At 42.0% G+C, this 57,671-nt stretch carries 48 protein-coding genes and 1 tRNA gene (2 of these 49 running past the window's edge); 40 read left to right on the top strand and 9 right to left on the bottom strand.

Going from position 1 to position 57,671, the window contains the following annotated elements:
- The 9 genes from ccoN to DZC72_RS02745 form a co-directional block, all read left to right on the top strand.
- Positions 1-1,582, top strand: partial view of a cytochrome-c oxidase, cbb3-type subunit I gene (ccoN, locus tag DZC72_RS02705; RefSeq protein ID WP_125221359.1) — the 3' portion only. 620 nt of this gene lie to the left of the window's left edge; the window shows 1,582 of its 2,202 coding nt (coding positions 621-2,202); its start codon lies off the left edge, out of view; it ends in the stop codon at positions 1,580-1,582.
- 2 nt (positions 1,583-1,584) lie between these two features.
- Complete coding sequence (locus DZC72_RS02710; RefSeq protein ID WP_125221360.1) at positions 1,585-1,776, top strand: CcoQ/FixQ family Cbb3-type cytochrome c oxidase assembly chaperone; 192 nt, start codon at positions 1,585-1,587, stop codon at positions 1,774-1,776.
- Positions 1,773-2,756 (top strand): cbb3-type cytochrome c oxidase N-terminal domain-containing protein, encoded by a 984-nt coding sequence (locus DZC72_RS02715; RefSeq protein WP_125221361.1) that lies wholly within the window; start codon positions 1,773-1,775, stop codon positions 2,754-2,756. Before DZC72_RS02710 ends, DZC72_RS02715 begins: the two co-directional genes overlap by 4 nt.
- 132 nt (positions 2,757-2,888) lie before the next feature.
- Positions 2,889-4,307 (top strand): cytochrome c oxidase accessory protein CcoG, encoded by a 1,419-nt coding sequence (gene ccoG, locus DZC72_RS02720; RefSeq protein ID WP_125221362.1) that lies wholly within the window; start codon positions 2,889-2,891, stop codon positions 4,305-4,307.
- Between the two features lie 15 nt (positions 4,308-4,322).
- Positions 4,323-4,769, top strand: a complete 447-nt coding sequence (locus DZC72_RS02725; RefSeq protein ID WP_125221363.1) for a FixH family protein — start codon at positions 4,323-4,325, stop codon at positions 4,767-4,769.
- A 5-nt stretch (positions 4,770-4,774) separates the two neighbouring features.
- The gene (locus DZC72_RS02730) at positions 4,775-5,479 is read left to right on the top strand and encodes a sulfite exporter TauE/SafE family protein (RefSeq protein ID WP_125221364.1); all 705 of its coding nucleotides are present in this window, start codon (positions 4,775-4,777) and stop codon (positions 5,477-5,479) included.
- 10 nt (positions 5,480-5,489) lie between these two features.
- Positions 5,490-5,978 (top strand): GTP-binding protein, encoded by a 489-nt coding sequence (locus tag DZC72_RS02735; protein ID WP_125221365.1) that lies wholly within the window; start codon positions 5,490-5,492, stop codon positions 5,976-5,978.
- A gap of 38 nt (positions 5,979-6,016) precedes the next feature.
- Positions 6,017-6,412 carry a group III truncated hemoglobin gene (locus DZC72_RS02740; protein ID WP_125221366.1) on the top strand — a complete coding sequence of 132 codons (396 nt, stop codon included), beginning with the start codon at positions 6,017-6,019 and terminating at the stop codon, positions 6,410-6,412.
- 91 nt (positions 6,413-6,503) lie between these two features.
- Positions 6,504-7,895 carry a Gfo/Idh/MocA family protein gene (locus tag DZC72_RS02745; protein ID WP_125221367.1) on the top strand — a complete coding sequence of 464 codons (1,392 nt, stop codon included), beginning with the start codon at positions 6,504-6,506 and terminating at the stop codon, positions 7,893-7,895.
- Between the two features lie 59 nt (positions 7,896-7,954).
- Here the strand turns inward: DZC72_RS02745 and DZC72_RS02750 are convergent, their stop codons facing one another.
- Positions 7,955-8,776: a universal stress protein gene (locus tag DZC72_RS02750; protein WP_125221368.1), complete on the bottom strand. Its 822-nt coding sequence runs from the start codon at positions 8,774-8,776 to the stop codon at positions 7,955-7,957.
- A 24-nt stretch (positions 8,777-8,800) separates the two neighbouring features.
- On the bottom strand, positions 8,801-10,162 hold the full coding sequence (hemN, locus tag DZC72_RS02755) for an oxygen-independent coproporphyrinogen III oxidase (RefSeq protein WP_125221369.1): 1,362 nt from the start codon (positions 10,160-10,162) through the stop codon (positions 8,801-8,803).
- A gap of 199 nt (positions 10,163-10,361) precedes the next feature.
- Between hemN and DZC72_RS02760 the strand changes: the two genes are divergently transcribed.
- The 4 genes from DZC72_RS02760 to DZC72_RS02775 all read left to right on the top strand — a co-directional run bounded on the left by DZC72_RS02760 (position 10,362) and on the right by DZC72_RS02775 (position 15,042).
- Entirely contained in the window at positions 10,362-11,237 is an 876-nt protein-coding gene (locus tag DZC72_RS02760; protein WP_243641628.1) for a nucleotidyltransferase family protein, read from the top strand.
- Between the two features lie 583 nt (positions 11,238-11,820).
- Positions 11,821-12,681 carry a UDP-2,3-diacylglucosamine diphosphatase gene (locus DZC72_RS02765; RefSeq protein ID WP_125221370.1) on the top strand — a complete coding sequence of 287 codons (861 nt, stop codon included), beginning with the start codon at positions 11,821-11,823 and terminating at the stop codon, positions 12,679-12,681.
- Positions 12,682-12,694: 13 nt separating this feature from the next.
- The gene (locus DZC72_RS02770; RefSeq protein ID WP_125221371.1) at positions 12,695-13,690 is read left to right on the top strand and encodes a glycosyltransferase family protein; all 996 of its coding nucleotides are present in this window, start codon (positions 12,695-12,697) and stop codon (positions 13,688-13,690) included.
- An 8-nt stretch (positions 13,691-13,698) separates the two neighbouring features.
- Complete coding sequence (locus DZC72_RS02775; RefSeq protein ID WP_125221372.1) at positions 13,699-15,042, top strand: GH1 family beta-glucosidase; 1,344 nt, start codon at positions 13,699-13,701, stop codon at positions 15,040-15,042.
- 160 nt (positions 15,043-15,202) lie between these two features.
- On the opposite strand, the gene DZC72_RS02780 is transcribed toward DZC72_RS02775, so the two are convergent.
- Positions 15,203-16,381: an acyl-CoA dehydrogenase family protein gene (locus DZC72_RS02780; protein ID WP_125221373.1), complete on the bottom strand. Its 1,179-nt coding sequence runs from the start codon at positions 16,379-16,381 to the stop codon at positions 15,203-15,205.
- A 50-nt stretch (positions 16,382-16,431) separates the two neighbouring features.
- Positions 16,432-17,145, bottom strand: a complete 714-nt coding sequence (locus tag DZC72_RS02785; RefSeq protein WP_243641629.1) for a tRNA1(Val) (adenine(37)-N6)-methyltransferase — start codon at positions 17,143-17,145, stop codon at positions 16,432-16,434.
- Positions 17,146-17,257: 112 nt separating this feature from the next.
- On the opposite strand from DZC72_RS02785, the gene DZC72_RS02790 reads away from it, so the two are divergent.
- Entirely contained in the window at positions 17,258-19,210 is a 1,953-nt protein-coding gene (locus DZC72_RS02790) for a CHRD domain-containing protein (protein ID WP_207891698.1), read from the top strand.
- An 82-nt stretch (positions 19,211-19,292) separates the two neighbouring features.
- On the opposite strand, the gene DZC72_RS02795 is transcribed toward DZC72_RS02790, so the two are convergent.
- Entirely contained in the window at positions 19,293-20,735 is a 1,443-nt protein-coding gene (locus DZC72_RS02795) for a sulfatase family protein (protein ID WP_125221374.1), read from the bottom strand.
- 204 nt (positions 20,736-20,939) lie between these two features.
- On the opposite strand from DZC72_RS02795, the gene DZC72_RS02800 reads away from it, so the two are divergent.
- Together DZC72_RS02800 and DZC72_RS02805 are read left to right on the top strand one after the other, a co-directional pair.
- Positions 20,940-23,642: a DUF7133 domain-containing protein gene (locus DZC72_RS02800; protein ID WP_243641630.1), complete on the top strand. Its 2,703-nt coding sequence runs from the start codon at positions 20,940-20,942 to the stop codon at positions 23,640-23,642.
- On the top strand, positions 23,639-24,682 hold the full coding sequence (locus tag DZC72_RS02805) for a sugar phosphate isomerase/epimerase family protein (RefSeq protein WP_125221375.1): 1,044 nt from the start codon (positions 23,639-23,641) through the stop codon (positions 24,680-24,682). The genes DZC72_RS02800 and DZC72_RS02805 overlap by 4 nt, the downstream gene beginning before the upstream one ends.
- On the opposite strand, the gene rimM is transcribed toward DZC72_RS02805, so the two are convergent.
- Together rimM and DZC72_RS02815 are read right to left on the bottom strand one after the other, a co-directional pair.
- Complete coding sequence (gene rimM / locus DZC72_RS02810) at positions 24,679-25,206, bottom strand: ribosome maturation factor RimM (RefSeq protein WP_125221376.1); 528 nt, start codon at positions 25,204-25,206, stop codon at positions 24,679-24,681. The two genes, DZC72_RS02805 and rimM, sit on opposite strands and share 4 nt — an antisense overlap.
- A gap of 11 nt (positions 25,207-25,217) precedes the next feature.
- Positions 25,218-25,802 carry a 30S ribosomal protein S16 gene (locus DZC72_RS02815; protein WP_125221377.1) on the bottom strand — a complete coding sequence of 195 codons (585 nt, stop codon included), beginning with the start codon at positions 25,800-25,802 and terminating at the stop codon, positions 25,218-25,220.
- Between the two features lie 276 nt (positions 25,803-26,078).
- Here DZC72_RS02815 and DZC72_RS02820 point away from each other — a divergent pair, with 276 nt between their 5' ends.
- Positions 26,079-26,534 carry a ferritin-like domain-containing protein gene (locus tag DZC72_RS02820; RefSeq protein ID WP_125221378.1) on the top strand — a complete coding sequence of 152 codons (456 nt, stop codon included), beginning with the start codon at positions 26,079-26,081 and terminating at the stop codon, positions 26,532-26,534.
- A 71-nt stretch (positions 26,535-26,605) separates the two neighbouring features.
- Here DZC72_RS02820 and DZC72_RS02825 read toward each other — a convergent pair whose 3' ends face one another.
- Together DZC72_RS02825 and DZC72_RS02830 are read right to left on the bottom strand one after the other, a co-directional pair.
- Positions 26,606-28,372, bottom strand: coding sequence for a hypothetical protein (locus tag DZC72_RS02825; protein ID WP_125221379.1), 1,767 nt, complete (start codon positions 28,370-28,372; stop codon positions 26,606-26,608).
- A 257-nt stretch (positions 28,373-28,629) separates the two neighbouring features.
- Positions 28,630-30,393 carry a tetratricopeptide repeat protein gene (locus DZC72_RS02830; protein WP_125221380.1) on the bottom strand — a complete coding sequence of 588 codons (1,764 nt, stop codon included), beginning with the start codon at positions 30,391-30,393 and terminating at the stop codon, positions 28,630-28,632.
- A 268-nt stretch (positions 30,394-30,661) separates the two neighbouring features.
- On the opposite strand from DZC72_RS02830, the gene dnaE reads away from it, so the two are divergent.
- The 23 genes from dnaE to DZC72_RS02945 all read left to right on the top strand — a co-directional run.
- Complete coding sequence (gene dnaE, locus DZC72_RS02835; protein ID WP_125221381.1) at positions 30,662-35,098, top strand: DNA polymerase III subunit alpha; 4,437 nt, start codon at positions 30,662-30,664, stop codon at positions 35,096-35,098.
- Positions 35,099-35,116: 18 nt separating this feature from the next.
- On the top strand, positions 35,117-36,337 hold the full coding sequence (locus tag DZC72_RS02840) for a cytochrome c3 family protein (RefSeq protein WP_125221382.1): 1,221 nt from the start codon (positions 35,117-35,119) through the stop codon (positions 36,335-36,337).
- Between the two features lie 108 nt (positions 36,338-36,445).
- Positions 36,446-36,763 carry a thioredoxin gene (trxA, locus tag DZC72_RS02845; protein ID WP_099545984.1) on the top strand — a complete coding sequence of 106 codons (318 nt, stop codon included), beginning with the start codon at positions 36,446-36,448 and terminating at the stop codon, positions 36,761-36,763.
- A gap of 71 nt (positions 36,764-36,834) precedes the next feature.
- Entirely contained in the window at positions 36,835-37,764 is a 930-nt protein-coding gene (locus DZC72_RS02850) for a DUF58 domain-containing protein (RefSeq protein ID WP_125221383.1), read from the top strand.
- Between the two features lie 72 nt (positions 37,765-37,836).
- Positions 37,837-37,910: transfer RNA gene (locus tag DZC72_RS02855), tRNA-Asp, on the top strand.
- A 387-nt stretch (positions 37,911-38,297) separates the two neighbouring features.
- Complete coding sequence (locus tag DZC72_RS02860; RefSeq protein WP_165869252.1) at positions 38,298-40,163, top strand: tetratricopeptide repeat-containing sensor histidine kinase; 1,866 nt, start codon at positions 38,298-38,300, stop codon at positions 40,161-40,163.
- Between the two features lie 3 nt (positions 40,164-40,166).
- The gene (locus tag DZC72_RS02865; RefSeq protein ID WP_125221385.1) at positions 40,167-42,362 is read left to right on the top strand and encodes a tetratricopeptide repeat-containing sensor histidine kinase; all 2,196 of its coding nucleotides are present in this window, start codon (positions 40,167-40,169) and stop codon (positions 42,360-42,362) included.
- Complete coding sequence (locus DZC72_RS02870; protein ID WP_125221386.1) at positions 42,359-43,096, top strand: LytR/AlgR family response regulator transcription factor; 738 nt, start codon at positions 42,359-42,361, stop codon at positions 43,094-43,096. Before DZC72_RS02865 ends, DZC72_RS02870 begins: the two co-directional genes overlap by 4 nt.
- A 220-nt stretch (positions 43,097-43,316) precedes the next feature.
- Positions 43,317-43,532, top strand: coding sequence for a hypothetical protein (locus tag DZC72_RS02875; protein ID WP_125221387.1), 216 nt, complete (start codon positions 43,317-43,319; stop codon positions 43,530-43,532).
- A 16-nt stretch (positions 43,533-43,548) separates the two neighbouring features.
- A complete protein-coding gene (locus DZC72_RS02880; protein WP_125221388.1) occupies positions 43,549-44,118 on the top strand; it encodes a hypothetical protein in 570 nt (189 codons plus the stop codon).
- 49 nt (positions 44,119-44,167) lie between these two features.
- Entirely contained in the window at positions 44,168-45,115 is a 948-nt protein-coding gene (locus tag DZC72_RS02885; RefSeq protein ID WP_125221389.1) for a cadherin repeat domain-containing protein, read from the top strand.
- Positions 45,116-45,153: 38 nt separating this feature from the next.
- Positions 45,154-46,857: a hypothetical protein gene (locus tag DZC72_RS02890; protein WP_165869253.1), complete on the top strand. Its 1,704-nt coding sequence runs from the start codon at positions 45,154-45,156 to the stop codon at positions 46,855-46,857.
- 84 nt (positions 46,858-46,941) lie between these two features.
- Positions 46,942-47,325 (top strand): hypothetical protein, encoded by a 384-nt coding sequence (locus DZC72_RS02895; RefSeq protein ID WP_125221391.1) that lies wholly within the window; start codon positions 46,942-46,944, stop codon positions 47,323-47,325.
- A gap of 64 nt (positions 47,326-47,389) precedes the next feature.
- Positions 47,390-48,595 (top strand): type III secretion system chaperone family protein, encoded by a 1,206-nt coding sequence (locus tag DZC72_RS02900; RefSeq protein ID WP_125221392.1) that lies wholly within the window; start codon positions 47,390-47,392, stop codon positions 48,593-48,595.
- Positions 48,596-48,607: 12 nt separating this feature from the next.
- On the top strand, positions 48,608-49,672 hold the full coding sequence (locus tag DZC72_RS02905) for a trypsin-like peptidase domain-containing protein (RefSeq protein ID WP_125221393.1): 1,065 nt from the start codon (positions 48,608-48,610) through the stop codon (positions 49,670-49,672).
- A 44-nt stretch (positions 49,673-49,716) separates the two neighbouring features.
- Positions 49,717-50,733, top strand: a complete 1,017-nt coding sequence (locus DZC72_RS02910; protein ID WP_125221394.1) for a hypothetical protein — start codon at positions 49,717-49,719, stop codon at positions 50,731-50,733.
- 92 nt (positions 50,734-50,825) lie between these two features.
- Positions 50,826-51,857: a hypothetical protein gene (locus DZC72_RS02915; protein ID WP_125221395.1), complete on the top strand. Its 1,032-nt coding sequence runs from the start codon at positions 50,826-50,828 to the stop codon at positions 51,855-51,857.
- 44 nt (positions 51,858-51,901) lie between these two features.
- Positions 51,902-52,519, top strand: a complete 618-nt coding sequence (locus DZC72_RS02920; protein ID WP_125221396.1) for a hypothetical protein — start codon at positions 51,902-51,904, stop codon at positions 52,517-52,519.
- Entirely contained in the window at positions 52,516-53,679 is a 1,164-nt protein-coding gene (locus DZC72_RS02925; protein ID WP_125221397.1) for a hypothetical protein, read from the top strand. The genes DZC72_RS02920 and DZC72_RS02925 overlap by 4 nt, the downstream gene beginning before the upstream one ends.
- 9 nt (positions 53,680-53,688) lie before the next feature.
- Positions 53,689-54,036: a hypothetical protein gene (locus tag DZC72_RS02930; RefSeq protein ID WP_125221398.1), complete on the top strand. Its 348-nt coding sequence runs from the start codon at positions 53,689-53,691 to the stop codon at positions 54,034-54,036.
- Positions 54,037-54,045: 9 nt separating this feature from the next.
- The gene (locus tag DZC72_RS02935; protein ID WP_125221399.1) at positions 54,046-55,371 is read left to right on the top strand and encodes a hypothetical protein; all 1,326 of its coding nucleotides are present in this window, start codon (positions 54,046-54,048) and stop codon (positions 55,369-55,371) included.
- A 10-nt stretch (positions 55,372-55,381) separates the two neighbouring features.
- The gene (locus DZC72_RS02940; RefSeq protein ID WP_125221400.1) at positions 55,382-57,274 is read left to right on the top strand and encodes a PA3715 family protein; all 1,893 of its coding nucleotides are present in this window, start codon (positions 55,382-55,384) and stop codon (positions 57,272-57,274) included.
- Positions 57,262-57,671: the 5' portion of a hypothetical protein gene (locus DZC72_RS02945; protein ID WP_125221401.1), read on the top strand. It continues 331 nt past the right edge of the window; only the first 410 of its 741 coding nucleotides appear in the window; its start codon is at positions 57,262-57,264; the stop codon falls past the right edge of the window. The genes DZC72_RS02940 and DZC72_RS02945 overlap by 13 nt, the downstream gene beginning before the upstream one ends.

A 57,671-nucleotide genomic window follows, 5' to 3' on the forward strand; every position in this document is an offset into this window, starting at 1 on the left:
CGCGGTTGCCTTCTTCTTGACAACCCCATTCTTGGGATTGATGTACTATTTTGTGCCCAAAGCGGCGAACAGGCCTGTATATTCCTATAGACTTTCCATAGTCCACTTTTGGTCCTTGATATTCATTTATATCTGGGCAGGACCTCACCACTTGCTATACTCCGCATTACCGGATTGGGCCCAAAACCTGGGTGTTGCCTTTTCAGTAATGTTGATCGCTCCATCTTGGGGTGGTATGATCAACGGTCTTTTGACCTTAAGGGGTGCTTGGGACAAGGTTCGTACGGACCCAACCCTTAAATTTATGGTAGTTGCGATTACCGGGTACGGGATGGCCACTTTTGAGGGGCCCATGCTTTCCCTAAAGAACGTGAACGCCATAGCCCACTTTAGCGATTGGATCATTGCCCACGTACACGTAGGTGCCTTGGCCTGGAACGGTTTCTTGACCTTTGGTATGATCTATTGGTTGGTCCCTAAAATGTTCAAGACCCGTTTGGCTTCCGTAGGAATGGCAAACTTCCACTTCTGGATCGGGACCCTAGGTATAATATTATATGCGCTGCCCATGTATGTAGCCGGTTTCACCCAGGCCTTGATGTGGAAGGATTTTAATCCGGATGGAACCTTGGTCTACGGTAACTTCCTGGAAACCGTAAACGAGATTATCCCCATGTATTGGATGCGTGCCATTGGCGGTAGTCTTTACATTGTTGGTGCCATCGTAATGGTGTATAACATCGTTGTTACCATCAAATCCGGTCAAAAAGTGGAAGATGAGTTGGCCGAAGCCGCTGCCCTTACCCGAGTATCAAAAAACAGGACCGCAGGGGAAACCTTCCACACATGGTTGGAGCGTAAACCCATCCAATTGACCATCTTGGCTACCGTAGCCATTCTGATCGGAGGTATCGTGCAAATTGTACCAACCATTATGGTGAAGTCCAATATTCCTACGATTACCAGTGTAAAACCCTATACACCGTTAGAATTGGAAGGTAGGGACCTATATATTAGAGAAGGATGTGTAGGATGCCATTCCCAAATGATCAGGCCTTTTAGAAGTGAGGTAGAACGCTACGGGGAATATGCCAAGGCCGGTGAATTCGTATACGACCATCCGTTCCTTTGGGGAAGTAAAAGAACCGGTCCGGATTTGCTACGCGTCGGCGGAAAGTATTCGGATAACTGGCACTTGAACCACATGTACGATCCACAAACGACCTCCTCCGGTTCCATAATGCCCTCCTACTCGTGGTTGGTACGCAACAAACATGACAGAAGTGGGGTTCAGGACAAAATGGAGGCCATGGTTACCTTGGGAGTACCTTATACCGATGAGGATATTGCCAATGCCGAAGCCAGTATGAGCGAACAGGCCATACAAATTGAGAAGAACCTCTATAGCGACCCGGATTTTGCATCGACCTACGAAGCCGATAAAAAATACGCCGCTGAAAACGGGGAGGAATTCATAGAAATGCGCGACAGGGAAATTGTGGCCATGATCGCCTACCTACAACGATTGGGTACGGATATAAAAATTAAGGAAACAAACGAATTAATCTCAGAAAATAAATAGCCATGCTAAAGTTTGTAAAAGGATATATGGAAAACATTGAGGGGGTGGCCACCTACCCAATGATTTCATTGATGATCTTCTTCGTCTTCTTCGTCGTTCTCTTCTGGTGGGTCTTTACCGCATCCAAGGAGTATGTCAAAGAGGTGAGCGACATCCCACTAGACAATAACAACCAACAAAACATTGAATTATGAAGAACCTAGGACCTTGGTGGATCAGACTTCCACTACTATTTTTTATCATATTTGGATTGACGGAGTTTTTTGTGGACTCCGGGGACAAACCCGCCTTTCTGGACCAACCCATTGTCGCACTATTTTTAGGCTTTATAATTCTTTTGCTTGTGGGCATAGAGCTTATCCTGGCCTCCATTGAGAACGTCATGTTCCAGACCCTCTCAGAGGAAGCAAAGGAACGTTACCTGGCTTCCAAGCAACAGGGCATTGAATGGGCCTGGGGCAAAAGAATGTACGAAAAGCTATTGGGCTCCAAACCTATTGAAGCAGAAGGTGAAATTATTTTGGATCACAATTATGATGGTATCAGGGAGTTGGACAACAAACTTCCGCCATGGTGGGTATATATGTTTTATGCCACCATCATTTTTGGCGTCGTTTACTTGGTTCGCTTCCATGTTTTCCATGACTACGATCAAGATACCGAATACCTTACGGAAATGACCTTGGCAGAAGCCGAAATAGCGGAATACAAGAAAAATGCGAAGGACTTGGTAGATGTAAATACCGTGGAAGTTTTAACCGATGCATCGGACATTGCCGCAGGTAAAACCATTTTTGAAACGAATTGTGTAGCCTGTCACATGGCAGATGGTGGCGGTGGAATAGGTCCAAACCTTACGGACCAGAACTGGATATTGGGTGGCGATATTAAATCGGTTTTCAACACCATTTCGGAAGGTGGAAGGGACGGAAAAGGTATGATTGCCTGGAAGCAAAGCCTAAAACCAGTAGAAATGGCGCAAGTGGCAAGTTATGTTCTGAACTTTCAGGGTACGACTCCGGCCAATCCAAAAGCCCCCGAAGGTGATATTATCGTAAACCCACACATGGATGTGGACGGAGCATCCGCCGTGGATTCGGTCATGATAGAAGTTGAAGTCGACACGTTAGAATTCATTAAAACTATTGACGAAGAGGGTACCGTAATTGAATAACGGACTCCTTTTGGATGGCCACATGCCACACTCATTTGGCATATGGCGTTTCAAAAAACCGACACCAAAACATTAAAAGCCAATAATAACAGTATTCCTATCCCTAGTAAAAGCAAGACAAATTAAACCGTAATGGCACAAGATCAAGAAAACTTTAGGGATTCCATTGGAACGATAAACGAAGAAGGAAAAAGGGCTTGGATTTTTCCAAAAAAACCAAGTGGCAAGTTCTACGAATACAGAAAATACGTGAGCTATTTTCTGCTGGCCTTTTTGTTCGCCGCACCCTTTATAAAAATTAATGGGAACCAATTTTTGATGTTCAATGTATTGGAACGCCGTTTCAATATTTTTGGATTTCCGTTTTGGCCCCAGGATTTTCATTTGTTCGTTATTTCCATGATTATCGGTGTGATATTTGTCGCGCTGTTTACCGTTGCTTTTGGACGTATTTTCTGCGGATGGATGTGCCCTCAGACCATTTTTATGGAAATGGTCTTCAGAAGGATCGAGTATTGGATCGATGGGGACCGTGGGGCCCAGATAAAATTGGACCGACAAGCTTGGGATGCCGAGAAAATTAGGAAAAGGTTATTAAAGTGGTTCATCTTCTTTATCATTTCCTTTTTGATCGCCAATGTATTCTTGGCCTATCTTATCGGTAGCGACCGATTGATCAGGTATATCACAGACGGGCCTTTTGAGCACGTAAGTACCATCGTATCCTTATTGATTTTTACGGGAGTGTTCTATTTTGTTTTTGCCTGGTTTAGGGAGCAGGTCTGTATCATCGCATGCCCCTATGGTAGAATGCAAGGTGTATTGCTGGACAATAAATCCATTGTAGTCGCCTACGACCACAAACGCGGCGAGGCGGAAAACGGCCGTAAAAAATGGCGTAAAAACGAGGATCGGGAAGCCCTTGGCTATGGGGATTGCATCGATTGTTTTCAATGCGTGAACGTGTGCCCTACAGGAATCGATATTAGGAACGGAACCCAACTGGAGTGCGTGAACTGTACTGCCTGTATCGATGAGTGCGATACCATCATGGAAAAGGTAAACCTCCCAAAGGGACTCATTAGGTATGCAAGCGAGGACGAAATCACCAAAAAGGAGAAATTCAAATTCACGCCACGTTTAAAAGGGTATTCTGCCGTATTGACCATTTTAATTGGTGTCTTGGTCGGGATGCTGTTTTTAAGAAACGACTTGGAAGCGAATATCCTTAGGTTACCGGGTCAACTTTATGAGCACAAGGAAGGGAACATCATAAGCAATGTTTACACCTATAAATTGGTGAACAAAACCACCAAACCTGTAGAGGACGTTAGCTTTAAATTGATTTCCCACAAGGGAACCATAAAACTGGTCCGTAACGAGAACTTTGAGGTTCCTGCACAGGATTTGGCCGAAGGAACGCTATTTATTGAGATTAACAACGCCGCCGTAAAAAGCGATAAGGAAAAGGTAAAAGTGGGAGTATATAGTGGAGATGAATTGGTCGAGACGACCCTATGCTCCTTTATGGCCCCTAGAAGTTATAAATAATTAAAAATATACACAATGAAAATTAATTGGGGAACCGGAATTGTACTGGCATTTATAGGTTTTATTGGCTTTATCCTCTTCTTTGTGGTACGGATGAGTACTGACAACCGTGCCAACCACGACCTTGTAACAGAGGATTATTATAGGCAGGAATTGGCCTATCAAAAAGAAATCGATGCCCAAAACAATGCCACAAAGGACATCAATAAATTACAGGTGAGAAAAAGTCCGGATGGACTTGAAATAATTTTCCCAGAAAAAGTGAACCCAAGAGAAATTGAAGGCACAGTGTCCCTATACAGACCATCTAATAAGCAATTGGATTTTGACTTACCCATAAGTTTGTCCAATAACCATTTGCTCATACCTGACAACCGCTTGTTGGATGGTCGCTGGGACATTAAAATACATTGGAATTACAATGGCACGGATTACTTGCATAAGGAAAATATAATCTATTAGAAATCATGCTTCTTTCTGCCCTCATATTGGGTTTTATGGGAAGTCTTCACTGCGTAGGCATGTGCGGACCCATAGCCTTTATGCTGCCGGTGGACCATAAAAACAATCTTAAAAAGTTTGGCCAGATCAGCCTGTATCACATAGGTAGACTATTAGCCTATGGTATCATCGGACTGGTTTTTGGGCTATTGGGGAAAGGGCTGTATGTCTTTGGAATGCAGCAAAGACTGTCCATTGCCGTTGGTATTGTAATGATTCTGTTGGTACTGATTCCTGCCAAAACCTTAAACAGATTTCAATTGGGACGCCCGGTATATAGGGCCATATCAAAAATAAAAAGCAGATTGGGCCAAGAGTTCAAAAAGAAATCGGCCGACACCTTTTTGACCATTGGATTCCTAAACGGTTTTCTTCCCTGTGGCTTGGTCTATATGGCATTGTTCGGGGCCATAGCCATGGGCGAGGTCGCCCAGGGCAGCCTTTACATGGTGCTTTTTGGACTGGGCACAGTTCCCCTAATGACCACGGCCGTTTATTTTAGTGCATTTTTGAAAGGAAACGCAAAGAAACGCATCCAGAAACTAATTCCCGTTTTTGTGGTCCTTATGGGAACACTTTTCATATTACGCGGTCTTGGCTTGGGAATCCCTTACATCTCCCCAAAACCGGTTACCCAAATGGTATCGGCAGAAATGGAATGTCATCCATGATATAATTCTAATGAAGAAACTATCCAACGATATTGTCCTTAGGCCACGGTTTCAGCTCGAAATTTTGGGAAACAGGGAGCAATTGTTGCGAAAGTTCATCGATTCAAAAAAAGCGCCCTTTCTGGTCAATTGCCTGGACAACCATATCTTCATAAAATACAACAAGGAGACCACCCATTTTGGCTCTCCCCAATTACACTTGGAAATAGATGCCTTGGACGATAGAACATCCAAAATCTATGGTTTTTTTGGTCCAAACCCAACCCTATGGACCTTTTTCATGTTTCTGCATTTTGTGGTAGCCACCCTGTTCATTATTGTGGGTATTTGGGCCTATGTAAGTGCATCGCTCAACAAACCCTACGGACTTCAAGTTGGGTTTATGGTCTTATTGGTGGTCGTTTGGTTCGCACTCTATACCTTTGGGCAACTGGGTAAAAGAAAAGGCAAGCCCCAAATACAGGAACTTTACGCCTTTATGATGGAAACTTTGGGGTAGTTGCAACCCTTTTCCATTGAAATGTGTATTTTACTAGTATGAGCGATAAGCCGGAAATCAAGACCCGAAAAGACATAGCACTCCTTGTAAACACTTTTTACGAAAAAGTGCGGAAAGAGAACACCTTAGGACCCATTTTCAATGGAATTATTTCCGATTGGGATGCCCATTTTGAAATTTTGACGGATTTCTGGGAATCCCAATTGTTCCTAAAAAGAAAATATACCGGTGACCCGATAAAGGCCCACATTAAGACCGATGATTACATGGGGAACACCATGTCCATGGAGCACTTTGGCATTTGGCTAAACCTTTGGTTCGCCACGATAGACGAACTATTTTCCGGGGAAACGGCATGGATCGCAAAGAACAGGGCAAGGAAAATGAACACCATGCTCTTTATGAAAATTTTTGAACATCGTACCGCCAAATAGACAGACGGCTCGTTTTCCCTAGGATTTATCGTTCAAAAATTCCTATTTTTAAAACCGACGAATTCAAGTAAAAGCCAAGCCCGTTTTGATTATGAGCAAGAAAAACTCCCGAAGGTCCTTTCTAAAAAAGGCGACCTTGACATCCGCAGCCGTAACTTCCAGTCCGTTTCTATTGGCCGCAAGCTTCGAAGAAAAACTGATTCTTAGCAGACACTATACAGCGCATTCCTTTTCGGCAAACGACCAAATAAACCTCGCCCTGATTGGAACAGGTATCCAAGGAATTTATGATACGCAGACGGCACTAAAAGTAGACGGTGTCCAATTGGTTGCCGCCTGTGACCTGTACGCAGGCCGATTGGAAAGGGCTAAGGAACTTTGGGGAGCATCCATCTACACCACTAGGGATTATAGGGATATATTGAACAGAAAGGACATAGATGCGGTAATCATTGCGACACCGGACCACTGGCATCAAAAAATTACGATCGATGCCCTAAAAGCCGGTAAGCATGTGTACTGCGAGAAACCCATGGTGCAAAAACCTGAAGAAGGCCAGGCCATTATCAACGCTCAAAAAGAAAGCGGCAAAATATGCCAAATTGGGAGTCAGGGTATGTCTTCATTGGGCAATGAAAAAGCAAAAAAACTCTATGAGGAAGGTGCCATTGGAGATTTGGTCATGTTGGATATGTATAACGACCGATATTCCGCCGAAGGCGCATGGCAATATCCCATCCCTCCGGATGCCGATACAAAAACCGTTGATTTCGATACCTTTCTAGGAAAAGCGCCCAAAGTTCCTTTTGAGCCCAAACGCTTTTTCAGGTGGCGAAACTACAGGGACTACGGGACCGGAGTTGCGGGTGATCTTTTCGTACATGCCTTTTCAACCTTAAACCACGTAATTAGTTCCATGGGGCCTAACCGTGCCCTGGCAACCGGCGGACTCCGTTATTGGAAGGATGGCCGGGATGTACCCGATGTTTCCATTACCTTATACGATTATCCTCAAACCGATACGCATGCCGCCTTTAATGCGGCCTTTAGGATCAATTTCATCGCCGGTAGTGGCGGTGGTGGGGGCTTTAAGCTAATCGGTACCGAGGGGGAAATGGAAGTGGGTCAAAATTCGGTGACCGTAAGACGTTCCAAACTGAGTATGATACCCCATGGATACTCCATGGTTTCGTTTACCGAGGAAATGCAGGAAAAGATCAGGGCCGGTTATGACCTGGAAACCTTGGAACCTAGGTCTTCTTCCTTAAGTACGGGCACAACCACTTGGGAGGCGGAACGAGATTATAAAGGAGGCCACTATGATCATTTCAACAATTTCTTTACGGCCATTAGGAACAAGGGTTCCGTAATCCAAGATCCAACCTTTGGATTAAGGGCCGCTGGTGCCGCGCTCTTGGCGAATGACAGTTATTACAAACAGCAACCCGTGAACTGGGATCCCGTAAAAATGAAGCTCATATAAAAAAAGGGTGCCTACGCACCCTTTTCAACCAACTAAAAACTGTGATTCCTTGCTTCTAACTAAATCTTAAAGGTGACCACAGGTAGCGTTGCATGGTTAGCAATGTCCTCCCCTATGCTGCCCATAAAGAAATGGGAAAGTCCCTTTCTACCATGGGTGGGAACCCCGATCATATCGGCATTGCTCTCCATTCCAAAATTCAGTACGCCCCGTTCCACGTTATAATCGTTGTAGATGGCAATCAATAGTTCAAACCCGACTAGCTCGCAAAAGGATTTTATCCTCTTTTGTATTTCGGCGGTGCTTAAAAAATCGTCACCAGGGGTGTTGATATAGACCAATTTTAGTTCCGCCGAAAAGCTGTCGGCGATGTACTTGGCCCGTTGTAGGGCATGGATATTTTCATTTTTGAGATCACAGGCAAAAACGATCTGCTTCGGATTAAAATCGGATATTTTGGATTTGATGACCAAAACGGGGATATCAGAATTTCTAACCACTTTTTCCGTATTGGAACCTACGAACATTTCCTTGAGTCCGTCCGCACCTTGGCTGCCCATCACGATCAAATCCACATCGTTCTCCTCGGCAACTTCGCTGATTTCACCAAAGACCTTGTAGTGCTTTATTATCGGCTCAACCTTGACACCTTTCAAATACGGTTTGTCCAAGAATTCATTCAATCGCTTTTCGGCCAATTTTATCAAGAAAACAGTCTGTTCCGGGTGGAAACCTTCGGTGGAGGTAAGCATTGCCTGATTCAATTCCAGCATGTGCAGCACGTACAGCGTGGCATTGTGTTTTTTGGCTATGGAAGCCGCTACCTCAAAGGCATACTCGGATATTTCCGAAAAATCTATAGGGACAATGATACTTTTCATTTTTACAAGATTTAGGTTAAACAATCAAATGGTCATGGAGAACAATCGGGTCTCCGGTGTTTTTTCGTGCAATTTCAAATCGAACGCCATACATATATTTCGAACAAATGGGCGTCCCTTTTCAGTGACCCGCAATTGATATTGGGTCATTTCTAGAAGTCCGTCGTCCTGCATCTCCTTCAACCTGTCCATCACCACAGGTAATTCCTTGAACTGCATGGGTTCCCCGAACCAGAGCGTCTCCAATTGGCACATTAGATTTAGAATATGCTTTCTGATAATGATATCCTCATCGGTTAAAATATGGCCTCTAAAAATGGGTATGATATTATTCTCCACCAAGTGCTGATATTCCTCTAAACTCTTGACATTCTGGGCAAAACCGTACCAACTATCGCTAATACTGGAGGCTCCCAGACCTACCATCAATTGTGTCTTGGAAGCGGTGTACCCCATAAAGTTCCGGTGCAGTTTGCCATTTTTCATGGATCGATAAAGACTGTCCGTATCCAAGGCGAAATGATCCATCCCTATTTCCGTATATCCTGCCTTTGCCAGTTCCAGTTTCCCTACTTCGTACTGTGTACGCTTTTCCTCGGCGGACGGCAGATCGGAATCCTTATAACCACGCTGACCATTTCCCTTGAGCCAAGGCACATGAGCATAACTATAAAAGGCCAATCTATCTGGCTGTAAGATTTTCGTTTTTTCTATGGTTTCGAGTACGTGTTCCAAGGTTTGGTGCGGTAACCCAAAAATGATATCGTGACCGATGGAGGTATACCCAATTTCCCTAGCCCAATCCGTAACGTTCTTCACGTTTTCAAAAGATTGCACCCGGTGGATGGCCTTTTGAACGGTCTCGTTGTAATCCTGTACGCCATAACTCACACGTCTAAACTCAACATCGTAAAGCGCCTGCAGGTGCTCCTTGGTCGTGTTGTTGGGATGGCCCTCAAAACTAAATTCGTAATCCTCCGCCTTATCGGCCCTTCTAAAAAAACCGTTGATAAGCATCTGCAGGTTTTCCGGACTAAAAAATGTAGGGGTACCGCCACCTAAATGAAGTTCTTTGATTTTAGGCCGTTCGTCAAACAACTCAAGATATAAGGACCATTCTTTCAATAAAGTCCTTATGTAAGGTACCTCAACTTCATGTCTTTTGGTGATACGCTTATGACACCCGCAAAATGTACACATACTCTCACAAAAGGGAAGATGTATGTATAGACTTATGCCTTCCTTGGAATTCGATTCGGAAAAACTCTGTTTTACGGTCGCTTCCCATTTTTTGCCGGAAAACGAATGAATATCCCAAAAAGGGACCGTTGGGTAACTGGTATACCTTGGACCCGGAATATTATATTTATGAATAAGATTGCACATAGTTGGTTTGAATATGGTACAAAGCTACTCCTTGTGCCTCCCAAAAAATATGATAATTGTCAGTTTGGAATACCCATCTTGGACAATAAGCATACTTTGGAAGAAAAAAGTAACTTCATGGGGAATCCTACACTGTTTGCCTATTCTTCACCGCTAATTTCATCACAATCCTTATTTTTGGATATTAAAATTTAAAATCATGACATTACTTTTAATGGCCGCAGGTAGCGGAAGTAGATATGGAAAACTGAAACAGTTCGATGATTTGGGACCCGAGGGGGAATTCTTGATGGAGTTTGCCATCTACGATGCACTACAGAACAATTTTGAACAAATAGTGGTCATCACCAAAAAAGAAAATGTTTCCTTTTTGGAGGAATATTTAAACGAAAGATTACCAAAAAACATTAAAATAAATGTACTGGCCCAAGAATTGACGGATCTGCCCGATGGTGTAGATTATAAGGGCGATCGTCAAAAACCTTGGGGAACCGCGCACGCGGTATGGACGGCCAGAAATGTCATTGACGGACCTTTTGTGGTCTTGAATGCGGATGATTATTACGGACAGGCCGTTTATAAAAAGGCTGCCGATTTTATAAAATCAAATAACGAAGCCTATGCCCTTCTAGGGTATACGCTAAAAGATACGCTATCCGAACATGGCTCCGTATCCCGAGGTGTTTGTAAGGTAGCGGGAGATAACCTGGTATCCGTAAACGAACGATTAAAACTGGTCCAACAGGGCGACAAAATCGTGGATGAGGATACCGGACTCAAATTTACGGGCGACGAACAAGCCAGTATGAATTTCTGGGTTTGTAGGCCTTCCATTTTTGACAAGATAGATGCTGAATTGAAGGTATTCCTACAGGACGAGAAAAAAATCGCATCCAGCGAGCTGTATCTTCCTTTTATGATCCAGGAAATGCTACAGGCCAACGAAGTGGAGGTAAAATGTATTCCATCTGGTGCGGAATGGTTTGGGGTTACTTATGCCAGTGATCGGGAAAAGGCTGTGGAGAACCTGCAGTCCAAGACCGACGAAGGACTTTACAAAACACCTTTGTGGTAGAAAACTCCTAAAAAATTAAAAAGGCCGGTAGTTGTTGCTACCGGCCTTTTTTGTGTTTTAAAGATTACCAAAAGGGTTGAAACTAAAAAGAGTCTGGCTTTTTTTAACCAGACTCTTTTACGAGAACACTATATGAAAATGAAAAATTATTTACTGCTTTATTACGATGTAAATGTAGCAGCTTTCCTTGCGCTCAAGAACTATTTGTTGTGAGTGGGGCGCTATTTGTTGTCAAACCTATTTAAATTGTGGTTTGCCGAAATTTCTTTCATTCTTAGAAGCCTTTTACATCTGTAATTTTAAATGAACCATTGATAAATAGCTTAACGATCAAATAACTAAAAGATAAGTTACACGTAACCGAAATAGCGCGTTAAAAAGTCAATTTTGTAATCAGGGATTTTTTATGGTGAACTATATACCTCGCTTAAAGGAAATATTCATTTAGGGATCTCATATTCTTTATTTTAACTCGTGAAAATAAGACTGAAACTTCTTACTACATTTTCCCCAAGTTTTGCAGTAAACTCACCCCTCAGTCTATCCCTCTCAAGAAAAAATCACCATCAATTCATCGACCCTTATGAAAAAAAGACCTGTTGATATCGTGGTCATATCCGATGTGCATCTAGGCACTTATGGATGCCACGCCAACGAACTATTGCAATACCTCAAGTCAATTGCTCCAAAGGAAGTTATACTAAACGGTGACATTATTGACATCTGGCAGTTCAGTAAGCGCTACTGGCCCAAATCGCATATGAAGGTGGTCAAATATCTTATGGGCTGGATCGCAAAGGGCATCAAAGTACATTACATCACGGGCAACCATGATGAAATGCTTCGGAAATTTACAGGATTTCAAATGGGTTCGTTAAATATCGTCAATAAAGTGGTTTTGCCCGTTCACGGTAAAAAAGCATGGTTCTTTCATGGGGATGTATTTGATGTTACCATGCAGCATTCCAAGTGGGTCGCCAAACTTGGGGCCAAGGGCTATGACTTTTTGATTCTGTTGAACAGGGGCATTAATTTTATCAGCAAACAATTGGGGCTCGGACCTATTTCCATGTCCAAAAAAATAAAGAACGGCGTAAAATCCGCAGTCAAATTCATCAATAACTTTGAAACGACGGCCTCTGAAATAGCCATAGAAAATGGCTATGAATACGTTGTATGCGGACATATTCATCAACCCGAAATTCGTAAGATTTCTACGGATAAGGGAGAAGTAACCTACCTAAATTCTGGGGATTGGATAGAAAACCTAACTGCGTTGGAATACAACCACGGTCAATGGGAGCTCTACTCCTTTTACAATGACAAGGGCATGCAAATTCAATTGGAGGATCCTCATGAGGACCATCCAGTCCTTGAAAGGGCCGAACTGTTCCAAAGCCTTTTGGACGAATTCAGGACAAGCGGATTGGTAAAACTGAAATAATACGACAGAGTCTATGCGGGTATTATATGCCATTCAAGGTACTGGAAACGGGCATTTAAGCAGGGCAAGGGACGTAATTCCGGCTCTGCTTAATGAAAATATAGATTTGGATATCCTGATCAGTGGTACACAGGCCGATATCGATTTGCCCTACTCAGTTAAATACCGATGCAAGGGATTGAGCTTCATATTCGGAAAAAAAGGGGGCGTGGATATGTGGAAGACCTACGTAAAATCGAACACCCTGCGATTGCAAAAGGAAATCCGAAGCATTCCGGTCCAGAACTACCATTTGATCATCAATGATTTTGAACCTGTTTCCGCATGGGCCTGCAAACTGGCGGAAAAACCTTGCTTTAGTTTCAGCCATCAATCGGCCGTACTATCCAACAACGCCCCCAAACCAAAGAAAAAGGACAGCTTGGGTAAAATGATACTAAAGAACTATGCGCCCGGCAGCCATCACTTTGGCCTGCATTTTAAATCCTATGACGAGGGTATTTTTACTCCTATTATCCGGGCCGATATTCGTAATGCAAACGTTTACGAGGGGGAACACTACACGGTCTATCTTCCATCCTACAGTGATGGAAAAATCATTCATTTTCTTTCACAAATACCCAATGTAAAGTGGGATGTATTTTCAAAGCACAACAACCGGGAAACGGTCACCAAGAATTTGAGCATACGCCCCATTACCAATGTAGCCTTTGTGCAAAGTATGGCCACTAGCAAGGGTGTTCTATGCGGGGCAGGTTTTGAAACCCCAGCGGAAGCACTTTATATGCAAAAGAAGCTACTCGTAGTTCCTATGAAAGGTCAATATGAACAACAATGCAATGCGGCCGCTTTGCAGGAAATGAACATTCCCGTCATAAAATCCTTAAAGGAAAAGCACCTGCCCAAGGTCATGGATTGGGTGGCATCCAATAAAAAAATTGAAGTAGATTACCCGAATATTACCAATGAAATAGTTCAAAAACTACTTCAGAAAAGCTTGCAGGAATAAGTCTCCAAATGACGAAAAAGATTCACTCCTCAGATTTTAGCAAGGATTTTATTTGGGGGGTCTCCACGGCCGCTTTCCAGATTGAGGGGGGCCATGACAAACATGGCAAAGGGCCTTCCATTTGGGACGTTTTTACCTCAAGGAAGGGAAAAATTCGCGGAAACGATACGGCCAAAACCAGTTGTGATTTTTACCACAGGTACAAGGAAGATATCAACCTGATGAAATCCTTGAATATCCCAAATTTTAGGTTCTCCATTTCCTGGAGCAGGATATTGCCTACGGGCACGGGTAAAATAAATACGGAGGGAATTGCCTTCTACAATAGGGTCATCGACTATTGCCTGGAACAGGACATAACTCCTTGGATCACTTTATACCATTGGGACCTACCCCACGAGCTTGAGTTGAAGGGAGGATGGACCAACAGGGAAATCTTGGATTGGTTTGGGGAATACACTAAGGTTTGCGCCCAATCCTTTGGCGACCGGGTCAAACATTGGATGGTACTGAACGAACCTATGGTGTTTACCGGCGGTGGCTATTTTTTGGGAGTCCACGCCCCGGGAAAAAAAGGAATGCGCAATTTTCTTCCTGCCGTTCATCACGCGCAATTGTCTCAAGCGGTTGGGGGACGCATGATTCGAAAATGGATTCCCGATGCAAAAATTGGAACTACATACTCCTGTTCCTACATTGTACCAAAAAACAAATCACCAAGGAACATCAAAGCGGCAAAAAGGGTAGATGCACTTTTAAACCGTATTTTTATTGAACCTGTTTTGGGTCTAGGCTATCCTGAAAAAGATTTGCCGATCTTAAAAAAACTAAGACCTTATATACTCCCTGGGGATATGGAGAAAAGTCGATTTGAATTTGACTTCATCGGCATTCAAAACTATACTAGGGAGGTTGTACAACACAGCTATTTTATTCCTTACATCCAGGCCAAGATCATAGAAGCCCCCAAAAGAAATGTTCGCACCACATTGATGGATTGGGAGGTATATCCACCCAGTATCTATGAAATGATACGCAAATACAACAGTTATAAAACGTTGCCCGATCTTATCATCACGGAGAACGGGGCCGCATTTCAGGATACGTTCACAGAAGGAAAAATCAAGGACAAAAAAAGACAGAAGTTCCTTAAGGACCACTTGGAGCAAGTACTAAAAGCCAAAAAGGAAGGGTTAAACGTTCATGGGTACTTCGTGTGGACGCTCACGGATAATTTTGAGTGGGCCGAAGGATACCACCCCGGTTTTGGATTGGTCCATGTCAATTTTAAGACGCAAAAACGCACCGTGAAAAAATCGGGAAAGTGGTATAAGAAGTTTTTGGAAGTTTAACAGTAATGCGTACTGATTGTTCTAAAAGAAATAGAAAAGCCGATGCTCCCATCGGCTTTAGCTAACTAACTCAAAAATTACATGAATCTTATTACACGCAGGGCAAAAATAAGGCCCTATTTTTGAGGATATGTTAAGATAACCTAAGCAATTTGTTATCTTATTTAAAGGCTTGGTGGCCCGTAATATCCGCTCCGGTAATCAAGAGATGGATATCATGGGTGCCTTCATAGGTAATCACACTCTCCAGATTCATCATGTGGCGCATTATACTGTAATCACCGGTGATACCCATACCGCCCAAAACCTGTCTGGCTTCCCTAGCTATGTTGATGGCCATTTCCACATTGTTCCGTTTTGCCATGGAAATCTGGGCCGTTGTGGCCCTACCCTCGTTCTTTAGCTGACCCAGCCTAAATGCCAATAATTGGGCCTTGGTGATTTCCGTAATCATTTCGGCCAATTTTTTCTGCTGCAATTGAAAAGCGGCGATTGGCTTGCCAAATTGCACCCTTTCCTTCGCATATCGCAAGGCCGTATCATAGCAGTCCATTGCAGCTCCTATGGCGCCCCAGGAAATCCCATATCGGGCCGAGTCCAAACAACCCAACGGCGCCCCAAGCCCCGATTTGTTCGGTAGCAAATTTTCCTTGGGCACTTTTACATTGTCGAAAATAAGCTCTCCTGTGGCCGAGGCCCGTAAGGACCATTTATTATGTGTTTCCGGAGTAGAGAATCCTTCCATACCACGTTCTACGATGAGTCCGTGAATCCTTCCCTCCTCGTTCTTGGCCCAAACTACGGCGATGTCCGCAAAGGGAGAATTTGAAATCCACAATTTTGCCCCGTTCAACAAATAATGGTCGCCCATATCCTTGAACTTGGTTTCCATACCGCCCGGATTGGAACCATGATTGGGTTCCGTTAAACCAAAACAGCCCATCATCTCCCCACTTGCCATTTTAGGTAGGTACTTCTTGCGCTGTTCTTCATTACCGTAGGTAAAGATGGGGTACATGACCAAGGAGGACTGTACGGATGCCGTTGAACGTACACCACTATCCCCGCGTTCTATTTCCTGCATGATAAGGCCATAACTGATTTGGTCAAGTCCCGCGCCTCCGTACTCTTCGGGAATATAGGGACCAAAAGCTCCAATCTCGGCCAGTCCACCAATAATCTGATTGGGAAACTCGGCCTTTTGGGCATACGTTTCAATAATAGGAGAAACGTCCCTCTTCACCCATTGCCTGGCAGCATCACGTACCAATTTATGTTCTTCAGAAAGTAAATCATCCAAATTATAATAGTCGGGAGCTTCGAATAAGTCAGGTTTCATACATGCAATTTATAAGTGCAGTAAAAATATAACATTGTCAAAACAATAAGTTACATTTTTAGATAAAAGTCTTTGGTCAGTGCAATATATTCGTTGGTATACACATGCCTTTCTTTCTCTATAATCAAAACTTCAACTATTGTATCGGCCTTTGTTCTTGAAAATTCGATCAGACTTCTTTTGAAAGGGGCATCCTCATGACCTTTGATATGGCAGACTCTCAAAGCATAAAGAGCTTCGGCATTCGCCAAATTGATAAATACTTCAGTTTCCTTAAAAGGAATTATGACCGAAAACCGACCCGCATCGGACAATAATTTGGAAACACCTTCCACCAATTCCGTAAAAGGCAATGTATCGTTCTGGCGTGCCAAATCCCTTAGAGTGTTGCCACTGGAAACCTTTTCACTGTAGAAAGGAGGATTACTAATGATCAAATCATATACCTCATCCATTTCATCGACAAACTCGTCCAATCCGGCATGGTAGCAATAGAGTCGGTCGCCCCAAGGAGAAGCTTCAAAATTATCCACACATTGTTCGTAGGCATTTTCATCGATTTCAAGCGCATCGATGGTAAGCGCATCGCATCTTTGGGCCAACATTAGGGATAATACACCTGTACCTGCACCAATATCCAAAATGGATTGTGGCTCAAAATCAACATCCGTCCACGCGCCTAAAAGGACTCCATCGGTCCCAATTTTCATCGCACAACGTTCTTGGTCAATTTTAAATTTTTTAAAGCAAAAAGTTTCCTTCAACGAATTGTTTTTTGGAATGTATCGAAAATGGACAGGGCCAAAGGTTCAAAAAATTAAAAACCAAACCCCTTGGAAATTCTTCCGTACATAAACATACATAAAAACAATTATTATGAAACTAAGAAAAACATTTAGATTTATCCTGCCCATAGTCATGGGCGCAATGCTCTTCACCTCTTGTAGTGATGACGACGGTGACTTTATACCTCCAATAATCGATGGAGGCGATTCCGAAACCTATCAATTGAGCTCCGTTTCCAATCCGGACATATCGGGTACAGCCAAAATTATTGATAACGAGGACAACTCCATTACCGTTGAGCTGGAGCTGCAGAATACCCCAAGTGGAGGAATGCATCCCGCGCATATCCACTTTAATACCGCCGCGGAAGGTGGGGATATAGCAATTACCTTGGGAACGGTGGACGGTTCCACAGGAATGAGTTCCGTTACTTTCTCCACTTTGGACGATGGAACCGCAATTTCCTACGAAGAACTGTTGGATTTTGACGGATATATCAATGTCCATGCCAGTGCAGATGACCTTGCAACTTTGGTTGCCCAAGGTGATATAGGTCAAAATGAACTAAACGGAGAAACCAAAGTTTATGAGCTGGGCAGTGTGGCGATTGAAGAAATTAGCGGTACGGCTACATTTTCAGAAAGAGTAAATGGGGAAGCTTTAGCTACAATTGTATTGAACAATACGCCCGCTGATGGAATGCACCCAGGACACATTCATATGAACACGGCTGCAGAAGGTGGTGATATTGCTTTCACCTTCAATCCAGTCAATGGTGCTACCGGCATAAGTAATACAAACGTCTCTATGTTGGATGACGGTACCGCTTTTGGTTACAACGATGTGCTTACCTATGACGGATATATCAATATCCATTTAAGTGCCAATGACCTGGCGACTTTAGTAGCCCAAGGGGATATTGGACAAAACGAACTGACAGGGGAATCCAAAAGCTATGAACTAGCTTCCGTGGATGTGGAAGGAATTGACGGTACGGCCACTTTTGAAGAGCGGGTCAACGGTGAAGCACTGGCAACACTAATGTTAAATAACACCCCTGAAGACGGAACACATCCTGCACATATTCACATGAATACGGCCGCTGAAGGTGGAGACATCATCTTTACTTTTAATCCTGTAAATGGTGCTACAGGAAAAAGCATGACCAATGTAACCGCGTTGGATGACGATACTTCATTTGGCTACGACCAAGTGTTGGAGGTAGATGGTTATATCAATGTTCATTTAAGTGCCGATGATTTGGCGACTTTGGTTGCACAAAGCGATATTGGACAGAATGAATTGACCGGGGAAGCCAAAACATACGAATTAGGTTCCGTTGCGGTACCGACTATCTCTGGTACAGCGACCTTCGAAGAGCGCGTTAATGGAGAGGCTTTGGCAACTATCATGCTTGAAGGTACTCCAGATGGTGGCATGCACCCAGGACATATCCATGCGAATAGTGCCGCGGAATCAGGTGACATCTTGTTTACGTTTAATCCTGTGAATGGTACCACTGGTATGAGTAAGACGAATGTGGCTACCCTAGATGACGATACCGCTTTTGGATATGAAGATGTACTTGTTGTGGATGGATACATTAATATTCATTTAAGCGCAGACGATTTGGCTACTTTGGTAGCACAAGGTGACATAGGTGAGAATGAATTAACAGGTACTTCCAAAACGTATGCCTTGGCTACGGTAGATGTTCCCGGAATTAGCGGTAATGCAACTTTTTTTGAACGGGTAAGCGGTAATGCCCTGGCGGTAATCGAACTCACAGGAACCCCGGCAGATGGCGTTCACCCAGCCCATATCCATGCAAATAGTGCTGCAGAAACTGGCCCAATTATTTTTAGCTTTAATCCAGTTGACGGGACTACGGGCATGAGTAGCACGCATGTTGAAATCTTGGACGATGAAACCCCGTTCAGTTATCAGGACGTATTGGGTGTTGACGGTTATATAAATGTACATTTAAGTCCGGATGACCTTGCAACTTTGGTTGCACAGGCCGACATAGGAATAAACGAATAAGAACATTTTATAATTTAAAAAAAATGGCGACCAAATTTGGTCGCCATTTTTAGTATTGATTAGAATGAAATCTGATGTATTTCTATTTGGCTCTTCCAGGCTCCCTGCGTTCGCTGCCTTCCATTCCCATAAGGCTATCACCCAACTCGGCACGCATTGCATCGGCCATAGCCTTAATTACTTCCACAACTTCCGGATATTCCCCGGCCATGTTTTTGGTCTCACTTTCATCATTTTCCAAATCATACAATTCTATTTCTTCCAAATCGACCAATTTATAATCACCTGGCAGACCGTCCTTGCCCGGTTCCTGACCTTCCATGGTTCTATAGGTATGGGGAAAATACAGTTTCCATTTTCCATAGCGCACCCCAAACAGTTCATTGACGTGATAGTAATAGAAATAGGCCTTTTGGGGACTATTCTCGGTTAGGCCCGTGAACAGACTCCAAGCACTTTTACCGTCTATTTTCTTTTGGGGCAATTGGGCATTTGTTGCCTCGGCGATGGTTGGCAAAATATCGATGGCCATGACCGGTGCGTCCACCACCCTATCCGCGGGTATTTTCTTAGGATATTTTATCAGAAAAGGTTCCCGCTGGCCGCCTTCCCAAGCCGTACCTTTGCCTTCCCTGAGAGGATATGCACTACCGGCATGATTTCCATAGGCGAGCCAAGGTCCATTGTCCGACGTAAAAATTACAATCGTGTTTTCGGTGAGACCATTCTTGTCCAGAGCTTTTAAAATTTCGCCCACGGACCAATCCAGTTCCATAATCACATCGCCATATAGCCCCCTATCCGATTTTCCCTTGAACTTATCAGAAACAAACAAGGGTACATGGGGTTGTGGGTGGGGAACATATAGAAAAAATGGTTTGTCCTTGTTGCTATTAATAAAACTGACACTTCTTTCCGTAATCATCGTGGTCAGATTGGATTGATCAGTAAGCGTATCTATTACTTTCTCATTGTGATAAAGTTCCAAGGGGCCAAAATTAAATACCGGCCCTTGCTGTGGATGCAAAGGCCACATATCGTTGGAATAAGGAATCCCAAAATATTCATCAAATCCTTGATTATTGGGCATAAATTCGGGTGCATCTCCCAAGTGCCATTTACCAAAAATTCCTGTAGCATACCCCTTTGCTTTTAGTATTTCTGCCAAAGTAGTTTCCTCTGGGTTAAGTCCAACCTTACTGTTTGGCATCAATGCATTATGGATGCCAATCCTATTAGGGTAGCATCCCGTCAGGATACCTGCCCTAGATGCGGAGCAAACTGCTTGTGCGGCATAGAAACTTGTCAATTTCAACCCCTCTTTTGCCATTTGGTCCAGGTTAGGGGTCTTTATATCACCAGCCCCAAAAACTCCTACGTCATTATAGCCTTGGTCGTCCGTAAAGATCAAAACGACATTGGGTGGTCGATTTTCATCCGATGTAGTTTTCACCTTGGTTTCTTCGCAAGACTGTATTAAAAGTAGGGTAAAAAAGACAATTCCATTAAAATTTAAATGTTTCATTGACACTTTTTAAAAACACAGCGTTAAAATCCTTGTTAGATGCCATGAATATAGTTAATTTCCGAACTTATATATAGAATGACCATCGCCAAAATGAGTTTAAAAAACAAGAAAAAAACCAATAATTGCGGCTTGCACTCCGTTATTTTATTGCAGGCCCTAACAATACTTTGTTTATTTAGCTGCTCTTCAGAAAAAAGCAAAGTGGATAAAGATAGTGTTGCGGAAGTTATTTCCTCCATGTCCGATTCACTTCCAGTTGTTTCCCTACCGGAAGGTGCAGATCCTGAGCATGAAGATTGGAAAGGAGCAGATTTGGGGCCCAAGGCACCAGTGCTACCTTTATATCCGGAGGAAGAGGCAAAAAAGTTTTTATTGCCCGAAGGCTACCATATTGAACCCATTCTCACCGAACCACAAATACAGCAACCCGGGGCGATTTCATTTGACGGAAACGGTCGCATGTTCGTATTGGAACTGCGCACCTATATGCTCACTGCCGATTCTGACGGAACTTTGGAACCTACCAGTAGGATTTCAAGGTGGGAGGATGCCGATAATGATGGTGTTTATGAAACGGGGACGGTCTTCGTAGACAGTCTTATTTTCCCGCGTTTTGTACTACCCTATGGAAAGGATGCCGTGCTGACCATGAATTCCGATGAAGATAATGTGTATAAGTTCACCGATACCGATGGTGACGGAAAAGCTGATAAAAAAGAGCTTTTCACTACCAATTACGGACGCTCTGGTAATGTGGAACACCAACAAGCCTTTATGTATTATAATATGGACAATTGGCTCTACAGTACCTATAACGCTTTTAGAGTACGGGAAACACCTACTGGGGTCATCCGTGAAAATACGGGGTATAACCGAGCACAATGGGGAGTAACACACGATGATGACGGAAAAGTTTGGTTTTTGGGAGGCGCAAGCGGCCTTCCCTCCCAATTTCAACAACCCGTACATTATGGCAATTTCGATTATGAGGATAACGACAATTATGCCGAAGGTTTTGAAGAACCTTGGGGCGCACCTGTTTTGATAGGTGATCTGCAAGAAGGTATGGACCGGGTACGGGAAAATAACGGAGGACCTAAACGGGTTACCGGAGCTGCTGGAAACGACATTTACAGGGGTGACCGATTGCCAAAAGAGCTGTACGGACAGTTATTCTATGGGGAACCTGTGGCCCGGATCGTGCGTCAGGTAAATCCCGTAGTCAATGAAGGAATAACGACCTTGCACAATGTATTTCAAGATCAAAAGTCGGAGTTTTTGAGATCAACTGACCCTTTGTTCCGTCCAGTAGATATGACGACCGCACCAGATGGCACCATGTATATTACCGATATGTACCATGGCATCATACAAGAGGGTAATTGGACACAAAAAGGCACATATCTACGTACCAAAATTGAGCAGTACCAACTGGATAAGGTCATTGGGCTCGGCCGAATCTGGCGTATTACGCATGCTAGCAAGGAACGGGACAAGACCAAACCGAATATGCTCAATGAAACACCGGCCCAACTTGTAAAGCACTTGGAACATCCCAATGGTTGGTGGCGGGACATGGCACAACAGTTGATCGTGTTGTCACAGGATAGGAGTATCGTTCCAGAACTTGAAGCCATGGTTAATAATAACGATAACACATTGGCTCGTTTTCATGCCTTGTGGTGCTTGGAGGGTCTGGGTTCGTTGAAAGAGAAAATGGTTAAAAAATTAATGGACGACCCCAATCCAAGAATGCGTATTCAGGCCATGCGTGCGGGAGAAACATTATACAAATCCGGTAAAAAATCGCTTGGAGAGGATTATTTAAAACTACTTGAGGATAAAATTGTGGATGTGGCCTTACAGGCCGTTTTGTCGGCACACATCCTTGAAGTCCCATCCTTCGACGCGGCCCTTAAAAAATTACTCAAATCGAATTTGGCCAAAGGAATACAGACCATTGGCACACAGATTTTAGAACCAAAAGAAGTCAAAAATTGGTGGGAAGTTGGTAATAATCAGCTTACTGACGCTCAGAAAAACTCATTGGAAAAAGGAAAGGTCATCTTCAATGAACTCTGTGTACAGTGTCATGGAAACGATGGCACAGGAACACCGGTTGGAGATGGTTTGGTCATGGCACCCGCCTTGAGCGGTTCTACCCGGGTACAATCCCACCCGGAATATGTTATTAAAACGGTGATGCACGGACTGGAAGGTCCATTGGATGGAAAAACCTATCCCGCGGGTATTATGGTGGGTAACAAAGAACAATCCGATGATTGGATTGCGTCCATTGTATCCTACATCCGGACCAATTTATCCAATGAAGCCACTTTAGTATCCGCCGAGGATGTCCATAGTGTTAGGACCAAAACGGAGGATCGCAAAGCACCTTATGTCTATGATGAGTTGATGACATCGGTTCCGCAACTCTTGGTACCAAATGAAGATTGGAACATAACGGCGAGCCATTCCGTACCCACACGAATTGGTGGCCGTGCTTCCCCTACCAGTGCATTTAATTTTGAGGGATGGAGTACAGGAGGTAATCAGGAAGAGGGCATGTGGTTTCAAATAGAGTTTCCGGAACCTATGAGCGTCTCTGAAATTCACTTTAACGCAACCCCCATATCCAGAGGTTGGCGTCCCGGATCGCCACCGCCACTTCACACCTTTCCGCGTGGCTATAGATTAGAAACCTCTATGGATGGAAGTTCATGGAAAGAAATTGAAAAAGGCGAAGGAGAGCAGGCAGATGTTTCCCTGATTTTCGACCCCGATGAGGCCAAGTTTATTCGTATGAGCTTAACGAAAAACTTTGGTCCGCAAGAGGACCGTGAAATACCATGGTCCATGAGACAAATGAAGATTTATGGAGCATCAAAAAAACCTGTATTATGAATAACAAAAAAAACATAGTTTCCAGAAGAAACTTTATTTCGAGTTCCGCCGCTTTAGCCCTTGGGACAACGCTAGTAGGTCCAAATATTTTTGGCAGAAATAGGTTGCTGAATTCACCTTTTCCTAATTCTAAAATAAAAGGGGTACAAATTGGGGTAATTACCTATTCCTTTAGAAGTATGCCTGACCAAAGTGCAGAAGCTACGCTACAATATGTATTGGAATCTGGTATTAACGCCATTGAATTAATGGGGGATCCAGCTGAATCCTTTGCCGGAAAACCCAAAAGTTCTTTGGACAGACGAACGCTTTGGGGATTAATGCGCTCCAAAAGGGAAGGAACAATTACAGCAGCAGATGAAAAAAAATTGAAGGAAATGCAAAAGGCCATGGACGTCTATAATGAAAAAGTGGCTACCTGGAGGTCTCAAGTTTCCATGGACAAGTTTAAGGAACTTAAGAAAATGTATAATGATGCCGGGGTAACCATTTACGCATTCAAACCCAATGCCTTTGGCAAAGACAATACCGATGAAGAAATAAACTATGGGTTCAAGGCTGCAAAGGCATTAGGAGCCTCCCATGTGACCTTGGAACATCCAAGCGATGATGAACACACGAAAAAATTAGGGGAAATGGCTGCGAAACATGGCATCTATGTTGCCTATCACGGACACACCCAACAAACACCTACGTTTTGGGACACGGCTCTGGAACAATCCAAATACAACGCACTAAATCTTGATTTAGGTCATTTTGTGGCCGCTGGTAATGAAGCCCCGTTGGATATCATCGCAGATAAGCATGACCATATTCTGAGTATGCACATTAAGGATAGACAGACACCGGCTCACGGCCAAGGCAACGTGGTATGGGGCGAAGGTGATACACCACTCGTTGAGGCATTGCAAATGATGCGCGACAATGGGTATTCCTTTCCTGCCACCATTGAGTTGGAATATGATATTCCCGAAGGTTCTGATGCCATCACCGAAGTGAAAAATTGTTTGGCCTACGCAAAAGAAGCACTGGAAGGTTAAGAAAGATATAGGTCTACCAGACCTTCTGGAGTAGTAACGGTTATGGTCTTCGACTGCCTGTCTACTTTTTTAATGATTTCATCATTGATGGGGATCAACAACTGTTTGTCCCCTTTTTTAACCTCGAAAAGTGCTTGGGAGGTAGTATCGTTTACACCTTCAACAATTCCTATGTCCCCATGGACATCGTCTACAACACTAAAGCCGATAACCTCATGATAATAGAACTTATTGCCCGTAAGTTTTGGCAACATGGATAAAGGCAAGTAGAGTTCGCAGCGCATGATTCTGTCCGCATCCGACTCATTTTTCACTTCCTCAAAGTCGATGCGAAGTAAGTCGGATTTATGCAACCGGGAACGTTTAATAAAAAATGGAACCAGATTGTTTCCTAAAGAAACGAATACTGATTCCATATTTTCGTAAATCTCGGGGTCATCCGTATCCAATTTAACAAGGACCTCCCCCTTAAAACTATATTTTGAAACGATTTTGCCTAGGTAGAAACAATCTTCCTTTCGCATCGTTCTAAGGACTACTCGCCGTCTTTAGGAGCTTCCTCCTCCTTCATTTCAGGAGCGGCAGGGGCCTCTTCTGGCATTTCTGGAGCTTCTTGTACAGCTTCAACTTCCTCCTCTGCACTCTCGCCTTCTGGGGTTTCAGGAAGTTCTGCAGCCACAGCTTCGGCAGCTCTCTTCTCATTTATTTCCTTTTCAGCAGCCAATGCTTTTGCCTTGGCTTCTTCTTTTGCTTTATCCAATCCACCTTTTTTGGCATCAATTGCAGTTTCTTTTTCAGCTACCCAAGCGTTAAATTTTTCTTCTACCTGCTCCTCGGTCAAGGCCCCCTTGGCAACACCTCCCAACAAATGTCTCTTCAAAAGAACTCCTTTATAAGAAAGAATCGCTTTTGCAGTATCTGTTGGCTGTGCACCGTTCTGTAACCATTTAACGGAACTATCAACATCTAATTCTATAGTAGCTGGGTTCGTATTAGGATTGTAGATTCCTAATTTTTCCAAGAATTTACCATCACGTTTGGCTCTTGAATCGGCGGCAACCACCCAATAAAATGGTTTACCTTTTTTACCGTGTCTCTGTAATCTAATTTTTACTGGCATATCACATTAATTTGTAGGGTGCCCGACCCTTGGTTATTAATTCAATTTATCCTTGAAAAAGGGCTGCAAATGTAGCCTAATTTGTTTGATTTCCAAATCATTCGCCAAACAAAATCAACCCTTGTTATGTTAAAACCATTAAGAAACCACCTAGAACGACGTTAAACCAATGCTAAACCCCTGTAAATACTTGTATTTCCGAGATATTCCTGTATATTAAAGAACGTAGTTATTGAGAGTCAATAATGAACGTAAATTTAAATGATAAGAGACATAATGAAGTATTCAGAAAAAATTTCAAACAGATTGAACGATTTATTAAATAGAACATACGACGCCGAAAAAGGCTATAAACTAGCACAGGACAAGGTGGACAACCCGACCGTGAAAAAATTCTTGGCCGATAAAGTGCAGCAGCGCTACAATTTTGGCCATGAGTTGAAAAAAGAAATCCAAGCCTATGGTGAACTGCCAGATAAGGGCGGAAGCATTAAAGGCGATTTGCACAGAACATGGATGAACTTGACTACCACCTTTACGAGTAACGAAACGGAAAAAATTTTAGAAGAAGTTGAACGTGGTGAAAAAGCGAGTCTTGAAGAATATAATGAGATTCTAAATGATGATGAAATGGTATTGGCGCCATCCACAGAGAACATGCTTAAAAAGCATAGGGACGAAATTCAAACGGCATTAAGAAACGCCAAAGTATATGAAGTGGCAGTCTCCTAAGCATTGTATTAAATTTGCTGAAAAAGCGGACGATAAAACGTCCGCTTTTTTTATGATTATCCATTATTGTATTAGTTTCCACAGTTAGCAGCAACTTCCTGCACATCACTTTTAGATTTAAAAATTTTGTCCATAGTAGCAACAGCCCTTATGGTTACCTCGACATAATCGGGTCCGATTTGGGTGATGACCCCATCAAAGCCATTAAAGTGGAATTGAGTAGCGATTTGTTTTCCGCTCAAGGCCATATTATTGTCATTTTGGTTCCTTCCCCTTACTTGAACCCGCTGTACAACATTAACCTTAATGTTGTCATAACTCTGGAAAGCATCATAAGCCTGCACTGCGCTCTTGGCGGGTACGGTAATTTCCCTTTCGGAGAAAAAGGTTTCGACCGTAGTATCGGTTGCTTCGTTCCAAATGCTGTTCTCGATAGAATTCTGGGTCGTAAACTCACTGCTACCTGTAGCCTCAGCTGAATATTTGGCGCCATTGCCGAAAAATTTTCCTTCAACTTCCAAACCTAGTGTCATCGAATAGCTAGCGGTACTGCTAGACATGAACGAAAAACTTTCTTCCCAACCTACGGTGGTTGTCGTTTCTACATTTTTCGATTCGCCGATAGTTTGTTTCAACGGACCACTACCACAGTTGATCAACGTACTGTTGTAGCTAAATCCGTTTTGTGCTGCGGGCAACAAAGGCTCCAAATAGTGCGTTTCGATTTCTTCCACCGACCAATCGATATTTATAGGTACCAATCTCACTAATAATTCCTCACCCTCAGCAGCACCTACTGTTAAACCGACACCGGGTGTAACTTTGATAGGTTCAAAATAGGCATCCGTCATACGGTAAACCCCATTGCCTACTTTATGTAAAACAAATTGTTGGTTCAGCCTATCGGATTTTTCGAAGCCTACTTTTATTCCGTCATATCCAAAATCCAAAGGGCCATACTTCATAAGTTCGCTTTTCAAATAGCTGTCCGATGCTTGGTGTTTAATATTGAAATGGTTCGCTTTGCCTTCTATGGATTCAAAAAAGTAGGAGGAGTTCTCTTCATCACCGGTGAATTCAACAGTGGATGTCATGCTCAATAGATTGTTGTACAAGAAACTCGACGGATCTAACGGGTTCTCTTGCAAAATCCGACGAAAAGCTGCCCTATTTTCAGGTTCTATTTGGTTGTTTTCATATTTTACGGCTTGTATATAATAAGGGGTGTTCTCAACTACTTCGACTTCGGTATTCAAATCGGGTAGATCGTTAGGGTTACAGGTCGCCGGAACCGGGTCTGGTTTGAACAAAATGCTGGTAAAGGTTTCCGCAAAAATTTCAGATCCTTCTGCATCGAACAGTTTAGCGATAACCTCTACCCCGTCTTTTAGGGTATTTAGGTCAGCTTCGCTCAAATCTTCAACCGGCAATTTGATTTGACCCATGAAAGCGTAGGGGTCTAGATCTATGGTTTGCGAAAAATTGGCCGAGGTGCCTTTAACGTCAAGTTGCGCTTTTACGGGGTAATAGCCTTTTTTGGCCAATTCCCTTGTGTTGAGCACCATACCGATATCCCCTTTATACGTTTCGAGTTCTTCTTCGGTAATGCCATCGTTTTCGGTAATTTGTCCATCGCCACCATCCGTACTTTCGGGACACCCCTGATTGCTGGCAGGTCCGGATTCTGAAGGGCATTTGTCATCGGGGTCGGCAATGCCGTCTTTGTCGGTATCGACTACTTGTACTGGCGGTACCACTTCGTCTTTACTACATGAAGTAAGGCCTATGGTCAAAATAACCAATACGACAAGTCTAAAAAATCTGTTTTGCGTTTTCATGATCTATTTGTTTTGTGGTTAAACTTAAATTCTGTTTTGTGTGACCTACTCGGTTTTGATCTGCAGTATCGAACCGAGCAAGACCACAAAACTTGAATGTCAACTTAATGACACCACAAACCTAGCGTGCATGTTTTGGGATTAAAAAAAAGGAAGGGGTACGAAAAGGGTACACGATTTTTTAGTAGGGGTACAAAAGGGGTACACCCTGAAAAGTACTGTATTTATTGGTCTTTCAAGGGGTTTAAAAATGAAGTCTAAATCGCCATCACGGTCGTTTCCAAGGAATCTTCCGGCGAAAGGTTCATTTTTTTTCGTAAACGCTGCCGTGCTTTTTTGACTCCATCGGAAGAAATATTGAGAATATTGGCGATTTCTTTTGATGAAAGGTTCATCTTTATGAGTGCCATCAAACGAAGTTCATTCTTGGAGATATCCGGGTATCTTGAAACCGCATCTTTTTCAAAGTCCTTATGTACGGCCTCGAAATAACGGGTGAAATTTTCCCACACCTTATCGTCCTGTTGGTCAAAATTGATTGTTCGGATCAGTTCTTGGTAGGCCTTGCCACCACCTTCGGTTTTCTTGAGTTCGGCGGCTTTTTGCTTCAGGCCTTCCAATACTTCGTTCTTTTTGGCCAGGTGTAGGGCATGGGTCGTCAGTTCTTTCTCTTTAAAGGCCAGTTCCGCTTTTACGCGTTCACGCTCCAATCGGTTGCGTTTCATTTTTTGCCGAATACCGTAGTAGATAAGACCAAAGATTGCTATTGTGGTCAACAGGCCTACAATTAATCCAACACGTTGTAGGTTCGCCGTACGTCCTTGTTCCTCGAGCAATGCGATTTCCTTTTTTTGAAGTGCGATTTCCTGCTCACTTTTTTCGGTTTTGTAACGCAACTCTAGCGCATTGATTTTTTGGTTATTTTCTCGACTGAAAATGCTATCGTACATCACAGAATAAATTTTGCGATATTCGTAGGCTTGTGAGATGTCGCCCAACTTTTCGTAAGTATTCGAGATTTTAAGATAGTCGTCTACAATTTCAATGTTATTTGACAACTGTTTGGCAAGGGATAAGCTGTTCTGATAATTTTCCAAGGCCGATTTATAATCTCTTTCATTATAGGAAACATCGCCCAAATTGCGGTACGAAATACCCAATTGATTTTTTTGTTCGATTTCTGTATTCAGATTTAAGGCTTGTAAAAAATACTTTTCTGCTTTTTTTAAAGAATCCATTTTTACATATACCGCCCCTATCAAATTTAATTGTTCTCCAATAGCAGATTTACGGTCGGTCCGTTCAAAATAGGGCATAGCCCCCAAATAAAGGTCCAAGGCTTCTTGAAGCTTATCGACCTTGGCCAAATTTGTGGCTCGGTTCGACCGGGTGATCGCCAAACCATATTCGAGATTATGTTCCAAACAGATGGCCTCTACCTTCTTGTAATAGTCATTGGATACTTCGAGATTTCCCAATTTAGAGTACAACATCCCTATATTCATAAGGTTTGGGGCCCTTCCTTGTTCTGGTTCGCCCAAAGATTCACTAATCTTAATACAGATCAAATACGCTTCAAGAGCCGTTGCGGTTTGTCCCAAATCTTTTGATATGATACCGATATTATTATAAACGGTTTTAAGCTTTTCTCGATCGCCTAATTCATTGTACAATACTTTTGCTTGGTTAAGATGTACCAATGCTTGGTTAAAGTCCCCTAGCTCCTGAATATAAAGTCCCTTTTTCCGCAGTAGCTCCGCTTCGAGATATTTACTCTTTAAGCTATCGATAATGGGGGCTGCTGCATCTAAATAAGGTGCTCCTTTTTTAGGGTCTTTGAATATGTATTGGTCGAATATTGTAAAATAAGTTTCTACAAGAACCGAATCTTTTTGTATGGGAATAAGTTGCAACAGGCTATCTATATTGGCATTGTCTTTTTTCTTGACGTCTTGTCCTACGGACAACAATGAATAACAAAGAATAAATACAATCAGAAAACGGTACTTGACATTTTTCATATGGGTTGGTTATGTGGGGTTTTCTAAAATACAACAATTCGTTAATAACTCCTTACAACTCCCTTTTCCCCTATCATCACTTTTCAGTATTTTTATCCTTAATCTTTTTTAAAGCACATACTCCAAAATCCATACATCAGATAAATTATTTTTCTATGGAAATGGACTTTTGTATTTTTTGGAGCGTATGAAATGAGGTTGTTCCTCATTTACTTTAAATGAACTTGATTGCCCAAAACCACAATTTCTGCGGAGTTAAAAGTAGCACATGTATTTAATATTCGATACCGAAACCACTGGATTACCCAAACGCTGGGACGTCCCTATAACCGATACGGATAACTGGCCCAGGTGTATACAGATTGCCTGGCAGTTGCACGATGCTTTGGGAAATCTGATCGAGCACCAGGACTACTTGGTGCGTCCGGATGGTTTCAACATTCCTTACGATGCCGAAAAGATTCACGGTATTTCCACGGCTTTGGCGGAACAAGAGGGTGTTCCTCTTTCCGAAGTTTTGGAAAAATTCAATGCGGCCATGGCCCAAACCAAGTTTATCGTGGGTCAGAATGTTGGTTTTGACGTGAATATCATGGGTGCCGAATTCCATAGAATGAACGTTGATAATCCATTACAGGAACTTCCGGTTTTGGATACCTGTACTGAACATACTGCCGAGCTCTGTCAGATTCCCGGTGGCCGTGGAGGTAAATTCAAATTACCTACATTAACGGAACTTCATGAGTTTTTGTTCAAGGAAGCCTTTGCGGAAGCTCATAACGCAACTGCCGATGTTGAAGCAACTACCCGTTGCTTTTTGGAACTGGTACGATTAAAGCAATATACGGCGGAACAATTGGATGTTCAACCGGATTACTTTAAGAATTTCTCAGAGGCCAATCCACAGGAAATTCAACTCATTGGCCTAAAGCACATCAACCTAAAAAAAGCATCCAAAAAAATTGCCGATGCCCTTTGGGAAAAGGATACCGGTGCCATTTCAAAAGAAGAAATAAAGGAAAACCTGGCCACTTTGGAGACGGCCACGTTCGCACATTTACATAACCATACACAATTTTCCATACTTCAGTCTACCATTAGTGTTCCTGATCTCATTGCGGCAACGGCAAGGGCAAAAATGCCGGCCGTGGCCATGACGGATCATGCCAATATGATGGGAGCCTTTCATTTTGTGAATGGCATCATAAACCATAATAACGGGGTCACTGCCAGAAACGAGGAAAATAGAAAGCGTTACGAGGCCACCTTAAACGGAACCTTGGAAGAAGGCCAAGAACCCTTGGAATCCCTTCCAGAGCCCGAACTTGAAATAACGCCCATTGTAGGTTGCGAATTTCAGGTCTGTGAGGACCATACGAACAAATCGGTCAAGGATAACGGTTACCAAATCGTTATGCTCGCCAAGAACAAAAATGGCTACCTCAATCTGGCAAAAATGTCCTCCATTGCCTTTGTGGACGGAAAATACTATGTGCCGCGAATCGACAAAAAGGTTGTTGAGAAATACAAGGAAGATATAATTGTATTAACGGGAAATCTCTATGGCGAAGTGCCCAGTAAGGTTCTCAATGTGGGGGAAAACCAGGCAGAGGAAGCCCTTTTATGGTGGAAGGACACCTTTGGTGATGACCTCTATATTGAAATCATGCGCCATGGACAGGAGGATGAGGACCGCGTAAACCAAGTACTGATACAATTCGCCCAGAAGCATAATGTAAAGTTGGTAGCCACCAACAATACGTACTACGAAAAAAAGGAAAACGCCCATGCCCATGACATTCTTTTATGTGTAAAGGATGGGGAAAAGCAGTCGACTCCCATAGGACGAGGTCGGGGATATCGCTATGGATTGCCTAACCAGGAGTACTACTTTAAGTCCTCCGATGAAATGAAGGAGCTCTTCAAGGACATCCCTGAGGCCATCATCAACATTCAAGAAGTAATCGACAAAGTTGAAACGTTCACGCTGGCCAGGGATGTATTATTACCCGCTTTTGATATTCCAGAGGAATTTCAGGTCGAAGAGGACAAATTGGACGGTGGCAAAAGAGGCGAAAACAAATACTTGAGGCACATTACATATGAGGGTGCCAAAAAGAGATATGGGGAGATTACCCCTGAAATTGATGAGCGATTGGATTTTGAGCTTCAGGTTATTGAAAAAACGGGTTATCCTGGGTATTTTTTAATCGTGGAGGATTTCATTAGGGCAGCACGGCAAATGGATGTTTCCGTGGGGCCCGGTCGTGGTTCCGCAGCAGGTTCCGCCGTGGCCTATTGTCTTTGGATTACCAATCTGGATCCCATTAAATACGACTTGCTATTTGAGCGTTTCCTAAACCCAGACAGGATTTCCATGCCGGATATCGATATCGATTTTGATGATGAAGGCCGTAGCCGTGTAATGGACTATGTCATCAAAAAATATGGGGCAAACCAAGTAGCCCAAATCATTACGTATGGTACCATGGCGGCAAAATCTTCGATAAGGGATACTGCCAGGGCCCTGGACCTGCCGTTGGGGGATGCTGACCGTATGGCCAAATTGATTCCCAACATGTCCAAGTTGAAAAAGATCATGGGCATCGACGAGAAAATTCTTAGAAGTAAGTTCAACAGCGACGACCTTGTTAAAATAAACGAATTGCTCGCCATATCAGAAGGCGATGGTTTGGAGTCCGAAACCCTGAACCAAGCTTATGTGTTGGAAGGGTCTTTAAGGAATACAGGAATTCATGCCTGTGGGGTCATCATTACCCCGGATGACATTACCAAGTTCGTTCCGGTGGCCTTGGCCAAGGATTCGGATATGTATTGCACACAGTTCGACAACTCGGTAGTAGAAAGTGCTGGGCTGCTGAAAATGGACTTCTTAGGCCTCAAAACCCTGACCTTGATCAAGGATACGGTTAAAATCGTAAAGGCGAAACACGGTATTGAATTGAATCCGGAGAACTTCCCGTTGGACGACGAAAAGACCTATGAACTTTTTCAACGCGGTGAAACCATTGGGGTGTTCCAATACGAATCGCCCGGAATGCAAAAACACATGCGGGCCTTAAAACCTACGGTTTTTGCAGACCTTATCGCTATGAACGCCCTGTACCGACCAGGCCCCATGGAATATATTCCCAGCTTTATCGCAAGGAAACACGGTACCGAGGAAATCGTTTACGATTTGGAGGCCTGTGAAGAGTATTTGGCTGAAACTTATGGTATCACCGTGTATCAAGAGCAGGTGATGCTCCTTTCCCAAAAGTTGGCAGATTTTACAAAAGGTGAAGCGGACGTGCTTCGTAAAGCCATGGGAAAAAAGCAAAAGTATGTATTGGACAAAATGAAGCCCAAGTTCATTCAACAGGCTTCGGCAAAAGGCCATCCGGAGGATAAACTGGAAAAAATTTGGAAGGACTGGGAAGCCTTTGCCGCATATGCTTTCAATAAGAGCCACTCAACCTGTTATGCCTGGATAGCCTACCAAACGGCATATTGTAAAGCCCACTACCCTGCCGAATATATGGCGGCCGTTCTCAGCAACAACATGAACGACATAAAACAGGTGACCTTTTTTATGGAGGAGTGTAAGCGCATGGGATTGGATGTACTTGGCCCGGACGTTAACGAATCCTACTATAAATTCGCCGTAAACAAAGAAGGAGCCGTACGTTTTGGAATGGGCGCCATTAAAGGGGTGGGAAAAGGGGCCGTAGAAGCTATTGTGGACGAACGTAAGAAAAACGGACCTTATAAATCCGTTTTTGATATGGCAAAGCGTATCGATTTACGAGCTGCCAACAAAAAGGCCTTTGAAAACCTGGCCCTCGCTGGTGGCTTTGACTCCCTTGGAAATTCCCACAGGGCACAATACTTTCATAATGATGGAGATGGAATCACGTTCCTGGAAAAGGTAATCAAGTATGGAGCCAAATTTCAAGAGAACGAAAACTCGGCCCAAGTAAGCCTTTTCGGTGACGCCAGTGAAGTTTCCATACCGGAACCCGTTGTGCCCCCCTGTGAGGAATGGGGCACGATGGAAAAATTGAAAAGGGAAAAGGATGTGGTAGGAATTTATATTTCCGGACATCCACTGGACGATTTTAAAACGGAAATCAAGGCATTTTGTAATGCCAGCCTTTCCCATTGCAACGATTTGGCGAGTTTTGTAAACAGGGAACTCACTTTCGCAGGTGTGATAACGGATGTGCAGCATAGAATTTCCAAGAACGGCAAGGGTTGGGCATCATTTACCATGGAAGATTATACAGACTCCTTCGAATTTAGGATTTTTGGTGAGGAATATCTTAAGTTCAGACACTTTTTAATGCTTAACTCCTTCGCCTACATCAAATTATATGTAAGGGAAGGTTGGGTAAACAGGGAAACCGGACTCAAGAGCGAGCCAAGAATGCAGTTCAACAGTTTTATGTTGTTACAGGATGTCATGGAGTCCTATGCAAAAAAATTGACTATAAAACTAAACATCGATGAATTGGAGGAAGCACAGGTACATCAACTCAAGGATACTTTGATTTCTCATAAGGGAGACCACGCCTTAAATTTCATAGTGTACGAAATGAAGGAACAGATAAAGGTCCGCCTATCCAGCCGAAAACAAAAAGTTCAGATTTCCAGTGAGCTTTTACAAAGACTGGAGGAACAGCAGGTTCATTTTAAACTAAATTAGCCTTAAGTATTAGATCCCTTGAAGAAAAAGATATACTATGTTCTTGGTTTGTTAGTAATAGGCTTTATCGCCGTAAAGCTTTACAATTATCTTTCTGGGCCTTTCCAGCGGTATTCGGACGTAAAGGTTATTGCCTACCATTATAACGGTGAAGGTTATGTTGGTTCGGCAACCTGTACGGAATGCCATAAGGATATCTATGAATCCCATTTGGAAACAGCACATTTCAACACTTCCACCTTAACCACTATAGACAATATCCATGGTAGTTTTAATGAGGGAGAGAATACGGTGTCCTTAATGGATGCGGATATTTCAATATTGGAAAAGAATGGAAAACCCTTTCAGCATGCGCAGATAAAGTATGGAGACCATAAGGTCCTTGATTGGAGCATGGATATCACGATAGGCTCAGGATTAAAGGGACAATCCTATTTGACCAACCAACCAGATGGACTGTTCCAGTTGCAAGCATCCTATTTTGTGCCCACTGATTCTTGGATCAATAGTCCCAATTACACAAACAGTTTAAATCCATTACGGCCTGTAAACGACCAATGTCTAAAATGCCACGTTACGTTTGCTAAAAGTAGCAATGACAACATAAACTCCAACAAGTACGATATTTCCAAAATCGCATTGGGTGTGGATTGCGAAAAATGCCATGGCCCGGCTGAACGTCATGTAAGGCTTCAAAGAAAAAGCAATGGAATACTAAAGGATACCACATTAATTGGTCTCAAATCATTATCAAGACAACAGCGTTTGGACGTATGCGCTTCATGCCATTCCGGATTAAGAAGCAATCAAATTCAAAACCCCTTTAAATTTTTACCCGGGGATACTTTGTCCAAGTTTTCAAAAAATTTTAACTCACTTAGACCTAGCACATCTTTGGATGTTCACGGTAATCAATTCGGATTATTGACCAGTAGTAAATGCTTTAGCAAATCTGAACAAATGGATTGTATGACCTGTCATGACCCTCATAGAAATCAAAGGAGTCAAAATGCCTATTTCAACAGTAAATGCATTACCTGCCATCAACAAAACAAGACAACATGTTCGGTTTCAGAATCAAAAATGGCAGCAATGAACAACGATTGCATTCAATGCCATATGCCAGTAATTCCTTCCAAGAGTATGCAGGTACAATTGACCAAATTGGATAAGGCGACCCCAATTGGGGTAAGAACTCATTATATTACCATTTACCCCGAGGAAACCACAAAAGACTAAAATAGGATAGATTACATCAATCCTTAAATAACCAAAACGAATACCAAAAGCGTAAGGAAACCCTAGAATATTTGACTAACTTTGTATAATCCATTAAAAGTATAAATCATGGCATTAGAAATAACAGATGCTACTTTTGACGAAGTAGTTTTAAAAAGTGATAAACCAGTAGTAGTAGATTTTTGGGCTGCCTGGTGCGGACCCTGTAGAATGGTAGGGCCTATAATCGATGAAGTAAGCAACGAATATGAGGGCAAGGCTATCGTAGGCAAAGTGGACGTGGACGCCAACCAAGAATTTGCAGCCAAATACGGGGTAAGAAACATTCCTACCGTTTTGGTCTTTAAAAATGGTGAAATTGCAAGTAGACAGGTGGGTGTTTCCCCTAAAAAGGTGTATACCGATGCTATAGATGCCCTATTATAAAATTTATTTTTAAATCATATTGAGAAAGGTCCGGTGTAACACCGGACCTTTTTTTATCCTATCTTTAAACTGTGGATATACGGCAAGAACTTAATAACGCTTCGCTTTTCCCCAACTTGGAGCTGTTGGCGGACCAAGTGGTGGAAGGGTTTATCAGTGGCATCCATAAAAGTCCTTTCCATGGTTTTTCTGCCGAATTCGCCGAACACAAAATCTATAATAATGGGGAAAGTACCAAGCATATCGACTGGAAGCTATTTGCCAAGACCGATAAGCTTTATACCAAAAGATACGAAGAGGAGACCAATCTAAGGTGCCATATGATTCTGGACAACTCGGCCTCCATGTACTATCCAGAAGTAAAAATACAGACCATAGGAAACCTTAATAAAATTGGTTTTGGGATTTTGGCAATCGCAGCCCTGATGAATGTGCTAAAGAAACAAAGGGACGCCGTGGGTTTAAGTATATATTCGGATGACTATCATTATTATACCCCTGAAAAAGGAAGTGAACGACACTTTCAGATGTTATTGGCTAAATTGAACGATATTGGGGCTGACAAAGATGTGTCCAAAGAAACAAGAACCTACACGTATCTTCACCAAATAGCGGAAAAAATAAAGAGAAGAAGTCTCATATTTCTTTTTACGGACATGCTTCAAACTGAAAAAGAGGATGAGGAGCTATTTGAAGCACTCCGGCATTTAAAATATAACAAACACGAAGTAATACTTTTCCATTTGATGGATAAGGAATTGGAATTTCACTTCAATTTTGACAATACACCCAAACGATTTTTGGATGTGGAAACAGGTGAACACCTGGATCTTTATGCGGATAACATCAAAGAGGCCTATGAGGAAAGTGTACGCGCGTATTTTGCGGCCCTTAAACTAAAATGCGCCCAATACCGCATTAAATACGTGGAGGTAGATATAAAAAGGGATTTTTCTACCGTCCTGAATACATTTTTGATTGAACGAAACAAATTTCTTTAGTAGCGAATATTTTAAAAGAAAATGTTTGTGCAATTGAATAAGCAATGTATATTTGCACACGCTAAACGCCACGGTCTGGTAGTTCAGTTGGTTAGAATACCTGCCTGTCACGCAGGGGGTCGCGGGTTCGAGTCCCGTCCAGACCGCAAAAAGCCTTCAAGAAATTGAGGGCTTTTTTGTTTTCGGTTTATAAACAATCTTTTCATACCCAATTATCCGTTTTTCATTTACGAGTTTCGTTAGCAAAATTTTCAGAATCTTTTGAACTTTTTTTAGAGCTATTCAGATAAATTAGGTTTACTAAACACATATTGATTCATAGTAAACACTTATTAATTCAGAATCACCGAATATACATTCCCTATATATTTTTTTAAATAAAACCCATTTCTTTTCGAAATGCGGATGGTAAAATCCGTATTTTGTTTTTTTTATAACCCCAATGTCGAGACATATAATGAATGTTCTCCCATATTAACAGTTTGGCTATATTAACTATGTATTTCTTTCCAAAATTCACTCAGAAAAGAAATATGGTTAATATAAGGACCTTAGTTGGCTCAAAAATCTATCTCAAATTACTACCTCTTCATTTTTTACTTATAAGTGTTGGCCTGAGGGGACAACAAAATAAAATTGATAGCCTTAATACTGAGCTTGAAAAAAATCAATCGACAGGGAACCAACAAACAATTTCTGAAAATTTAAGAGCACTGGGAGTAGCTTATTTTGAAAAAGGGGACTATGCTACCGCGACCGGTTTCTATCAAAAAGGACTAGAGGTAAGTAAGGAAATTGGGGATGAACGCATGCAATCTCGATGCCTAATGAACATTGGCAATATTTATTTAGTTCAAGACAATTACCCTATTGCCTTGGAATACTATAACAAATCTTTGTCCATCAATGAAAGAATTAAGGATACTACATTGATTTCCTTATCCTTAAATAATATGGGAATCCTTTACACAAATTTGGAAAACTTTGACAAAGCCTTGGCCTTTTCTGAGAGAGCACTGGAAATTCAAAAAAAACTAGGTAATGAACAGCGAGTTGCGGAAACATCAATCTCATTGGGGTTACTACATATAAAACTAAAGAACTATCACGAAGCACTTAGATATGCCAAAAATGCCCATGTAATCTCTGAAAGCATAGGAAATGATTTTATCAATGGTTTTGCCTTAAACAATATCGGCTTTGCTTATTTACATTTGAAAGATTACCAAAAAGCTTTGTTTAATTACGAAATGGCATGTCAAATCAATATCAAATATAGTCAGAGAGCATTGGCAGGCTCATATTTTGGATTAGCAAAAGTGAATACACTACTTGAAAAGTACGAAATAGCCTTAGTAAATGCCATAATAAGTAAGAAGATGTTGACTGAAAATAATATGACTACCTTATTAAGGGATGTTGAAGAGTTGCTTTCTAACATATACTTTCATTTAGGCGACTACAAAAAAGCTCTAGAAAGCCATCAGCAATTCAAAATATTGAACGACAGTCTTTTCAATAAAAAGAGTATCGAAAAGATTGCCCAATTGGAGAGTGAGTATAAATACCAACAAGCATTGGATTCTGCCAGTATCAGGGAACTAAAACTTACAAAAACGGTCATGACCACCACGCAAGACCTCGCAAAGACCAAACAGAATTACCTGTGGGCCGTTATCGGTATCCTATTAACCTCTATACTATCCGGTTCCTTCGTCTTCTATCAAAAGTACAAGTCGGTCAAGATCATGAACCAGAATATCGTCACAGAACAAAAATTGTTGCGCTCGCAAATGACGCCCCATTTTATATTCAATTCATTATCGATATTGCAGGGAATGATTTTGAACAAAGAAGAGAAAAAATCCATCACCTATCTTTCCAAATTTTCAAAGCTGTTGCGCATCGTTCTGGAGAACTCCCGGGACAAGGTCGTTCCCCTAATTCAGGAACTGGATGCCATCGACAATTATATGATCTTGCAAAATTTGGATGCCGACCCGCCCTATGACTATAGCTTAGTCGTGGACGAAAACATAGACATTAACCATTTTTTGGTTCCGCCCATGCTCATCCAGCCTTTCATAGAAAATGCCATCGAGCATGCGTTCACCCCAGATCAAGAACACCGTGAAATATTCGTACATCTTACTTTTGAGCACAAAAAATTATGCTGTACCATAACGGATAATGGTATTGGTATCGATGCCATTTCAAACAAAACGAATATCAAAAAGAAATCGCTGGCCACCACCATCACCAAAGAGCGCTTGGAAATGTTGGCCAAGGATTTTAAGACGCCAGGAGGCATCACAATAGCAGACAGAAAAAATGACAAGGAACGGGGAACACGAGTCACTTTGATAATTCCTTATAAAGTTGATTCCATAACATCCTAAAAAATGAACTTGAAATCAATTGTTAAAAATAGCATCACTTTTTTTCTTCTTTTCCTTCTTGTGAAGGTTCATGGGCAAAATAAAAAAGTCGATAGCTTAAAAAATGAATTGACACTTCATACCAAAAAAGATACCACAAGGGTGAATCTTTTAAATGACTTGGCCTTTGAAGAACGAAGGGCAAATCCAAATCAAGCTATTGCCTATTTAGACGAATCAGAAATGATTGCAGAAACTAAAAATTACAGTAAAGGCAGAGCAAAAATTTTATATGTAAGAGGAACTATAGATGCAATTAAAACAAATTACCGCGATGGCTTTTCAAATTATGAAAAGGCCATTAAACTATATGATTCATTGGGTTTTAACGAAGGAATTGCTGAATGTTATAAAGATATGGGCATCTTTATGTCTCATAACGATAACACAGGACGCGCACTAGAGTACTTCGAAAAATCAAAGAAAATTTATAATAAATACGGGAAAGAAGCTGAACTAGCGGAGCTCTACTTTAATATTGGATGGGCAAATGCTAAGGTTCAAAACTATGATGAAGCTCAAACTAACTACTTAAAAGCAATTGAAATTGTTGAGAAAACTGGCAATAAACAAAGACTGTCCGCTTGTTGGGGTGCCTTAGCAATAACCTATTCAAATCAGGGCAATTATCCGGCCGCTTTGGATTATTACAATAAATCCTTGTCTTTAGCAGAACGTATTGATAGTCGGTCTGATATAATTAGCTCAAAAAGTAATATTGCCACTATTTATTATTACCTAAAAAACTATGATAAAGCCATAGAGATATTTAATGAAACCCTAAAATATCAAAAGGATGACTATAATGTTTCTAGTGCATATACTTTAAATAATATTGGTTTAGCTTATAAGGAAAAAGGTGACAGCCAAAGCGCCTATGACTACTTTAACAAAGCCAATGCTTTATTTAAGGAGATAAATAATAGGACCGGAGTAGCATATTCCCTAAACAACATTGGGGATATATATTTAGAGACCAAAAAATATAAACAAGCTCTGATTCATTATGAAAATGGAAAAAAGATTTGTTTAGAGATTAAAAACTATAAAGGCTTATGCCATTCGAACCTTGGTTTGGCCAAGGTATATGAACAAAAACAGAATTTTAATGAAGCATTAATGTTCGCTCTCGAAAGCAAACGCATTTCAGTTAAGCATCAATTATTGAAATATGAAGTTGAAGTAGAAGAAATAATTTCTGATTTGTACAAAAATATTGGCAATTACAAAAAAGCCCTCGAAAGCCATCAACAATTCAAAAAATTGAACGACAGCCTTTTCAATAAGGAAAATATCGAAAAGATTGCCCAATTGGAGAGTGAGTATAAATACAAACAAGTATTGGATTCTGCCAGTATCAGGGAACTCAAATTGAACAAGACCATTTTGAGTACCTCGCAAGATCTGGCAAAGACCAAACAGAATTATCTATGGGCCATTATCGGTATCCTCTTAACCTCCATCTTATCGGGCTCCTTTGTCTTCTATCAAAAGTACAAGTCGGTCAAGATCATGAACCAGAATATCGTCACAGAACAAAAATTGTTGCGCTCACAAATGACGCCCCACTTTATTTTCAACTCGCTTTCGGTCTTGCAGGGAATGATCTTGAACAAGGAGGAGCAGAAATCCATCACCTACCTTTCCAAATTCTCAAAACTGTTGCGCATCGTTCTGGAGAACTCCCGGGACAAGGTCGTTCCCCTGATACAGGAACTGGATGCCATTGACAATTACATGATTCTTCAAAATTTGGATGCCGACCCACCCTATGATTATAGCTTGATCGTGGACGAAAATATAGACATCAACTTGTTTTTGGTCCCACCCATGCTCATCCAGCCTTTCATAGAAAATGCCATCGAGCATGCGTTCACCCCAGATCAAGAACACCGTGAAATATTCGTACATCTTACTTTTGAGCACAAAGAATTATGCTGTACCATAATGGACAATGGTATTGGTATCGATGCCATTTCAAACAAAACGAATATCAAAAAGAAATCGCTGGCCACCACCATCACCAAAGAGCGCTTGGAAATGTTGGCCAAGGATTTTAAGACGCCAGGAGGCATCACAATAGCAGACAGAAAAGATGACAAGGAACGGGGAACACGGGTAACTTTGCTTGTTCCATACAAACCAAACGAGGAAACATGAAAGCACTTATTGTTGAAGACAAAGCCTATATTCGAAAAGGTTTAATCAATCTTTTGGAATCTGATAACACGGAAGTAGAAATCATAGGGGAATGTGCCTCTGTGAAAGAGGCCGTCGTGGTCAGTAATGCGTGTAAACCTGAACTGGTGTTTTTGGATATCAACCTTACCGATGGTACGGGGTTCGACTTTCTAGATCAAACGGAGCATCATAGTTTTAAGACCATATTCATTACGGCCTATGAAGAATTCGCTCTAAGGGCATTAAAAGCGGGTGCAGTGGATTATCTACTCAAGCCCGTTGATTTTGAGGAATTGCAAGCCGCTCTTAAAAAGATAAAGTCCTTGCCTATTTCCGAACAAAAAAAGCAATTGCGCACCGCCAAAAAAGTCTGGTATCAAGATGACGCCACCTTGGTGCTTTCGCTAAGCGATAGTTTTCAGGTCATCAACCTCACAGAACTGTTATATTGTGAGTCCGATAAAGGCTATACCACATTCTACTTGGCCGATAACAAAAAATACGTGGCCTCCAAACCGTTGAAGGAATACGAAGAAAAATTGGAAACGGCCAACTTCACCAGGCCCCATCAATCCTTTATGGTGAACTTAAAGTTCATTGATAAGTACGATAAGTCCGGAATCATCTATCTAAAAAACGGAAAAAAGATTCCCGTTTCCTCCCGAAAAAAGGACGCCTTTATTACTACATTCCTACGTTTCAATAGTCATTAATAAGACTTGTTTTTAGCTATTTTTTGACTCTTTTCCTTCTCTTCAAAAAACGGAAATAGGTTGGTATCCAACACATTTACTTTGGGGTAGCACACAAAAACATTGGTAGTTTTTTTGGAATTCCCCTTGCCCCATCTTTACCCTACAAATACCATTTCTTGATGGGTTGAAGAAGGTGAAAAAACCTCCACGTGTCAGGATACAAACAAATCAAACAACAATGGAAAACATCAAATCAAAATTGGGCCAAGGAGGCCTTGTTCTCGCGGCAATGGGTATTATATCCGCCGTATTGTCCATTTTCAACTACAACATTAGGCTCTTGGCCTGGATAGACATTTGGGGCAGCACCATGGGCTGGATCTTAAGAATTGTCCTTGTAATAGCGGGCGGTGCATTGTTCTTTTTATTTGGAAGAGAAGAAGCAGAAGAATAACATAAAATTATTTAAGATGAAACATGTAAAACAGATTTTAGCCCTATTGGTTTTTGGAATATCCCTTGGTTCCTGCGGCGGCGGCGCGGCTAAACAACCTGCTACGGCCCAAGGCTTTGCCGAGATCGAACAAGAACTGAAAAACGAATTTGGCGACAAAGCCTATTATACGGAATTGACCATTATCTATAATGAATCCATTGGCAATAGTGTGTCGACAACAGTTACAGATGACCCGGAATCCATGAAAATGGGACAATGGACGTACTCCATGGAAAGATGGAACCAAACCTCGGAAATAACCCTCGAAGTGCCTGAAGGTACCAAGGCGGCCGATTTCATGTTCCAATTGGGTGAAAAAATCGGTCTTAAGAAGTTGGGCGCACTCGTTGAAAAATCCAAGGAGCAGCTAAAGGCCGATAAAGCTATCGACAACCCTCGTTTTGAAATGGCCTTCATAAAATATCCAAAAAACGGAGATATTGAGGCTGCGGAATACATCGTAAAACTTCAGCCCGAAAACGGAGGCACTTCGTTCACCTTTAACTATCAATTAGACGGTTCATTCATTGAGATGGACTACTAAAAATTCATTCATTTCCTCGAATTCAAAAACCTATCAAAGCAAAACTATTATGCGACATTTTTTTAAATCAAACATCTTTATCCTTTTGACCATTGTACTTCATATTTCCTGTAGCAGTGACGATGGCACCGTGGTGGTAAACCTTCAAGATTTAACGGTATCCTTGGATGAAAATCCTGCAAATGGTGATGCTGTGGGAACGGTACAATCCGACGCGCCCACTGCCAATTTCAGCATTACCTCTCAAACTCCAGCAGGAGCTTTGGGCATAGATGCCACCACAGGTGAACTGACGGTATCGAATACCTCAATATTCGATTTTGAAACGAATCCCGTGATAACGGCTAGTGTTACAGCCGATAATGCGGCCAATCCGGCCATAATCACCATCGACCTGAACGATTTGTTCGAATCCTCAGCACCTGGCAATACCAATACGGAATTTGTGATCGGTTCTGATGCCTACGTTACGCCAAAAGCCTATCTATTGGTAGACGATGCCTCTCTCGATGGCGAATACGACCGCGAATTCACTTTTGTGTTTACGGATGGGGATATCATTGAGGATGCCGCCAATGAAATCGCTTTTGAAACGACAACGACAGTTTTTACAAAAGTAACTTGTAACCTGGTTTTTACTAGTCCTACCTTGGCTGCGACACCATTTTTTGTTTGGGACCCACAGACCAATCCCAATGGGTTCGTTTCCATCGTCATGAGTGGTAACAATTATTCAAGATACGGGGTAAGTAGTTTTACAAATACACTTTCCGTGGGCAGCCAAACCTTTGGACAACCAGCGGATGGTACCTTGCTCAATCACACTGCCTTGCCCCAAGGTAGCGGCCCTACCAATTTGCTCACGATCAACGCACGAACGTTCGACCTAAATGCCATGACAGGCACCATTGATTGTAGTTACTCCTATGTAGATGATAATGGTGAAACGGTCACAGGGGTTTTCGTCGGCAATTATGAAATCCTAACCGCATTTTAATTTCTATGAAAAACTATTTTACTGATAAACCTAAAACCATGATAAAACAAATTCAAAACCTAAAGATATATCTAGCCTTGGTATTGCTTATCGCAGTGGGCTGTAACAAGGACGATGACCAACCTAGCTCCGTAAATCTCCAGAATTTGGAGGTATCCATGGATGAAAACCCAAGTAATGGGGAAACCGTAGGTACCATTCAAACAACCGAGGGTGCTGCCATAAATTTTAGCATAAGTTCCCAATCACCTTCCGGAGCATTAAGCATAGATAGCGCTTCTGGAGAACTTACAGTTGCAAATGCATCATTATTCGATTTTGAAACGAATCCTACAATCACAGCGATAGTCACCGCTGACAATGCAGAAAATTCAGTAACCGTGACCATTACACTTAACAATACCAACGAAGTTACCGCACAGAATTTGGCAGTGACCATTGATGAAAACCCTACAATCGGACAAGTCCTTGGTAGTATACAAACTATGGGCAATGCCTCCGTTTTTACAATAACAGCGCAATCACCGGCCGGTGCCATGGACATTGATTCGGCCACGGGGGAACTGACCGTAGCGGATGCTGCCGCTTTTAATTTTGAAACGAATCCGACGCTTACCGCCACAGTTACTATCGAGGATGCCCAGAACCCTGTTACCGTAACCGTTACACTTACCGATGTCCTTGAAATAACGGCCCAGGACTTTACGGTTGCCGTGGATGAAAATCCAACGGATGGTCAGGTTTTGGGCACGGTACAGACAAATGGCAACGGTACATTGGATTTTTCAATTACCTCGCAAACACCAACGGGGGCGATGGCCATTAACGCCACTACGGGAGAATTGACCGTCATTGACCCAAACCTATTCGATTTTGAAACCAATCCAGTGATTACCGCAGAAATTTCAGTAACGGATGGGGTAGAGACAACTTCCTCAACCGCTACCGTCAATGTAAACGATGTGGATGAGGTATCGGCACAAAATACGGATATGAACATTGACGAGAACCCATCCAACGGCGATGTCATTGGAACCTTACAGGCCAGCGGATCCAATTTGACCTATACCATTACGTTCCAGAATCCAGCAGGAGCATTTGCGATCAACCAAAGTACGGGGGAACTTTCCGTTGCGGACGAAACCCTTTTCGATTTTGAGACCAATCCCAATATGCTGGCGACCATCTCGGTAAGTAATGGTATCCAAATGGTATCTGCCAATGCCATGGTGAGCCTAAACGATGTAAACGAAGTTGGTGAATATAAATATGGGGGCGTTATCTTTTGGATAGACCCGGCTAGTAACAACAGTGAAGGATTGGTAGTTGCGGTAAGTAATCAATTTTATTCAGGAACGTGGGGTTGTACAGGTACTGTTACTGGTGCCACGGGAACGGCAATAGGCACTGGATCATCAAATACAGCGGCAATAGTTTCGTCAGGTTGTGGAACTTCGGGAAGTGTAATTGAACAGATTGCGAATTTAGATTTAAACGGATATGATGATTGGTTTTTGCCTAGTGAAGATGAGTTGACCGAAATATATACAAATATAAGTATCGTAAACACCACAACTACCGCAAATGGAGGACAATTAACATATCAATTTCATTGGAGTTCTACAGAGATTAACACCACCGCCGCAAGACTGGTCAATCTTACTACCGGTGTAGTAGGTGGTAGTGGTAAAGATGGAAACATATACTTTGCGAAACCAGTAAGAGCCTGGACAGATTTTTAAAACCCTACTATTCTTCAAAACTAAAATAAAAACCACGCTTCGGTCAAACGTAGCGTGGTTCCATATCCCTTAAAACAAACCAAAATGGAATCATTACTTAAAATTCAAGACCAATACAATTCACTGGATAGCCTTAGGACTTTCATTAAGACACAAACAAACTACGATTGCTCTATCGAATACGATATTTGGGAAGGCACTATCGACGCCAATGGGCAAATGGCCCAATGCCTGGTCATCAAAAAAAGCAGCATGCACGCCGTAAAGGCCCTTTTTGTAAATGACAACACTTTAAAAGTCAGTCATTTTATACCCAATAAGGTATTGAACGCCTATTTCGGTAAAAGCGTAAAAGCCTATAGGAGTGTTTTAGAAATTGCAGGGGAAGCCATTAAAAACGCCGTATTAAAAGGTTCGCAACAAAAGGCCTTCGACGAATTAGAAAAGTTGGTAGCCAAAGCAGCCTAGCCAACCAATTTGGCCAATGCCAAAATCACTTACATAAAACGAACCAAGCATAGCAGAGATAACAATGAGCAAAAGCAATACATATTATCCACCCATACATCCCAAAAGAACATCCACAAGACAAGACGAAAAATGGGACGAAGCGGTAGGTCTTTTCAATAACAAACAATTTGAAAAGGTAATACCTACCCTATTGGATTATATCGACCCCAACCTTAAAAACAAGAAGAAGGGAGAAACCTATGACATCCCGCATGGCTCCGTGGTAATCTCCATTACCCAAACGGCGGATGAACTATGGGTCAAATGTCCTCTTTTGAACATTGCCAATGCCAAAAAAGTTCCCTTGATGCGAAGGTTGGCGGAACTTCGAATGTCGCCACTTAATTTGACCAATCTGGTCTTGGAGGGCGATTTGGTATTCTTCGCCTTTTCCTGCCCCATTACCCTTTGCGAACCTAACAAAGTCTATGGGGTGCTCCGCGAAGTCTGTTATTATGCAGATAGTTTTGATGATGAGTTTATCGAAAAGTTTGATGCAGAACACCTTCAGGAACCAAAAATCCGTTCGTTTTCCGAGGCCATCAAACAGGAAGCCTATGCCAATTGTCAAAAAATAATAGCGGATGGCCTAGAACGTTTTGAACGTTACCTGGAAAAGCGCCATGGCAACAATGCCTGGTACGCCTTGACAATCACCTTGAAAAATCTGGAGTTTTATATAGAACCCCAAGGATATTTGCGAACCCAACTTGAAAAGGCTTTGGATGCCCTCTATGACGGCAGAATCCCTTTTCATGACCGATTGATGAACGGAAAATCCGACTTGGAAAAATTGAAACAACTTCCAGAGGAAAAATTCCTGTCGGATCTCTACCAAATCGAAACCTTCATTCCTTATAAATACAGCGGTAAGAAGGAGAATATCCGAGAAAATTGGCAGGAAAGTTATGAGGAAGTTCAGGAAATGATTTCCAATTCCAGGTTTGAGGATGCGGTGAACCTATTGCAATCCTGTTTTTATAGCCTTTTCTATTACAACTTGGTCAACGAGGAAATCAGCAAACCCATCACAGATGCGCTTTCACAGGCCAGCGGGTTGGAGTATCACCAAGCGGCGCCCATACTCTTAAAGGGCATGCAGGCCATTATGGAAGATTCCTTCGCAGGGATGGATTTTGGGATGGACCTTTCCAAATTAATGGGCGAACAAATGCAACAATCCATGGCGATGATGCAACAGCTCATGGCCAATTACAAAACGAATTAAATACCAGGAAGGATGAACAACATAGAAAGTTCCGTATATAAAATAAACACCGCAAACGGCACGGGCACCGGTTTTTACAGTAGGGAAAACGATATCATCATCACCAATTACCACGTGGTGGCCGGTTGTCATACCGTTAGTGTGAAGGGAAAAGATAAAAATAGATACCTGACTCAGGTTTTGTACGTAAATCCCGGTAAGGACATCGCTTTTCTAAGGGCAGATAGCCTTCCAAAACCCGTAGACACTGTGCTTCTTGACCATAGTACCGTTTCACAGACCCGTGACAAGGTCATCGTACTTGGCTACCCTTACGGCATGCCGTTTACGGTAACGGAGGGCATTGTTTCCAATCCCCGTCAAAGTATTGGTGGTAGTTATTTTATACAGACCGATGCGGCCATCAATCCCGGTAACAGCGGTGGCCCCGTGATCAATGAAAAAGGGGAACTGATGGGTATAGTCACCTCAAAATTCTCCGATGCGGATAACATGGGCTTTGCCATCCCTTTGGAAACTTTAAAGGAAGAATTACGGGTAGTGAACGACTTAACCAATGTCTTTACCCTTGGCTGTTCCAACTGTGGGGGTCTTATTGAAGAAAAGAGCGATTATTGCCCCAATTGCGGCACCAACATCGATGAAAAACTGTTTGAGGAAATCGAACTTTCCGATTTTAGCCTTAAAGTTGAGGCAGCCATTTCCAAATTGGACATCAATCCCGTGTTGGCAAGGTCGGGCCGGGAACGTTGGTATTTTCATCAGGGCAGTGCGGAGATTCGCATGTTCGTTTATGACAACAATTACCTCTTCGCCACCTCTCCCTTGAACGATTTGCCTCGAAAAAATCTAGCGGAGGTGTACGAGTATATCCTAACGGCGGATACGGAACCCCATCGACTTTCTATTTCGGACAATCAGATTTATCTCTCGTACCGCATTCATATCAGCGATTTATACTCCGACCATACGAACGAAATACTGGAGAACTTGGCCCATTTGGCCATCAAAGCCGATGCGCTGGACAATACTTTCGTAACCAAATTTGGTGCGGAAATGACCCATTACAGCAAATAGCATCTAAGGATGCCAAATTCAATCAAACCCCAAAACTTTAAAAAATGAAGAAAACAACACTTATCAAAAGCGTCTGTATGGCAGGAATGGCTATTGCGCTTAGCTGCTCCAGCGATGAATCCCCAGAAAGGGAAATTCCTATAAGGGCGACGCCCGAGGCTTTTGCCCAACTTAAAAGTGCTTCGCTTGAGCACAAAGTCCAAAACTTTCAATTGGATGCTGCACAAACAGGATTTTTTAGCACGGAAAATGGTGTCTTTTTTACTATCAACGGTAATTGCCTGTCCAAAAATGGAAATCCGGTTACGGGCATGGTCGATGTTCAGGTGATTGAGCTTTTTGATCGGGGCCACATGCTGACTACAGATAAACCCACCATGGGCACCCTTCCCAATGGTGACAAAGCCTTGTTAATATCAGGTGGAGAATTTTTCTTGAACATCACCCAGGACGGGGAACCTGTTGACGAGGATTGTGATATTGTCGCCACCATTCCGGCAGATTTGACAGGAGGAGTTGATACGGAAATGACTCTTTGGTCAGGCAAGGGTCGCGACAATGATTGTGATGGTTTGGATAATGATTGCGATGGTTTTGTTTGGATAGAAAACTTAGATGCCAATGGTGATCCTGTTGAAGCCGCCATACAGAACGGCGACCAAGGGGAACGCTTCTTTGTGGCCCCCTTTGGCGATTTCGGCTGGACCAACGTAGACCGATTTTTTAGCGACCCAAGGCCAAAAACCACAATTTTGGTGGAGGTTCCCGAAGGTTTTAACAATGAAAACAGTAGGGTGTACCTGTCCTATGTAGGGGAACCCAATGCCCTAGCCTATTTGGATACGTATGATGCCGCAACCGGACGCTTTAGTGAACACTATGGTCAAATCCCTATCGGATTGGAATGCCATGTGATTTTTACAAGTGAAGAAAATGGGCAATGGCTTTATGGTATAAAATCGGTCACTATAGTGGATGGGCAGACCATCACCATTTCGGATACGGAATTGAACACGGCCACTGAAAGTGAATTGGAAGTTTTGATAAATACCTTGCCTTAGCAATAAAAACGATATAATTAGAGTTCAAGAGATTCATGCATTTAATAGCGAAAATCTTAAAACATAACACAACCTTCAGAAAGGGTTGTGTTGTGCTACTTCTTGTTGCGCTATTGGGGTCTTGCAAGTCTTTATTTATTGACAAACAAGAACTTGCAGCTTATAAGGTGTTGAAGGAAATAGACTATCATTATCAACAAATGGTGAACAAACCTGTTACGAAATCCCTTCAAGATGCTTTGACCAATGTGGAACTCTCAAAGTTGGAAAATCTAAGCGATTCCATTCCCTTTTTGGAGAATCTTGTGAAAACGGAATGTGCCGGTTGCACCAATAACTTCGGAAGATTTAAACCCATGTATAGGTTTAAAAAAGGAAAGTTCATCCACTTCGGATTACAGAGCGAAATGGGGGTTGAGAATTGGGTCTTCAAGAAAAGTGGTGCTTTCGTGACCCGATTCCATTCATTTCAAGGCAATTCCAAAGAAGATATTCAGGAGGCCTTAAAAGACATTCAAAACATCGATTATGTTTTGGAAGGAGTCTATCCCATCAATATAGACAAACAAACTGTTTATTTGGAACATATTCAGTTTGAAAATCCACAAGCTTACAATAATGAATGGTATCAACCCATGTTCCCCACAAAAATTGGCTATGCGATAGACCTTATGGAAAAACAACCTGAATTACGATTTAAAATCGATGGCGGATTGTTTTCCTATCAAAGGCCCGATAAAAATGGGCAGAATCAAATCATCAACTTTGTGGAACCCCTGTTTTATGCCAATGCGGTGGCCCTAAATGAACCCATGAGCCATTCCTCTTTCACCAATGCCTTCTACGCCAACGCCACATTTTTCCTGTTGAATTTGGAAGAGAATGCCCAAGTATCCATCCGGATAGAATCGAAAACACAAGGGACAGCATTCCAATTTTCATTACTGGAAAATCAAGGGTTTCACACAATAGAAGAATACCTTCAAAAAGAATCTCAATTGTTCGACCAATACCAAAATACAATGGAAAAAGGCAGCTATTTGATACGGGTGTTCCATGAGAATGCGGATTATGCGGAAAAGCCTTTGTACATCGTTTATATAGACAAAAAGGCTCTGGATTAGCTTAAGCCGATGAATCCATTTTAATTATTTAAAAGACCAAACCTGTGTTCATAGTATTGCTCATATTACTGCTCATCATCGCGATTCTGCTAGTATTGCTTTGCTTTCGGTTGTTCAAATGGACCCTAAAAAGTAAAAGGCGGGTTCAGGTAGCACTGGTGGTTTTGGCTTTTGGCGGAATGGTATTGGGTATTAACCATTTCTTTTTTAAAAACATGCGTTTTATTCAGTCCGAAGTATATTCAAACCTGTATTTGGTCAAATATCCGGATAAGGACTATATCAAAGTCCAAAGTGCCATTAAGGAAAAAATAAAAGAACACTTTAAAACCGAGCATAAAACAGGAAAGCCATTGGCCTATAAAAACGAGAATGGCATCTATTTTTATGAATTGGGCGGTTTTACCTTCGGGTTTATTGGTGAAGCGGGTACCGGTTATTTTTTGGATCATGAAGAGGACTTGGGCGGTTTTGTAACCGAGGAATTGGGTATGTATACCGACTATTGTTTGGCCGAATTTTATTATGACCCTTGTGCACAAGATCCGACCTTGGTCTGTGGTGAAATCGGTTGGTACAGGGATGGGGAATATTTCAAGGCGGATAGCCTTAAAAATTTGGTTTCGATTCAAGTTCAACCTAAAACCTTTGAACAACAATGAAATTAAAAATCGCTTTACCAATTCTGTTATTGTTGTCTTGCGGCCAAGGAAACAAAGAGATCAAACCCTTAGAACAGCACAAAGGTCAACGGCAAACAGACAGCCCGACCACTAAAGAAGACCATTGGGAAACCCAGACCCTATCAAACGAAAAGGGGGTGAAGGAAATTAGCATTCAAAATCTATATAAGGCTATGGAGGATAAGGATGAGGAGGAATTTCTGCGGCAATTTCCTGAAGACTTCCAGCAGTTTCAAAGTTATTTTGGGTGGAACATGCAAGATGACGCACCCCACGAATTGTACGAACACAGCGTGCACTACATTGAATATTTGTTTTATCTGTTGCGCACCAATAAATACCCCAGCTACGAAAAGAAAATTATAGCTATTTGTAAGAATGGCCTATGGGAAGCCGATGGGATCAATTACTTCCAACACCATGTTCTTGAATACATTATACAAAACGAAAAATATTATTTGATAAACGAGTTGGATGATGAAACGTCCAAATCGGTGCTGTTTTTTCTCTTTGATGGGCCGCATCCAAAATTTGATGCCGAGTTTGCCTCCCATCTGAGTCCGTCCAAAAAAGGAATCCTTGAAGAACTGTTTGAAACAGGATTTTATGACCACAATGAAAACCCGGATCCATTTCCAGATGAAGAAAACAATGTCACTTACACCTTGTCGGATTATGTAGAAAACGAGCACTTTTTTATACGGGACATAGACATAAACAATGACGGCACTCCAGATAAAATCATAAGCGCGGAAAAATATCAAGGAGATGAACTTTTTCTTTTCTTAAAAAAAGGAAACGAATACCAATTCACTTTAAAGACCACCAATTTTTCAGAAGATGGTGGTAATCAAATTGTAGATGTGATAGCTGACGAAGGCGGTTTTGTGGTCAAAACGGCATTCATGGATGGCGGACTTCTAGAGGCCGATTACCACATTGCATTTAAAAACAATGCTTGGGTACTTACCCATACCGTTTACAGCACCCAAAGCAGCAATCAAGAAGATGCCTTTATCTATGTCTGTAATGTGGTACAGGAATTGAATCTAGAAGATGCCGACTTTTTTGAAAGCCTAGAAGGAATGCCAGACGAAACCCAGAGGGAGAGGCTTTGCACGAAAGAAAAAATGAATTAAAATCAGCACATGCGAATCGTAAAACATCTTTTGACCTACATGTTCTGGACGATGTTATCCCTGATTATGGGTATTGTGTATATGCGGCTTTTATTGGGCGATATCGCCGAGGATGAAAGTATAGGAGGTTTTGGCTACCTATTAAAAGTTTTCTATCTACACGGCCTGGTCTTCATTGGTTTGCCATTTGGGGCCATAATCGCCCTATTCTTTATAGTCATAGATTTTTTTGTTCTTAGTAAAAAACTCAAACAAGGGGGCAATAGAACCCTTATGCGCATTGCTTTGCTGTTGGCTATAACAGTTTTCGTAGCCATAGTCCATTATATTTTAGAAGTTGTGATTGATGTTATTTAAAAGATAAAAATGAAAAATCTAACCTTTTTACTGATACTACTGCTCGTCTCCTGCCAGCAAGATGCTAAGGATAAAAAAACACCCGAAATAGAGGTGGAGCAGCTAGAAGCAATTGGAAATCAAATTGATACGCTTGAAACGTATCAAACTCCAATACAGGTAAACAGTCCATTACGACCAAACGAACTTTTATTCTTAAATACAATCTATACAGATACTTTGGAATTTATCGATTACAACGACGACTATGATTATCGATATCTTATTGGGAATAAAAATGACAAAGAAGTTTCCTTGGCCTATAATTGGGATTGGTTCGATAACGAAGAGTATAATTTTTTACAGGGCGATGAAATTGTAGTGCAATGGCAACTGGACAGTATCGCGATGCCGGGTGACGAAGAGGCCATGGATATTGTAGAAATGGCCTTGGATGCCAAAAAAATAGCGTCGAGCAACCAACCCATTCAATTTTTAAAAAGAAAGAATGCTTATAACGAAGCGGTAAAAGACACTATCAGTACCCTAGTCATCAACCATAGTTATTTACACAATATCACCCCACCCGAAAAAGCGGCCTTGGCCTTCGTGGCCTATGACATCGGTAACGAATGTGAACAGGGCTATGATTCCGGAGGTAACGAACGTGTGCTCTGGTGCCGAATTGTTTCGGCCTTAGATTTGGACCATCAGTGTTCCCAAAAACAGCGCAGCTTTTTACAAAAATGGTTTGCCAAGGATATAATTGCCCTCAAAAAACTGGAAAGCTGCCCCACAATTCCAAACACGGCAACCGTGCAGACCACTTTTGATGAGATTCTCATTCAAACCGATGCATCTAAAAAAATGATTACGGTAAACTACAAGGTAACCGGAATGAATATGCGCGAATCCCAATCATGGCACTACTCCCAGACCGATGTGTTTGAATATGGTCCAGAGCACATCATGTTGGTAGATACCAAAAAATCGGACTTGACCGAAGAAGAAACAAACATGAACCCAGATGCTGCCGAAAATATCGACCCGCAACTCTTTGTGCTGGCACTTAAAGAACACATACTAGACTATTGGAAGAATAAGGACTATTTTGATTCCATCAAAATCACTTTTACGGATAACGTTCTCAACATCAAAGGCAACGAAGGTTTTACGTTAAGCAATTACGATTTTAATGAAATGGTCATCAACGGTACAGATAACCCAATGATACTATACCTAACGATTGCTAATGAAGGAGGCGGTGGCGGTGGTAATGTAGTGCTGGAAGAAACCTATAGTTTGACCGTTCTAGGTGCGGAGGAATTTGATATTAGGCACGTAGAAACCAAATAAAAAGACTAAAATGAAGATTCAATACTTATTTCTGGCTTTACTTATACATTCGTGCGGTGAGGTAGCCAAGGAAAATAAACCCCAGTCATCTGCCCAAGAAAACGAAGTTATTTTGGATAGTGTTGCGACAAGGGCGGCAGCCATCATTGACAATAACGTAACGCTCACTTTTGAAGAAATAATTTCACTCGCACAAGCTAAAACACTACCCCATACAGAAACTACCAATTTTGACAGTTTTACAGAAGATAATACTGATGGGATAGACGTTAAAGCTTTGAAATTGGACAAAGTTTATAAAGATTTTGATAAACATCAAGAGTATTATAAGCCCATTGCTATTTACAAACTTCCTTTACACACCAATTTTCACACCTTTGTCGTAACCGTTCAGCATGGAGAACATGAGATGGAAACGGTACTGATCAATTTTGATACCGATGGAAACATCATCGATCATCAACTTGTTGCTTACGATGAAATAGCGGAATCCATGGCAAGAACCGTCTCAAGGATCAGTGAAAACAAGTTAACGGTCAACCAAATTTTTTGGGCCAATGACAAAGAGGTACAGGAAATCGAATTTGAAATAACCTATGATGGTAGTATCAACCATGTGAATACAAAAAAATTGAACGATGCTTTTGAAAATTTTGCTCTGATCGATGGTGTTTTGACCGACTTAAAATTGGATTGGGTACAAACCAACACCCATCTAATTTCCTCCGCACCACACCCCGATAATCCAAAAGAAACCATCCTGGTCATTCCAGAAATAGTAGATGAAGGTGAGATGTATTTTGACCTCAACGCCCACATCGTCATTGCGGACAACCGTTCAGGAAAAATTAAAAACAACTACTTTGAGAGCAACGAAACCAACAATTGGGAATCTGATGCCATTGAATTGGATGGGCTTCAAATAGACCCGACAGCCTACCAAATTACCGAAGACAAATCGGCCTTTGGGGTCACCGTTTCCCATATTGGGCATTCGAGGGTCAACCCCTACTCGGATAAAACCCTGTCCCTTTTTGTAAAATCGGGAGATAGCCTGTTAAAAGTACTGTCTGATTACACCATGAAAGATTACGGCGGCGAATGGGACGGCGATTGTGACGGTGAATTTACCGAGACGAAAAAGAGCCTTAGTATCGGCCAGGAAAAAACCAACGGCTATTTTGATATTCGGGTCGATACTGAAAATTCATATACCCATAGTTATAAAGATAAAAACGGGGACTGCCTATCGGATATGAAACTTGATCCCCAAAAAACGATTTTAAAATTCAATGGCTGGCGCTATTCTGAATATGAACTGGATGCCAACATGTATTCTGAATTTCAACCGGAAGAGGTGGAAAAAATTCAGATTGACAATGTTCATATAACCGAAATGTATCAAATGGGTCTTTTTAAAATAATGATCGGTCTTTATGTTCCCAAAAATGGAGAATTAGTATCGCCCGACACCGAAGATGATAACGGTTATAGACTATTCATCCTGAATGAGGATAACGAAATACGCTACAAATCTCAAGGTTTCGGAGATTTATACCATTTTGAGCCTCTTTTCTACAAAAGCGATACCTCGGATAAAACCATCATTATTTGTCAAAAGGGTTTTGAATACCCATTTGGCGGCGAAGTTTTCATCTATCAGGATGAAAAGATAGAACATATAGGAACTCTTGATGTTGAGGGATACGACCCTGAGCAAATCGGTACTAATTATTTGACTGAAATCATAGAAATTAAAGAAGGTAAAGCGGGAATTGAATTTTCCTTTAAAACGGACAGATTAATACTCAATCCAGGTGGAGAGCATGAGGAGGTAATTGCGAACCATAATGTACGATATGTGTATAAAAACAATGAGCTATCGCTACTATGGAACAAATAAGGAAATTTAAAAACTGGTTTTTTGTTGGCATTGCCCTTTGGGCTTTAGGAAGCAATGCCCAAAAGAATTCATCGTATCCCAAATTACCCAAATCTGGAATGGAAATACAGGATTTGATTCCCGAAGGCTGGCAGGTGTTATCCGAAGCTAAGGGAGACCTCAACGGCGATGGGCACGAAGACATAGCCTTTGCCATACAAAGCCCCGTAAAAGAGACAATTCAATATACCGATGATTTTGAAAGTGATACCATAGTTACAAGTCCCAGAATATTGGGCATCTACTTTGGCAAACGCAATGGAAAGTTCAAAAAAGTATTGCAATCAAACACCTTTATCATCAATAGAAATACCCCCACCATGGATGAGCCATTTAAAGGGCTTGAAATCTTACCGGA

It is taken from the genome of Maribacter algicola, assembly GCF_003933245.1.
GTDB lineage: Bacteria > Bacteroidota > Bacteroidia > Flavobacteriales > Flavobacteriaceae > Maribacter > Maribacter algicola.

Bases quoted from the DNA above. Each gene is read 5' to 3' on its own strand.
- DZC72_RS02935 (WP_125221399.1), top strand. From the start codon at position 54,046: ATGAAAAATCTAACCTTTTTACTGATACTACTGCTCGTCTCCTGCCAG.
- DZC72_RS02885 (WP_125221389.1), top strand. From the start codon at position 44,168: ATGCGACATTTTTTTAAATCAAACATCTTTATCCTTTTGACCATTGTA.
- DZC72_RS02750 (WP_125221368.1), bottom strand. From the start codon at position 8,776: ATGAAAAGTATCATTGTCCCTATAGATTTTTCGGAAATATCCGAGTAT.
- ccoG (WP_125221362.1), top strand. From the start codon at position 2,889: ATGGCACAAGATCAAGAAAACTTTAGGGATTCCATTGGAACGATAAAC.
- DZC72_RS02900 (WP_125221392.1), top strand. From the start codon at position 47,390: ATGAGCAAAAGCAATACATATTATCCACCCATACATCCCAAAAGAACA.
- DZC72_RS02860 (WP_165869252.1), top strand. From the start codon at position 38,298: ATGGTTAATATAAGGACCTTAGTTGGCTCAAAAATCTATCTCAAATTA.
- hemN (WP_125221369.1), bottom strand. From the start codon at position 10,162: ATGTGCAATCTTATTCATAAATATAATATTCCGGGTCCAAGGTATACC.
- DZC72_RS02780 (WP_125221373.1), bottom strand. From the start codon at position 16,381: ATGAAACCTGACTTATTCGAAGCTCCCGACTATTATAATTTGGATGAT.
- DZC72_RS02865 (WP_125221385.1), top strand. From the start codon at position 40,167: ATGAACTTGAAATCAATTGTTAAAAATAGCATCACTTTTTTTCTTCTT.
- trxA (WP_099545984.1), top strand. From the start codon at position 36,446: ATGGCATTAGAAATAACAGATGCTACTTTTGACGAAGTAGTTTTAAAA.
- DZC72_RS02715 (WP_125221361.1), top strand. From the start codon at position 1,773: ATGAAGAACCTAGGACCTTGGTGGATCAGACTTCCACTACTATTTTTT.
- DZC72_RS02805 (WP_125221375.1), top strand. From the start codon at position 23,639: ATGAATAACAAAAAAAACATAGTTTCCAGAAGAAACTTTATTTCGAGT.
- DZC72_RS02925 (WP_125221397.1), top strand. From the start codon at position 52,516: ATGAAATTAAAAATCGCTTTACCAATTCTGTTATTGTTGTCTTGCGGC.
- DZC72_RS02825 (WP_125221379.1), bottom strand. From the start codon at position 28,372: ATGAAAACGCAAAACAGATTTTTTAGACTTGTCGTATTGGTTATTTTG.
- DZC72_RS02875 (WP_125221387.1), top strand. From the start codon at position 43,317: ATGGAAAACATCAAATCAAAATTGGGCCAAGGAGGCCTTGTTCTCGCG.
- DZC72_RS02725 (WP_125221363.1), top strand. From the start codon at position 4,323: ATGAAAATTAATTGGGGAACCGGAATTGTACTGGCATTTATAGGTTTT.
- DZC72_RS02895 (WP_125221391.1), top strand. From the start codon at position 46,942: ATGGAATCATTACTTAAAATTCAAGACCAATACAATTCACTGGATAGC.
- DZC72_RS02815 (WP_125221377.1), bottom strand. From the start codon at position 25,802: ATGCCAGTAAAAATTAGATTACAGAGACACGGTAAAAAAGGTAAACCA.
- DZC72_RS02905 (WP_125221393.1), top strand. From the start codon at position 48,608: ATGAACAACATAGAAAGTTCCGTATATAAAATAAACACCGCAAACGGC.
- DZC72_RS02730 (WP_125221364.1), top strand. From the start codon at position 4,775: ATGCTTCTTTCTGCCCTCATATTGGGTTTTATGGGAAGTCTTCACTGC.
- DZC72_RS02830 (WP_125221380.1), bottom strand. From the start codon at position 30,393: ATGAAAAATGTCAAGTACCGTTTTCTGATTGTATTTATTCTTTGTTAT.
- DZC72_RS02735 (WP_125221365.1), top strand. From the start codon at position 5,490: ATGAAGAAACTATCCAACGATATTGTCCTTAGGCCACGGTTTCAGCTC.
- DZC72_RS02870 (WP_125221386.1), top strand. From the start codon at position 42,359: ATGAAAGCACTTATTGTTGAAGACAAAGCCTATATTCGAAAAGGTTTA.
- DZC72_RS02790 (WP_207891698.1), top strand. From the start codon at position 17,258: ATGAAACTAAGAAAAACATTTAGATTTATCCTGCCCATAGTCATGGGC.
- DZC72_RS02880 (WP_125221388.1), top strand. From the start codon at position 43,549: ATGAAACATGTAAAACAGATTTTAGCCCTATTGGTTTTTGGAATATCC.
- DZC72_RS02710 (WP_125221360.1), top strand. From the start codon at position 1,585: ATGCTAAAGTTTGTAAAAGGATATATGGAAAACATTGAGGGGGTGGCC.
- DZC72_RS02795 (WP_125221374.1), bottom strand. From the start codon at position 20,735: ATGAAACATTTAAATTTTAATGGAATTGTCTTTTTTACCCTACTTTTA.
- DZC72_RS02940 (WP_125221400.1), top strand. From the start codon at position 55,382: ATGAAGATTCAATACTTATTTCTGGCTTTACTTATACATTCGTGCGGT.
- rimM (WP_125221376.1), bottom strand. From the start codon at position 25,206: ATGCGAAAGGAAGATTGTTTCTACCTAGGCAAAATCGTTTCAAAATAT.
- DZC72_RS02775 (WP_125221372.1), top strand. From the start codon at position 13,699: ATGACGAAAAAGATTCACTCCTCAGATTTTAGCAAGGATTTTATTTGG.
- DZC72_RS02910 (WP_125221394.1), top strand. From the start codon at position 49,717: ATGAAGAAAACAACACTTATCAAAAGCGTCTGTATGGCAGGAATGGCT.
- DZC72_RS02760 (WP_243641628.1), top strand. From the start codon at position 10,362: ATGACATTACTTTTAATGGCCGCAGGTAGCGGAAGTAGATATGGAAAA.
- DZC72_RS02740 (WP_125221366.1), top strand. From the start codon at position 6,017: ATGAGCGATAAGCCGGAAATCAAGACCCGAAAAGACATAGCACTCCTT.
- DZC72_RS02745 (WP_125221367.1), top strand. From the start codon at position 6,504: ATGAGCAAGAAAAACTCCCGAAGGTCCTTTCTAAAAAAGGCGACCTTG.
- DZC72_RS02820 (WP_125221378.1), top strand. From the start codon at position 26,079: ATGAAGTATTCAGAAAAAATTTCAAACAGATTGAACGATTTATTAAAT.
- dnaE (WP_125221381.1), top strand. From the start codon at position 30,662: ATGTATTTAATATTCGATACCGAAACCACTGGATTACCCAAACGCTGG.
- DZC72_RS02890 (WP_165869253.1), top strand. From the start codon at position 45,154: ATGATAAAACAAATTCAAAACCTAAAGATATATCTAGCCTTGGTATTG.
- DZC72_RS02930 (WP_125221398.1), top strand. From the start codon at position 53,689: ATGCGAATCGTAAAACATCTTTTGACCTACATGTTCTGGACGATGTTA.
- DZC72_RS02765 (WP_125221370.1), top strand. From the start codon at position 11,821: ATGAAAAAAAGACCTGTTGATATCGTGGTCATATCCGATGTGCATCTA.
- DZC72_RS02770 (WP_125221371.1), top strand. From the start codon at position 12,695: ATGCGGGTATTATATGCCATTCAAGGTACTGGAAACGGGCATTTAAGC.